The sequence below is a fragment of the Methanobacterium sp. BRmetb2 genome (genome assembly GCA_003491285.1).
Taxonomy (GTDB): Archaea; Methanobacteriota; Methanobacteria; order Methanobacteriales; family Methanobacteriaceae; genus UBA117.
The window spans coordinates 519043-576713 of record CP022705.1; the positions used below are offsets into that span (position 1 = coordinate 519043).

Genomic DNA, 57671 nt, shown 5'->3' on the forward strand with positions numbered 1-57671 from the left:
GTTAATATTTCCAAGAGCTTTAAATAGTTCTTCCAGTTCTCTGGATAGGTCACAGCAATTTTCTGAATTCACCCTCAACATGTACCATAAGTATATAAGTATATACTTATATACTTTTCGATCTTGAACCATACAAAATTATTTTTAATTTTTAAAAATTCAAAGAATATTATTTTAGGTAAAAATTTAAATAAAAAAATGATTTTCAATCAGCTTTAAAAAACCATTCCAACTCTGATTAAGTTATTAAAGGTTAAATACTAGTCAAAATTAACTATTCTGGAAAATCAAAAGAATAAACGAATTTAAAGAAAAGTTTATTTTTAGAGGTGTATTTACAATAAAATCATCCGATAAGTTTAAATATGATATTAGTTAAATATCCAGATTGCCGCATTATGTGGATATCAATTAGTTTTAGATTATCGCTTTAGTCCCGTGGGGTAGTGGTAATCCTGCTGGGCTTTGGACCCGGCGACGGCGGTTCGACTCCGCTCGGGACTATCCCTTTAACCTATAAGGTTTTTAAATGGCCAAAATTTTAGTTGTTGGGACAAATACGCGAGCTTTAGCCTGCTCTGCAAAGAAATTAGGATATGAAGTTTATTCTGTGGAACATTTCTGCACCCAAGATCTGCTAGAATGTTCAGACCACACCCACTGCAACCTAAAACCAGAACCCTATAAATCATGTGGAAAACTGGAAGACACTTTTGACCCGGTTTCTCTGGCAGAATATGTAGCAGAATATGTGGATAGTGTAGATTATATACTTTATAATTCTGGAGTGCTGCCTAAAATCTTTCCTAAAGAAAAAATAAAAGGCAATGCTAAGACAGAACACGTGGAAAATAAGTTCAAATTCTACAAGAAAATTAAAAACAAATTCAAAGTCCCTGAAACATTTTTAGTATCTAATTTTCATGAAATAAAAGAAATTACCGATGATAATAAAGATAAAAAGTTTATTTTAAAGCCACTGTATGGTTGTGGTGGTGCTGGAATTAGTGAAATTGACGTTTTCAACAGGGAAAATTTATTAAATGACATGATTCTTCAAGAGTACGTGCCAGGAGATAATATAAGTGCATCGGTACTTTCAGTAAGAGGTGAAGCCAAAACAATTTTCACCAGTAAGCAGTTAATTGGAGTAAAGGGCTTAGGACAAAAAGATCAATGGGGATACTGTGGAAATATGGTTCCCTACATTGATTATCCAGAGATTAAAGAAACTGCTGAAGAGCTTGTAGAATACCTATCTCTCCAGGGATCGAATGGTGTGGATATGATCTATGACCACGGAGAATTGAAGATCATTGAAGTAAATCCTCGTTTCCAGGGAACCTTTGAATGTGCTGAATCGTCTCTGGGAATAAATATGGTAGATGCCCACTTGCAGGCATGTGAAGGAAATTTAATAAACCTGCCAAAACCCCAGAAATTTGCTGTTAAAATGATTGTATTTGCAAGAAATAGATCAATTGTACGGGATATTAATTTTAAAGGTGTTTACGACTTACCCCATCCACAAGTTATAATCGAAAAAAATGAACCAGTTGCAACTGTACTCCAAAGCAGCCCAATACTGGAAGACGCCATCTATTCAGCAAAAAAAACTGTGGAGAGAGTTTACAGCGGTCTTGAAAAATACGAAGCTAATTAAACATAAAAATCAATACAAAGAGATTAGTTTATTTTTTTAAATTATAAAGAGAACTTTAAAATGATTAGATTAAATCATCTGAAACATTATTAAGATTAATTGGATTAAATTATTCCCAACACACTTATAATAAATATTATTGTACCAACAGTTATAAGAATTGTTGAAACTATCATTAATCCTGCAGCAATTAGATAGATTTTGGCTCTTCTATCAGGATCTTTTAATAAGTCTTCAATAGGGTCTATGGTCATTTGTTCACCTCACTAAGAAAATATATTGAGTTGTTGTTGGAAGTTCCATTCTTACAATCTTTATATCGGGGCGGTATATAAAAATTTCATTCTTCTCAGACTGAATATCTAAGATTTTAGTAACTATTTCACACTCTAATTTGCCAGATATCCTGGCGCCTGATTTATCAGATCCTATTTCAATATAAATAGGGAGTTTCAATCGGCTGTGATCACTTTCTGGGATCATTTTTGAAAGTCTTTCCAGTTCCTCCCATTTGAATCTATGTCTGGTGCCATCTGTACCAGTAACATGGGGTTTTTCTTCCTTTAAGAGTTCACTTAACTTCTTTCGACTTTTAGGTAGATGTCGGTTTAAACTCATTATCTGCTTTTTAATTAACCTGTCAGCACGATCAATATCTTTCATTTAATGAACTTTTAATCATTCTCACATATTTAATATTTTGATTTTACATAATATTTCCATAATTTATGAAGATTTTTTAGAAAAAAATATAGAATTCATGAATCAAGAAGATAATTTTAGAAGATTTAATTGAACTTAGCTCCAAAACAATTTGAAGAACTGATTTTATAAATAAATCTATTTAGGAAAAATAAATATGGATTTTATTATAGAAATTTTACTAGGGATTGGATTGGCCATGGATGCGTTTAGTGTTTCCATAACACGGGGATTGGCCTGGAAATGTCAAATTAAGCATGCGTTAATAATTGCAATATTATTTGGATTTTTTCAGGGATTCATGCCTGTTTTAGGATGGATTTCTGGTTTACAATTGCAAATAATAATTTCAACAGTTGCACCATGGGTTGCCTTTATTTTACTCAACATTATAGGTATAAAAATGATTTATGAAAGTATTTGCATGGCAGATGATGAGGTGTGCCCTTTTTTTTCATTTAAAGAACTATTAATCCTTTCTATTGCCACCAGTATTGATGCCTTTGCTGTGGGTGTGACCTTTGCTGTTATGAACACACCTATAATCGAACCCATACTTATCATAGGACTGATAACCTTCATACTATCATTTTTAGGTGTTTATCTTGGCAAAAGCGTTGGTCGTTTGTTTGAAAATAAAATAGAAATATTAGGAGGTATAATCCTAATTGGAATAGGATTTAAGATACTTTTAGAAAATTTGTTATTTTAAATATTATTAAGAAGCCATATCTACCTTTATAATTGTAAAACTTAATTCAAATAGTAATACTAAATTTTATATTCAATAATTTAGATAATAGAAATTGGTGATATTAGTGGATATTGATATAGAACAGTGCAGAGAAAATGATAAAATTAAAGATATTATCAGTAAGAGTGGACTTTCCATAAAATACATAAAACTCCTTTTAAGACTTTCAGACTCCATATATATAAATGCAATAAATTACAATGTCCAAATAGAAGATGGGAGTGTTATAATATTACTTATATCATCTAAACCAGAAAATAAAACGGGTTTATTTAATATAACATCTTTAACCAATGTTTTATATAAAATTAGAGATATGGGCAAAGAAAACAAGGAAATCAATACTATTTGTGAAATTGAAGACAAAATAATGAAAATTATCATTAATATTGAGCAGTAACTATTTTTCAGATAATTCTGCTATTTTGTAATTAAACTCTTTTAGAAGGTTAAGTAATGAAATATAGCGTAGATGATTATCATAATTTAATTGTAGAAATAACAAATATTGAAATTGAGGCATCATCCATTGCTGAATCCAGACAGATTTTAACCGAATTGAAGAAACGTGAAAAAATTTTAATTGAATTGAGAAAATTAATTTCAGATGATATTAGATCAATTGAATTAGAATATCTAAAAGAGAGAAGACTTATCATAGAAAAATATTCCCCCAACAACAATAACAGCGGTTTTTTAAACATATTGAATCGTGGGTCACCACGCAAGAATAGAACAAAAGAAATGAAAAAATTTGATAAAAAGAAAGAATCACAATTAGACCCTTATTATAACCTAAAATATCAGATTGACCATTTGTTGGAACAGATTAAAGAAGCAAAAATAGCTCAATCCGATTATATGAAGGAACGTTTTAGGTAAAATAAAATGATTCAAAGTTTCTTTTTGTTATAGTAATTAGTTTTACTCTTTTTTTATCCATTTGTACAGGTCATTAGAAAATAAAACAAAATTTAACATGGCCTTTGTATATTCTCTAGCAGCTTCCACATCATTTAAATCATAATCCTTCTTTTGGACTACATTAACAAATCTTTTATTTAGTGCCTCTTCAACAGTATTAGACAAAAATTGGATTATCTGCGATGGATCTTCTGATTCTACCGCTTCTTCAGCTTTTTTTATTACAGGACCCCAGTCAAGATCCGCTGGTTTAAGGCCGTTATACGGTTTGTCCTCATCTTTTCTATGTAATCTTACAGCAGTCTCAAAAAACCAGTAGTCTGCAATTTCTGCAGCATCTTCACTTAATTCTCTTACCATTAATGTCTTGTCAAAAGCATATCCTAATTCTTTTTCAGATTCTTTGGAAACAAAAGGAAGGACATAATTTATATTCTCCATTTCAAGTGCAATTTCAGCCGCGGTAACAACCGGACCATCCATAGTATCACAATGTGGTGCCATGAACTCATCCCCCATTAAAGATTTATAAAATATATAACTTTAAAACATTATATAATTTTAAAAACTTTCAGGAAAAAAATTTGGTAATTTAAATAGTCTAGATCTTAAAATGTGTTAAATAAAGAATAAAAGAAGAATTTAAAGTAATAAAAAAATAGAAGATTAATGGATGAGTTCAATCGGAAGTAATATCAAAACACCGAGAAGATCGCCCTTTCTAATTTCTCCATCTATTGCTGCAACAAAAGTTGCATGATCAGCTGTGCGATCCATACTAATAGGTAGAGGCGTTTCTTCACCAGCAGCAATAGGATGTCCCAAACCATTGGCAGCATAGGCACACATATAACAAATGTGATTTGCAGGTAAGGGAACCTTTTGGATTTTAATTGGAGTTACATCACCAGATTCTACTTCAACATCGTCGTCTGCAATTATGGCCCGTAAATTTCCAGAAATAGTGCCTATATTAAAATCAACTAAAGCTGAGTGGTATGCTTCTTGAGTTTTTTTAATCTCACCTAATCTGGTTATAATTCTTACCATAAATTACATCTCCATTGCTTTTTTAATCATCTTTAATCTTACGAAATTCTCTCTTTCCATTTCTTCAAGACGCATTTCAATGTATTTGACTGTGTTCTCTAATCTTGGAATAATTATATGTTCCAGGGCGTTAACTCTTCTTTTTGTTGATTCGATCTCACCAGCAAGTAGAATTATAGTTTTTTCAATCTCTGCAAGTTCAATGATAAGTTTTACTGACTCCTCAAATTTACGGGCTGCCTCGTCAACCTTAACTGAAGTATCAACAAAACCATATCCTCGTTCCACCATAGTTCTCTCAGCTGCTTTAGAATCAATCAAAGGAACAACTACACCCATAACACTTCTGGATTCTATATCGACTTCTATAGACTCTTTAACAGTCATTGCAGCCTTTTCTACAGCCAAATCTCCCATCACGATTTGAGCGGCAGTTAAATCTTCAAATGCTTCCTTCAATTTTTCTTCAACATTTTCTCTAGATCCTTTGACCCTTTCTAAGATGTTGAAAAATTCCATGATAAGTGCGTTTCTTTTTTCTTTAAGGAGACTGTGGCCTTTAACAGCCAATTTTTCCCTATCTTTCAGTTTTAGAAGTTCCATCCGTGTTGGATTAATCCCTTCTATCATCTCTTGTGCCATTTTATCCCTCTATTAAAAAATAGGAATAGGATTATTTATAATCAGGGTGGTATTTAGGAATATGTTCCTCTCTAACCCTCTTAAGCTCAGTTTCTGGTAGAAGACCTAATAATTGCCATCCAAGATCTAATGTTTCTTGTATAGAACGATCTTCATCCCTACTTTGAGTGATAAATTGATTTTCAAACTCATCAGCGAAACTTAAGAATTTCCTGTCACGTTCAGTAAGTGCTTCTTCACCTACTACTGCCATCAAGTCTCTTAAATCACGGCCTTCTGCGTAAGCCGAATACAATTGGTCAGAAACACCACTATGATCTTCACGGGTTCTTTCTTCACCAATTCCACCACTCATCAATCTAGATAGTGAAGGAAGTACGTCTACTGGAGGGTAAATACCTTTACGGTGCAGGTCTCTGCTTAAAACAATCTGTCCTTCAGTAATATATCCAGTTAGATCAGGAATTGGATGAGTAATATCATCTTGAGGCATAACCAGTATAGGCATCTGAGTAATTGAACCTTCTTTACCTACAATACGTCCAGCTCTTTCGTATATACTGGCTAAATCAGTGTACATATAACCAGGGTAACCTCTTCTTCCAGGTACCTCTTCACGTGCAGCAGATATTTCCCTGAGTGCTTCACAGTAGTTAGTAAGGTCAGTTAATATAACCAGTACGTGCATGTTATGTTCAAATGCCAAATATTCTGCAGTAGTTAATGCCATCCTAGGTGTAATGATCCTTTCAATTGCAGGGTCGTCAGCTAGGTTCATGAAAACAGTTACTCTTTCCAGTGCACCTGTTCTTTCAAAATCTCTCATGAAGTAGTTTGCTTCTTCGTGAGTGATACCCATAGCTGCAAATATAACTGAAAATTCACTTTCTTCAGCCAGTACCTTTGCTTGCCTTGCAATCTGTGCTGCCAGTTCGTTGTGTGGCAATCCAGATCCAGAAAAGATTGGTAATTTCTGACCCCTTACCAGGGTGTTCATTCCATCTATTGTTGATATACCGGTTTGGATGAATTCTGCGGGAAATTCTCTGGCAGATGGATTCATAGGGTTCCCGTTAATGTCAAGTTCTTTTTCTGGTATGATTTCTGGTCCGCCGTCTATTGGTTTTCCTGTACCATTAAAGATTCTGCCCATCATATCTAATGAAACACCGATTTTTGCTGTTTCACCAGTAAATCTTACTTTAGTGGTAGCAGTGTTCAGATCACGAGTTCCTTCAAAAACTTGTATAACTGCTAAATCTTCTTTAACTTCCAGGACTTGTCCTCTTCTCTTCTCACCAGAAGGTGTTTCAATATCAACTATTTCGTTGTAAGCAACTCCTTCAACACCCTCTACAATCATGAGAGGTCCGGCAACTTCAGAAACAGTTGTATATTCCCTTGTTTTAATATTGGCTTTCATTTTCATACCTCACTAGTCTGTTTTACAATTTTATCCTGGATTTCTTTAACCTTCTCCTCAAATTCTGCTTCAGGTATAAATTTCATTCTTCCTATGTCTTCTTTAACAGTTAATGCAATAATTTCATCAGAAGGTGCTCCTCGATCTAAAGCTTCAGTGGCCTTTTCATGGAACATCATAATTGTTTTAAGCATTTGATACTGTTTGGAAGATGAACAATAGGTATCCACTTCGTGATATGCATTTTGCTGGAGGAAGTCTTCCCGGATCATCCTAGTACTTTCTAGGGTTATTCTTTCCCTATCTGGCAATGCGTCTGGTCCAACTAATTGTACAATTTCCTGTAGTTCTGATTCTTTTTGTAGGAGAACCATTGCCTCGTCACGAGTTTTTCTCCAATCTTCACCAACTTGTGCATCCCACCAACCTTCTACACTATCCACATATAATGAATAACTTTGTAACCAGTCTATTGATGGAAAGTGACGTTTATCTGCTAGAGACGCGTCCAGTGCCCAGAAAACTTTACATATACGTAGAGTGTTTTGAGTAACTGGTTCTGATAGGTCACCACCTGGTGGTGATACTGCTCCCACAACAGATACAGATGAAACTTTTTGTTCGGTTCCAATAGTGTTTACTCGACCTGCTCTTTCATAAAATTGTGCTAATCTTGAAGCCAAGTATGCAGGGTATCCTTCCTCACCAGGCATTTCTTCCAATCTTCCAGAAATTTCCCTCATAGCTTCGGCCCATCGGGATGTTGAATCTGCCATTACAGCCACATCGTATCCCATATCTCTGAAATATTCGGCGATAGTAATTCCAGTGTATACACAAGCTTCTCTCGCTGCTACTGGCATGTTTGAAGTGTTTGCAATAAGAACAGTTCTGTCCATTAATGGTTTACCTGTTTTCGGATCTTCAAGTTCAGGGAACTCTTTAAGAACTTCGGTCATCTCGTTACCACGTTCTCCACATCCTACGTATACAATAATATCAGCGTCCGCCCATTTTGCAAGTTGTTGTTGGGTTACAGTTTTTCCGGATCCAAATGGACCGGGTATAGCTGCTGTTCCACCTTTAGCTACAGGGAAAAATGTATCCTGAGCTCGTTGGCCTGTGACTAAAGGTATATCTGGGTCCAATTTGGTTACATACGGTCTTCCAACCCTTACTGGCCATTTCTGCATCATTTGAACTTTTTCAATTCCCTTAGAAGTTTCAATTTCTGCAATGTCCTCTTCTACTGTGTATTCTCCCTCAGATGCAATACTTTTTATGGTTCCAGATATGTTTGGTGGAACCATGATTTTATGTAGTACAGCAGATGTTTCCTGAACCTCTCCTAAAAGGTCTCCACCTTCTACTTTGTCACCAGCACTGAGTTTTGGCATGAATTTCCATTTTTTATCTTTAGGTAATGATGGAACATCCACCCCTCTTTCAAGGTAATCGCCAGTTTTTAGTTTAATGGTTTCTAGAGGTCTTTGAATACCATCAAAGATGGATCCCATAATTCCCGGCCCTAATTCCACTGAAAGTGGTCCTCCAGTACTTTCCACTATCTCTCCAGGTTTCATACCTGCAGTTTCTTCGTATACTTGGATGGTAGCTGTGTCGCCTTCAAGTTCAATTATTTCTCCAATTAACTTGTCATCACCGACTTTAACCATCTCATACATCTGGGTACCTTTCATACCATCTGCGACGATAACTGGTCCCGCTACTTTAATTATCTTTCCTTTTGTAATCATTTTACCATCTCAACCCCAATTACTCTTTTTATAAGTTCGCCCATTGGGTCTGTTGCTCTTTCCGTTGGGCCTGTTTTATCGGGTATTTCAATTATCATAGGTAATGCGCTTGACTTGGTGAATTTATCAATCGTTTCTCTTAATTCATCTCCAATTTTCTCTGTAGTTATAATAATAGAAAAATCCTTTTTTATGAGATCTTTTAATGTATTCTCTGCTTCTTCCTTGTTAGCTACTGGGTATGCGTCTTTTACTCCTCCCAGACGAAATCCAGTTACTGTATCTGGATCTGCTAGTATTGCAATAGCTGAACTCATATCAACATCTCCTTAATTTTAGAAACAGGAAAACCTACTTCCCTTTTTCCACGAACAATTACTTTTAAATTTTTAATTTCAATCTCTTTTCTGCTTAAAAATGCAATAATCGGTCCAACTCCAAATGGTTTTTTGGTTGAAAGATTTTTGGCAATTTTCACCACATTTTTATCTAATGCAGTTTCAAATGGTGCAATGGAACCAGTTGCATTGTATTCAGAAAGTGCTTCAGCCATAATATTAGCATAATCTGTACTTTCCAAACTACTAACTACACCAGGAACATCTTCTGATTCCATTAAATCTTTTAATTTCCATTCTCGTATTTGATAACCTTTGGTTATCATGTATGGTTGGATGTCATCATATTTTAAGCCATCTAATTTAGCTCTTAAAATGATTTTCAGATTAGTTGAATCAACTTGAGTACCGATATATGTGTTTAATATAGTTGTACTATCATCAGATGGATTTGCAACTGCTATCATTAGATTATCTAAGTAATATTTGTCCAGTGCTGCCTCTAAAGGTAGTAACATTCCCTTCTCTTTGTAATCGTTAAGTGCATCCTCAAGGACTTGAGCATATTCAGTACCTTCAAGTCCGGTTATTACCTCTGTAACATCTTTAGCATCCACTAATTTTTCCAATAAATCATTGATTTCTCCAAATGGTACCATAAGATCCAATGTAGCTTCTCTACTCAAACCTACTTCTTTGGCTGTGAGAATACTTTTAATATTTTTGATATCCCATTTTTTAAGTAAAGCTCTGAAGGTCGGTTTAATACTCCCAGGAGTTATTCGTGCAAGAAGATCATAGGTTTCTGCGAGTTGTGAGTCCAATGCTTTTTCAAGAGGAAACTTATCCACATATTGAGCATATTCGGGCACTCCTCGTAAATAATTTTTGACTTCTTCCAGATTATCAGCCTCAATTATTTCAGAAAATTGCTTTTCTGTAAACAATCGTCCTATCCTCGCTCTTACCCTTGCATTAGGATATGCATAAGGAAAAGTATCCAAAACCGGTTTAATTGTTACTATTACAACTATAACTCCAATTACAGCTCCAATTAAAAATATAAGTCCTAAAAAAGATTCAATTGAGGAGAATCCTAGGGAAGTCACTATTGCTGTAATGCTTTCTGCCATGTTGTCTCCTCCCTATTCAAACAGTACTCGTGCAACTTCTGATCTTAGAGCTTTTTTAAACCTCTGCATCCTTGCCTCGATAGTATTGTTTACCTCTATTTCGCCATTTTTAGTTTTAACAATTGCTCCACCAATGGTTTTAATATTATCCCCTATATCAAGAGTTGTTTTACTACCAGTGGCAGTTTCAACTTCTTTACCAATATCAGATAAAGAATCTTTTATTTTGGAGACATCTTCTTCTTTTAAAAGAACAAGAAGGTCCCCTCCACCAATTTCAGTTGAAGCTTCTTTTACTATATTTTTTAATGATTCGAGATATTCTGCAGAAGAACTTGAAGCAATTTTTCTTAATTCTTCTTCAGCTTTGGTAAAAGCCTGATCAATTACCTCTTCTCGCCCTTCCAACTCCATTCTCCTGGAGTTCATCTTGGCTTCAGAGATTATCTGCTGATATTTCATATTAGCTTGTTTTTTAGCATCATCAATTATTTTTTCTTTCTCCATTTTGGCTTGTTCCTCGCCCTCGGAAATAATTGATGTCGCTTCTGTTTCAGCTTCTTGAATTACAGCATCAGCTTCACCTTGAGCATCAGATAATATGCTTGATACTATTTTTTCTGCCCCGGAACTCATCTGATTATCCTCCAAGGATTCCACCGAATACCATGAGCAATATAGCAATCAAGAAACCGTAAATAGCCTGTGTCTCTGGCAACGCAGTAAACAGAATTCCCTGAGCAAACATATCTGGATCTTCTGCAACTGCACCTACACTTCCGGCTGCTGCAATACCTTGACCTAAACCTGAACCTAATCCAGCAAATCCAACGGCTATTCCTGCGCCTATTGCTGCTAAAGCTGTACCTAAAACAATTTCTACCATTTATTTTACCTCCTAATTACTCCTAACTATCTTTGTTAATTTTCTTTTTGCACGAAATGCTCTGAATTTAGAGCTTCCGCCGATGTAAAACTGACTGAAAAATTCAACATAATGCAAACGAAGAGCGTTAATAAATGCTCCAAGTGTTTGGAAAGCACCATTGGCAATGTGTCCTAACACAAATATTATAGGTGCAATGATAAATCCTACATAAGGAATCATCTCTCCAAGGAGACCTGTCAAGATGTTCACTGTCATGGCTATACCACCAGTTGCCAAACACAATGCTAACAACCTGGCGTAAGACAAAATAGTTCCAAGGAATCCTGAAACATCCATCAGTCCAAACAATTTGTTGAAGTACAACAACATCACGAATGCCACAGCAATTACTGCACCACCAATGTAAATTGAACCTATATTGTACAGGAACGATGCGGCTAATAATCCAACTCCCAGTAGCATTACAAGCCATACAATCTGATTACCCATTGCTTCTTTTACTTCTCCTCTAGTTATATTGTTGTAGGCCCCTATAACCAGACCAATTGTAGTATAAATGACACCTACAATTAAAGCCAGGATTAATATGTTTTCTGGATGTTTAAACGAATCAATAGGTGCAATTACTGTAGGGAGTTGCAATCCAAAGAATCTGGGGAAAAAGTCTCCCAACAAACTATTGGTCAAAAGACCTAAAATTACAGCCCATACACCACAAGCAATAAGAACCAGCCCAATTTTACGCATTCCACTATTAACTTTTCCCAATCCTCTGAAAATTATAAACCCTGCCAGGGCAATCACTGCTCCATATCCCGCATCTGTTAAACAAAAACCAAAGAAAAAGGGGAATACAATGGCAACCAGAATTGTTGGATCAATTTCTTTATAACTTGGTGGGGAATACATTTCCACAAAGAGTTGATAAGGTTTGGCAAATCTAGGATTATCAAGATGGACTGGAATTTCCTCACCCTCGGGATTTTCCATTTCCACAACTGAATGGCCATCAGTTGATTCATCTATAATTTTAAGAGCTTCCTGAGACTTCTTTTCAGGAACCCATGCTTCTAACATTACTGTATTCTCTGTTTCCCCAAAAGAAGAGAAAATTTCATTTCGTTCTTTTTCTATTTCTAATTCTTCTTTTAGAACTAGAAGATCATATCTCCATTTTGATGCTACATCGGCCAGTTCATGGAGAATTTTTTCTTTATCAATTTCAATATCTTTTATTCTACTTTCTGATTCTTTTATTACTTTTTCAGGTTTACCAGAAATTCCAGAAACTTCAAACCGTTCAAATTCGAGTTTTCTTAAAATAGAAGATATCTTTTCGCCGAATTCGGCTAAAGTAATAATAATTAAGGTTTTATCATTTTTATCATTATCTTGATCAGCTTTTAGAACAAGTATCTTATCAGTAACTGCATTAGATTCAGTTAAAAATTTATCATAAGCATCTGAAGATAATTTACCGGCTATTACAGATGTATATTTGGTTTTTTCTAAGTCACCTAGATCAATATCAAATTTTTCAAGTTTCTGGGAAACATTTATCCCGTTGGTCAGTTCATTTTTTTCAGAATCGAGTTTACTCAAACTTTCTTCAAGTGCCTTGGTTTTAAGTTCAACCTCACCCAGTAAAGATTCTGCTTTATCTATAAGTTTTTCAGTGCTGAGTTCCTGAACTTCCATCTTAGGTGGCACTTCCGGGCTTATAAAGCCTTTTATTGTGTCCAGGATACTTTTATCACTTTTACTTACAGTTCCCAAAAAATCAACAATTCCTGTTGTTTTCATTAAAAGAGAAGAAATTTTACTGGTATATTGGGTTGCTTTAGAAGGATTTAAAATTAGATTCCATTCAGCATCTTGTTGAATACGTTCTGAAATGTCATGAATCTGCACAATTCCCTTTTCATGTAGGGCATTTACCGCGGAATCAGCATGTTTGTCCAGGGTTATTATTTTTAGTTTGTGCATCTTTGCTGGCATAAACATAGTATCACTATAGAACGCTTTTAACAATTATAGTCACGGATTCATCAACTTTATTGATTGTCTTATTTTTTGTTAATTCCAATGCTTCAGTGGCTTTATTAGATATTTGGTAAGATTCTTTTTTGGCTTTTGTTTCAGCATCAAAAATTATCTTTTCAGCGTCATCACCGGCTTCACTTTTGGCGTTTTCAATAATTTCTTTGGATTTTTCCTTAGCTTCTTCTATCATTTCTGAAGATTTCTGCTTCGAATCTTCTATTAGCTTATCAGCATCATTTTCTGCTTTTTTTATCGTGGTAATGGCTTCCGATATCGTTATCATTTGAATCACCATGGTTTATGCAAAATCTATTAACGATTATATTTATCTTTTACTATTTAATCTTCATATATATTTGAACCTATTCCTATAAAATAAGATCTTATTATTTTTAATCAATTTAGAAATAAGTATTAAAAAATATATAAACTTATTATAAATTAGTAAATATTCCCAAATATCCATTAAATTAGTCTAATATCCTCTTATCCTCCATTCCATCATAATATATCTCATCAATATCAAAAAACTTTCTAAAAGGTTCTTCTCTGGTTTTTTCTTCATAAACATGGGAAATAATTGCAGGAAGTCTTCCGATCATGAAAATACCCGTACCGGTTCTCCAATCAAAACCCAGATCTGATAAAATCCCCGCATTAACACCATCAATATTCATCTTTATGCCTTTTAAATCAGATAATAATTTATCTATTGCTAGTGCCAGTTCAGTGTGTATACCTAAACAATCATTCTCCTTGGCTAACTCTATTAGTCGTGGAGCTCTAGGATCAGCTTTATGATATCTATGTCCAAAACCAGGTATTTTTTCTTCTGTTGCAATTAGCTCATTAACTAAATCATGAGCAATATCTTCTATTCGGTCCTTTGAGCGTTCAATTCCTTCTTGAAGGAGTTTCATCGTTTTTTCTATCGCTCCAGCATGATTTTCACCAAAAGCTAATAATCCCCCCGCTATACATGCTGGAAGCTGTGAACCTGCCGAAGCCATTATTCTGGCAGTTTGAGTGCTAGGAGGGGTGATACCATGATCGCAAAATGAAATTAAAACAGATTCTAACATTTTTGATTCATTTTTTTCAGGTAATTCTCCCTTTAAAAGAATAAAAACCATTTCTGGAAATGATATATTACCAATCAAATCTTCTTGAGGGTATCCTCTTGTGATAATTTTGTTAGGTTCAACCTTAGTAATGGCGGTTCTCCATTTTAAATTACTGATTTTAAACATTTTTTCTAATTTTTCCCTACCAATAGCCATCATATATCACTCCTACAATTTCGAAAAAATACAATGTGTTAATCTGTCAATTTATCCAGATTTAAGCAGATAGAAGCTCTCCGTGGTTCTACACAACAACATGGGCGTACAGAAACAATTCGTACTCCACTAGCCCTTTGAGGACCAATATTAATAAAAGACCCTAGTGCAGTAACAGACCCACCAATACCCATTGTACCTACATTTAGTGTATTTAGAGCATTAGTTACTATTTTTTCAAATTCATTTTGCTTATCTAAATTTCCATAAGCCATAGCTTTAAGCATTAATGATGTAGCTTCAAAATGAGTTCTACCAATGCCCACAGCCGGAATACATGGAGTACACCCTAGCATTGGAACCTCTGATTTCAACCATGTTACAACTTCCTCAAATACTTTTCTATTATTTCGCTGATGGAAAACTCTATAAGTACGAGACCTCATTTCAGGACCTCCACCTAACATGAGCAAATGAATATTAATACCTTCACCATCCATTTTTTCAAGTATAAAAGAGGGAGGAACTAATTTAGCTGGATCATCATATAAACCTTTAATTTGTTCTAACCTTTCAATTTCATTCCCTTTAACTGCCATAGGTCTTGCTGGCAATTCTCTCAAACCTTTAGCTATTCCCATATTTATATCGTCAAAGAAATTAATAGGAAACGGAGTATTTTCTCCAATTTCTATTAATACATGAGGAATACCAGTATCATCACAAAGAGGAGCTTTTTTATTACTTGCGACTTCTGCATTTTCAATTAAAAGTTCTAAAAAAAATGAAGAATTTTCATTTTCTTCATTCTCCAGAGCTCGTTTATAAGCATTGAATTGATCACTTCGAAAGGAAGTGCTTGCTTCAATAACCCCCTCTTTTATTATTTCAATAAGACTCATGACTTCTCTCCAGTATTAATAAAATTCTATTAAATAATCATATTAAATTGTATATATTAAATCCTTTCCAGAATTGTTATAAATAAAAATTCAACTAAATACTCATTTTTTGGGGATGGCCAGATCTCTAGCTCCTTTTTCTGAGATTTTAGCATCAGGATAATATCTATCAATCATGCTCTGAACCAGTGCAACCTGCCCTATACGTTCCTTTGCTTGTTTTTCGGTTGTATCCCATCCATGATGTGCAGCAACCGCACCTCCAGTTTTCAGATATACTGGAGAAGCTATTTTTATTATATCTGGAACCTCATAATGCCGAATAAATCCACCAGAAGATTGGGGGTTTTCAGTATGGATATCTATAGAGATATTTATCGCATCCCTCAAAGCAGAGATCATATTTATTTGAAGATCACGGACCGGGTTAAATGAATCTGCACCAATTCCTTCTAAAAGCTTCGCCGAAGCCGGATTGCCATGTCCAGTGTGTGCTGAGACTTTTAAATGCGCGTCACATGGAATTTCACCTTCTTGGCGCATTTTACCCAAAATCCATAACAATCCCTCATCATATACTACAATACCTCTAACACCAAAGTGGATGGCTCTCTTCACATCTTCAATAGCATAATAAAGGTTATCATAGCCTCTAAGACGGTAGCCAATTCTGGCCCCTTCGGTAGTTCTTGCGGATGCACTGGTATCATATGTAGCTCGTGGCCCTACACTTAAAAAAAGTTCCACACTATGATCATAGGCAATATCCACCATTTCTTCAATTTCCTGATCACTAAGTAGCATTATGCCTTTAGTCTGCGTAACTCTGTGGATGGTAAGATCATGTTCAATTACTGCATCCATTAAAGCCAGCATGGCCTGCGGTTTTTGTATCCCTGGCACCTCAAATCGATATTGGGCCCGGTCGGGAAATCTCTTAGGGGAATGATTCAATGTGTTATCCTCTTTGTTAATGCCTACTGAAGTTAAAAAACGTTTCGTATCCATAAAATCACCTGATATTAAACCAATTAATTATTAAAAATATCAATATGCACCTATAAATTCCTGGTTTATGATTTCCATAACATCTTGCATTTTATACTTTTCAATATCATCTATAATTGTTAAAACATCCATATCCACCTTTGGATTTAATTTAAAAAATTTTTCAAATATATCCGTCCGCTGGAATGGATTTTCAGGTTCCCCCTGAGGTAAATAAAATGTTTTATCATAAATCTGGTTTTTAGTTTTTAAAATTACTCTGGAAGGCCTTTTTTCAGGATAAAGACTTTCTAATCCATTTTCTTCTTTTATGATAATTTTATCCGCCATTTCTGTTATTTCCGGATCCATTTGATGGTTAGTTATATCCACCAGATCCAAATTAACACCCCGTACAACCAAAGCCATACTTACTGGCAGACTCTGACGAATAGCTTCCATAGTAGAAGGTCTATAATTATTGTGTTGGGAAGCTATTTTATAGGTTTTTACTACTATTTCTTCAATATTTTCATATGCGATATTATTTTTATTGATAATAAAAAAAAGAGCATCTAAACTGGAATGTATATGTCGACACACAGGATATTTCTTAAAGTATACATCTTTAATATGATAATTCCCCAGCTCCATCCGATTTTCTAATTGATCTAAATTTAATTGATCAAAACCGACCATTGCATTTAAAAATCCTTCATTACCTTCTAATATACTTTTTGCTCCTGTGAAGCCTTTTTTCGCCATCAGTACAGAAAGAACACCAGATTGTGCGGCTTTACCTGCATGGAGATGTTTAGCCATACTGCCAAAATGATCAGATTCCAGAAGTCCGCATGCCTGAGTGCCTGCAATACCCAGAGCATTTGATATTTCATTTTTATTAAGATTTAATGTTTTAGCAGCTGCTCCTGCAGCTCCAAAGGTTCCACAAGTCCCTGTAGAGTGAAAACCTTTATTTCGATGAATAGGATTTACTAACATGCCTAAAACCAATGCCAATTCATAACCAACAACTAATGCAGTTAAAAAGTCCTTGCCACTTCTATTTTGGGATTCAGAAATCGCCATCGCAGAAGGTATTACACATGCCCCTGGGTGAAGCTGTGCAAAACGATGTCCATCATCTAAATCCATAGAATGGGCAAAAATTCCATTAGCAAGTGCAGAATCCATTGCATAGGCCTTTTTTGTACCAATTACCGTGGACTCATCACCTTCCCCAATTATTTCCTTAATTATGGAACCACTTTTCATTTGGGAACCCTTAAGTGAAATTCCTAGAAAATCAATAAAACAGGTTTTAGCTTTCTCAATAATATCCTCTGGAATTTTAGAATAGGAATTAGAGATAATAAAATCTGCGAAATTTTCAGTTATCATTATCCTAAAATAAGATAGTTATAGGATAAATCTTTTGATTTCATGCCATAATTAACTGGAAAAATCCTCCATTACTTAAACTAGAATAGATTTAGAAGATCTATAACTCATATTTTCTAATTATAATAATTTTATAATAATTATATTTAAAATAAATAAATAAAAGAAATATTAAAAGTAGTTAGTTAATATAAAAGAATTTATAGGCTTATCTGTAAAATCTTACCAATGGTTTACTTAAATGTCGGCGAGCTGATGGAGGTACCTCATAACATCCTTTATCTAAATCTCTTTCAACTTCCACTCGAATTTTTGAACCTTCACGAAGTTTTATGCCACATTTTGTACATTTAAAACCTTTACCTTTACCCGCAGATTTCATTCTTTTCCCACAACTGCATATAGGATTTTTTTCCTGGTAAAGGTCATTTAAATGTTGAATAATAAATTTTTCCATATTTAAAGTGCCCATATTACCAATACCTCCGTAAACGATTAATTCATCCCCTTTGATCAGTTTCCTTGCAGTATCTCTAAAGTTTTTGGTAGGCTCATATGCTGCACATTCTACTTCACCAGAACTATCTTTTAAAGAAAAAATAACATGTCCTCCTTCAATGGTGTGGGGGGCATCATTTACAGTGCCCTGGACAATATAGCAACTATATTTCTTCACATCTCTAATTTTATCTATTTTAACCAGATGCATGTCGGTGTGCTGATTTGTCTCATAAATTCTGTATCTTTCTACCTTTTCCAGAGTTTTAACCAAGTTATGGGCTTCAAGTACTATTTCGGGACTTTCACCACGGATACCATACAAAATAGGGCAAGGCGTATGTGGTTCTATAGCGATATAACCATTGTCCAAGTTATCAAAAGTTTCAGGATATGTTTTACCGTTCATCAACCTTACCGAGTCATAATCAATCATTCTATTTTTACCATAATTTTCAGGAAGGCGATAAGCTAACAGCTCATAGGTTTTATCCGGTAGGGGACATCCAATGGCTGCCAGAGCCCCTATGATTCCTCGGCCATTTTTGAACTTATAAACATCTGCACCGATTTTATCTGCCAATTTCTCTGTTTCAGTAATTGAAACTATGTCCCTGATGGTTTTTAGGGCGTATCTTTCTAATTCCTCTGTGATTGGACCTTGGTAAAATACAACACCAGGATTGGTTCTTTCATCTTCTAACTCCGACAAATCTTCAATATAACTTAGAACAAGTTTTTTAATAGTTTCAACATCATTTTCTGATTTTGAACTTATTTTAAATGATACTGCGCCATTTCCACGAGTTTTATATTTTGCGAAAGGATTCAATCTTATTAATTTAGGATAACCCTCAATGTTATAACCACAACTTTTAAGTTTATCAATTATTACACTAGTTATGTAAGTAGTGCACATCCCTTTCTGGGAATCTGTATCATCTATGCCAATATACAAATTATACATTTTATTTCACCGGTGATCCTTATGCAAAGGAATGAAATTTTAAAAGAAATTAATGAACTTCTCTCCAGTCATGGTTTTGAATCTTCTCATATATATGATAGAAGTTGCTTTGACATGGTGGCTCGTAAGAAGTTTCTTCTATTATTACTCAAGGTGCTAATAAATATTGATGGTTTCACTGGAAAACAAGCAGAAGAAATTAAAAGACTGGCACATTATTTTTTAGCATCCCCTCTCGTAGTGGGTGTTAAATCAAAAAAAGAATATTTAGAAGAAGACGTAGTTTATGAAAGGCATGGGATTCCCGTTATCGCAGTTGAAACTCTTCGAAATATAATTATGGAAGATCTCTACCCGGAGATATTTGCGGACCGAGGGGGATACTTTGTACAAATTGATGGAGATATTTTAAGTGAAATAAGGGAAAAACAAAATCTTTCACTAAAAGATCTGGCAGATATGGCCCACGTTTCACGAGAAACCATATATAAATATGAACATGGCCTGGCTAGAGCCTATCCTGAAACTGTGATGATGCTGGAAAACATTTTAAACCTTAAAATTACTCTTTCCATAGATCTTTTCAAGTTACCTCCAGTCCAGGAGACAGAGAATATTAACACTGCCAATGAACCTAAGGAACTGGTGGATCTTGGTTTTGGAGTAATTCCCACCAACAGAACACCATTTGACGCAATTGCCAAACCCGATTTAAAATCATCTAATGAAAAGAAAAATAATGAAAGTTCTATGATAACTAATCTGGAAAAAAACAGAACCCAAAATATTCTAAAGAAAATGGCAATAAATGTAAAAGATTTATCAGAAATTACGGGTGCTAATTCTGTATTCATTTTTGAAAATAAAAAGAAGCTGGATAATATCAAAGGAGTACCAGTTGTCCATAACTGGGAAATAGAGGATATGAAAAACTCTGGCGAATTTTTAAAACTCCTTAAAGAACGTAAGGAATGTAACTAATAAAAATCATTTTTTTTTTTTACTGATCTTTATTGGTATTACACTCTTTTGAAGATGGGATTCTTTGTATTTATATCTAAAATAAAATGATGGTTAATTAATCAATAAAAAAAATTAGAAAAAAGAGAATTTAATATCTTAAATTCCTTTTTTTATTTCCTGAAGCCTTATTATATGCTACTTGTCTCTTTTTACCCTTGGCATATATTCCATAACCCCTATTCTTTAGGGCAGTGTTTTTAGCAATTTTGGCATAAGAACCCGATGAATAAATTCCATTACTTTTATTATTAGATGCTGTATTGTAGTATATGGATGCTGATTTAGCTATAGATATTATACCTGTCTTGTAATTATTTTTTGCTGAATTTTTATAGATGTATGCTGAGGATCCCCTGGAATAAATTCCATATCCTTTATTAGCATAGGCTGTGTTTTTGTTTATATTTGCGGATACACCTTTAGAATATATTCCATGTAACTTGTTGTAATACGCCTTATTATTATAAATAATGGCTTTTGATCCAGTAGAATATATTCCGTACTTGTTATAGTAGTTTTGATTGGATTCAATGAGCGCATTGTAACCATTTGAAAGGGCACCACAGTTAACATTGTATTTTGCTTTATTACTAATGATTTTAACTGTTGAACCTGTTGAATAGATTCCATTACCTGAATTTTTAGTAACATTAGATCTATAAATGATTGCCTTATACCCTGAAGACCGGATACCATTCTGTTTATTGTAATTAGCAGATGAATCCCAAATTTGTGCAGAACTTCCAGTAGAATAAATACCATTCTGTTTATTGTAATTAGCAGATGAATCCCAAATTTTTGCAGTGCTCCCAATAGAATAAATACCATTCTGTTTATTGTAATTAGCAGATGAATCCCAAATTTTTGCAGTGCTCACAATAGAATAAATACCATTCCAGCTGTTATAATCCGTTTTAACACCATTTATCTGAGCATTGTTACCTGAAGATCGGATTCCATTATTTTTATTAGAATTTGCCCCTATACTGAACAATTTAACCCCAGAACCTGTGGATCTAATTCCGTTTTGTGAATTTGATGAAGTAACTGCATTGTATATTGTGGCATTATTCTTAGTGGAGTATATTCCATTTTGCCCATTGTTATTAGCTGAACTGACATAATTTACATAGGCATTGAGGCCATCCAGATAAATACCATTCAGTTTATTTTGATTGGCACTTAATACTAGGAAGATGTAGAGATCGTTACCTTTAGAGTATATTCCATTTTGACCATTAAGGGTTGAGTTAACATAATACATTTGAGCTTTACTGCCACTAGAATAAATTCCATTATATCCATTACTTGCACATAGAATATTGTACAGAAAAACATTGTTTCCAGTGGAATAAACACCATTCCATGTATTGTTATAGATTGATGATGATGATATACTGTTATCAGCTCCAGTTAAATGAAAACCATTTTTTTGGTTATATCTAGATTTAATTGAAACAAATCGGTTTCCAGACCCACTAGAGTTAATACCCGAATAGTCATTCAATTCTGTAGTTGAATTGGTAACTGTACTATTATTTCCATCGATCAATATCCCATTTTTATAATTATAGTTGGCATAACACTGATTTATTGTGGTATTATGTCCTTTAGAATAAATTCCATGGTCATAATTGAAATAAGCATAATTCAAGGTTATGTTGGAATTATATCCTTCAGAATAAATACCCGATTTTTCATTGTAATGAGTTCTGCTGTTATAGACGGTTGTATTATTTCCTGAGGAGGTGATTCCATGCCCATCACTGTATGTTACATTATTAAGCTCAAGATAAGCATTATTTCCAGTGGAATTTATTCCATTGGAACCGCTGGAAGATATATTGTTATTCTTTATATTTGCAAAGTCTCCAGACGAATTTATCCCTTCCATACCGGCATATGTGATTTTATTATTTATTACATGGACATTATCACCTGTGGAGTTCACCCCACATAAGTTTGTGTCATTAATTGTATTATTGGAAATAGTAGCATTATCCCCAGTAATAAGGATACCGTCTCTTGTAGAGGAAAGAATGGTGTTATTATTTATGGTAGCATTGTTTCCATCCACACTCATAGAGCCATTAATTGACAATCCAGAGACTGTGGTGTTAACAGATGAACTTAAAACCTGTATAATATCATTGCCAGCGTCACCAAATAATTCAACACTCCCCTCTGCTATGATGGAGACTGAACGATCTAAAATAATTTTCACATTTTCATATAAACCTTCCATGAAAGTGAAGGTATCCCCATCCTCAAATGTGTATTCCACTCCATCTAGGGTAAATGTGGTTGAAATACCATCTGAAGTGAATATGTCAGAATAAGTGGTATTATTCACTGCATAATTAGCTGCAGAAACTGTACTAATCATAGACAATACAGCCAATACCAATACCACTGCAAATATTGTTTTTTGTTGTGATTTAATTATATTACCTCCAATTTTTTAAAAAAATTTTCTTAAAATATTAATAATAAAAAATCATTTTATGTGAACATTATTCTAATGATTATATTTAAATTTTATTAATTGAAACGAAGTAATACTTTTAAAAATAGCTTCAAAATGGTTAAAAAAGATAAAAATAGTTTATAATAATTTTTTTTATTTAATGAGCTTTTTTTATCGAATCTATGATTCAAAATTGCCAAAAAACAAAAAATAGAATTAGTGTAATGGGAAGATAGAATAGAATGAATAAAAAGTTTTTTCCACTTTAAAGGGTTATAATCGGATTATTTTTTAAGTATTATTTTATTTAAATGTTATATCTGGTTTAGTAATAATATATCAATTTTTATTAATTTACAAGATTAAAGAACTTAAAACTCTTTAACTAACTTAAAGGTTTCCTCTGCTTCAGAGGGACTAGCTATTCCTAGTGCTATCATATCCACGTAATCTAAGGTTTTTAGAAAATCAAAAGCTTCTTCTGGTTTTAAAATGCCCGCAGCCAATATTTTTTTAGCAATAATTATTTTATCAATTTTGTACATTAATTCCCGAAATTCTAGCCGGGTGTCTTCCATGAAAGTGCTTGTATCCATCAAATAACCTAATTTGTTAACAGGTACCATGTAAATATCAAATAAATCCAAAATTGGAGATTTTAATAGATTTTTAGTAGTTTTAAATGGCATATGTGTTACTAGTCCAGGTATGGAACCAGAATCTGTTATAAGATTTAGTTTCTCTCCTACAAATTCCCAACCCCAACTATCAGTGATTATGGCGTGAAGAAGCATAGTACTTGCTTCCAGATCAGAGAATGTTTCAATATCCTCATCTTCTTTATCAGGGCGGATGGTTCCCACGATATCAAGTTCACAACCATCTTCAATGGCCATTCTAACTGCTTTTATAACATTTTCATAGGGAATTATTTGGATCCCTTTTACTCCCATATCATGTGACTTTTTAATTATTTCTAACATATTTTCGGGTTTTTGGTATAAATCCAACTGGTATAAACGTGCTCTATGTCCAAACTGAGATGCTCCGATAAAAGGAGAAGTTCCAAGAAGAGTTTTTGGTATTTCTTTATTTTTTATATTAATATTTCCATTAAACATGTGAATCAATTTATAATAATTGTTTTATAATTAGAATTAGTTTTTTACATATTAATTATATTACTTTACTTCTAAAATTGCTTGAAAATTAAAAAATGGAGTAAATTTCAGGTTTTATTCACCTAAATAATTCTTCTATATCATCAAATTGTTCGGCAACCCAGTTATAAATGTTTCTTTCTTTCACAATCTCTTTTAAACCAGATAAGCGTTCTTTTCTTTCCTTTGATTTCATGGATACTGCTTGGTATATAGCTTCTGCAGTTTGTGAAACATCAAAAGGATTCACATTTATTGAATAATCTTTCAACTCTTCATATGAACCCGCATGTTCAGATAATATTAAAACACCACCATTATCATTTATAACTGAACCTTCCTTGGATACTATGTTCATCCCATCACATATGGGATTTACCATTAAACAGTCGTAATTTTTAAAGGCTGCTGCCACCAGCGAGTAATCTGCCTTAAAAATTTGTTCAATGGGTTTCCAATCATCTGTAGAATATTTATTATTAACTTCATCAATAACTTGGTCTATTTCTTCTTTATAATCACGATATTCTTTTATTTGCTGACGGGTAGGTTTTCCAGTGGATAAAAATTTAATATTACCTAAGTATTCAGGGTGTTTCTCTAAAAACAAGTCATATGCCCTAAAACCGCGGATAATATTCTTGCTAAGATCAGCCCGGTCTGTTCTGTAAAGTAAAAAATTTTCCCCTTTAACTTTTCTTATTATTTCCTCTTTTTTTGAAACTTCTTCTGATTTAGACAATTCAAGAAGGCCTTGGTCATCCACAGATATGGGATAATTTTTAACATAGATTTCCCGGCCTTCATATTTTATTACATTTTTTTCCAGATCTACTTCATCAGCGTATTTTTCACAGGTTCTTAAAAAATTTTTTACATATTTTTCTATGTGAAAACCTACAATATCATTGGCTAATAGTCCCTTTATGATAGCTTCTTCCATGTAATCTGGTATAATACAGAAGTACTCCGGTTGTGGCCAAGGAATGTGTATAAATTGGCTTAAAAAGATATCTCCAAGTTTTTCTCTGATATAGGTTGGGCATAGGTATAAATGATAATCCTGCAGTATGATAAGCGGATCTTTTTCATTAAAAGTTGATTCTTTTACAATTCTCTCAGCAAATTTCTTGTTCACATATAGATAACCATCTTCCCATGCATGGTGTATCTTATCATCTATTTCTGGAGTATAAGGTGGATTCCACATGTAATGCTGTACAAACCACAAGAGGGGGTTACTTATTACACTGTAATAGTTTTCATAGCGGTCACGATCCACTATTACAAAAGGAACTCTGAAACGAGGATTATCTTCAGGAATAGGGACACAATTGTCTTTAAATGTTTTAGCAACTTCTGCATCTTCTTTGGACATCGCACTGGCAATCCATGTACCATTAATAGTTTCCATTACTGGGAGAAGTGTAGATACAAGTCCTCCTGCACCCCGAGTCATTACAATTTTATCCTCTTTGTCTCGGTGAAATTCAATTGGACCCCTGTTAGATGCTACAATTAAATGTTTATCCTCTAGAAACTTCTCTATTTTACTATAAACAGAATTATTTTCAAAAATAGTTTTTCCCCCTTGGTAAAATTTATTCAAATTTAGCCATGTTATATTATATTAGTCACCAAATTTAAATGCATTTTCATCTAATACTAATATACGAAATTAAATGCATTTTCATCTATAAAAATAGAAAAATCAAAGGTGAATATTATGGATAAAATGAAAGTACTTATCGCTGATCAAATAAACGAAAAAGGAATCACTGAACTTGAAGAAGTTGCAGATGTTATTGTTGATACTGATATTACTAAAGAAGAACTTATAGATGTTATTAAAGATGTTGATGGTATCATTGTTAGAAGTAGAACTAAAGTGACCCGTGCTGTGATAGAGGCTGCCCCAAAGCTTAAAATAATTGCTCGAGCTGGTGTGGGAGTAGATAATGTAGATGTTCATGCCGCCACAGAAAAAGGGATAATGGTGGTTAACGCCCCAGAATCAACTTCTATAACTGTAGCAGAACATGCCATGGGACTTATACTTTCACTGGCCCGGAAAATAGCAATTGCTGATAAGTCTGTTAAAGATGGTAAATGGGAGAAAAGTAAGTTTATGGGCATTGAACTTAACGGCAAAATAATGGGAATTATTGGTATGGGAAGAATTGGTTCTCAGGTTGTGACCCGTGCCAAGTCATTTGGAATGGAAATAATTGTATATGATCCTTATATTACAGAAGAAGCAGCTACAGAATTAGGTGTGACTGTGGTTGACTTGGAAACCGTTCTTAAAGATTCAGATATAATCACCATACACGTACCTTTAACTCCAGAAACGAAACATCTCATATCCAAAGATCAATTTGAAATGATGAAAGATAGTGCTTTTATTGTCAACTGCGCCCGTGGTGGAATCATAAACGAGAAAGCCCTCTATGAAGCCCTCACTGCAGGGAAAATAGCTGGTGCTGGTCTGGACGTGTTTGAAGTTGAACCTCCGGTTGATAATCCTCTCTTAAAATTGGACAATGTAGTTGTCACTCCACATATTGGTGCTTCAACATCTGAAGCTCAAAGAGACGCAGCTATTATTGTGGCAAAAGAAGTAAAAACAGTTTTTGAAGGAGCTTCTCCTAAGAATGTTTTGAACATGCCAGTTCTTGATCCTAAAACACTTCAAACCATCAAACCATACTTCGAATTATCGGAAAAATTGGGAAGTTTCCTCATCCAGAGTGCTAAAGGCAATATCCAGGAAGTTAACGTTACCTACTGTGGGGAATTAGCAGATCTGCCCAAAAAGGATATTTTAACCCGTATTATTCTACAAGAAATTTTAAATCCAATCCTCACTGAACCGGTGAACCTGGTTAATGCTCCGGCTGTAGCAGAAAAAAGGGGTTTAATCATAACTGAAAGTAAAAGGAAGGATGCTAAAGGATATAGTAGCCTTATAAAAGTTGAAGTCGCATCTGAAGATAGTAAAATGAGTGTCGAGGGTATATTTGTTAAAGAACCAAAAATCGTTATGATCAGCGGTTATAAAGTGGACGTTAAACCAGAAGGCACCATGATGATTGCAAAGTACACTGATCTGCCAGGCACCATAGGAGCTATAGGAACCAAACTGGGAGAACATAACATAAACATTGCTACTATGCAGGTTGGTCGAAAAGAGCTGGGTGGAGAAGCAGTTATGGTTTTAAAGGTGGATGAAAAAGTTCCACAAGATGTAATCAATGAATTAAAGAAATTAGAACATGTATACGATGCTGTGGCAGTTAACCTATAATTAACCCTATCCACTATTTTTTTAATTCATTCTATTAATTTTTAGATAAATTCAAACATTTATATATTAAAATATTTTTTTATGGTCCGATTAAGTTTATAACTCTTATATGAATTAAATCCGTGCTTTAATAACTATTTCAGATTAAATCAGGGTGTAATCTGCTAAATTTCCAAAAGAATCATAGGCCAGGATGCTTTCTTCAGTGTAAGGTTCTGCAATTATCATGTGAAAGAGGCCTTTTTTGGCAAAAAATTGCAGATCCGCTTGAGAAGGGCCTGCATTGTATCCCGGGTGACTGTGTACTGATCCTACTGCATCAGAGGTTAAAGGCATCATAAAAAGTTGCATTACTGCGCCTTCCTCAGAAGTAGAACCCGGAACAAAGATCAATCCATCTATTTTAAGTATATTATTACTTATTTTGCCCTGTAATAATGCTACAAATTCTTGTGGGTAAGACTTACGGGCAATATTAATAATTTCATCAATTACCTCTCTCTCGATTTGGACTTCCTCAAATTTCTTTTTATCAGCCCCTAATACATGGGATAAAAAATTATCTATTCTACTATTTTTCTTCATTTTGATCAGGTACCCTATAAATTTGAGTTTTAACATTAAATACATTCTATTAAATATGAAAAATCATTTATATCCATACTAAATTCATAATAGAATTTTATCTTAATAAAGCATTGGTAGTTTTTATTATATTTTCAATGAATTGAAAAAGACTGTGTCAAAAATTGGGAGATTTCTATCTGCAAACAGTCTGAATCTTTTACTGGTCACCTTTTTGCTACTTATAGGATTAAATCCTTCTACTTCAGTTTCTTTTTTGTATATTCCAATACCTCGCCGTTGCCAGCTTGGAACTTCTGCAACATTGATGCCTTTGTTAAAAAGAAGTTCATGGATATCTTTACTTTTTTTACCTCTAAGAATTTCAATGGCCTTTTCCTTTTTATAGTCTTGTCTGAGAGTCCAGTATGCATAACCATTTAGACAGTTTCGCCATGCTTCACCCTGTCGATTTTGGAAATATTCAACCACCTGACCCATTGACAATGGAATCAACCTAGAATCGAAAGAAATTGGTTTAAGTGACTGCCAGACGGAAGAATTTAAATTACTGGATTTTAGATCATTGCAAATTGTTCTGGTGAACGCTCCGCTGATAAAACTGCTAAATACCGAGTTTAATTTTTCTATACGTCCTGAGAAGGGGATATCAGCTAATAAAATATTCATTTCATCAGAAAACGTATAAATAAATAGAGGATTAAATTCTTTAAAGAAATCTATGGAGGTTTGAACCATTTTATCGGCGAAATCATCATCATAGGGCTTTTTGAATTCTAATCTTTGAGATAGCTGTGAAAAATTTCGACCATCAATTCTTATTACAATTTTTGAACCACAAGGAACTTTTAAATTTGAAAAAATCTCACATTCACTCATATAATGACCCTCTGACAATTCTAGACTAAAATTTATTCTTTAACTGCAAGAATTCTAATGGAAATTAATTATTTTATTAATTGTATTCTGATAAAAATATCATAAATTATGAGTACAAAAAATTTTGAATAAATCAATTTGATAATTAATGTAATAGAAATAAGAAGTATAATAAATTAATTTCATGTTCCAATAATCAGATTTTCATTAAAACTTTTAAGAAGTTTTACTGCAGAATAAGCAGCCATAACACTGGTTTTAGGATTCATCGAACATCTCATATTTTTGGTTGAAGTTCTAAACTCGCCAAAATCTCCAACGACGTGTACTTCATGTAAATTTCTATCCACTAAGGGATCTACAACTATTTTAACATCAATATCCCTGTTGCTGGCTATGCTCAATGCTGCAGCTACATTGATATTTAATGGAAATTTTTTAACAGCTTCTGATGCCGTGCCTTCGAACAGTACTTTTTTAACATCAGTTGAAATTCCAAGAGATTTAGGTGGTTTGCGAGTGACTAGGGTAACCTTTTTAATTTTTCCTATGGAAGCAGCTTTCATACCATCCAATCCAACAATTGCACCAGATGGGATGTATATTTTAGCATTATTATCTATTGCAAGTTTTTCCAAACGATTTTTAAGTTCAAAATCCATTAAAGCTCCAACGCTCATAATGATAACATCTATTCCTCTTTGCAATATGGGAGGAACTACTTTTTCTACTGCATCTGGGGCAGCTGCTTCAATTATCAAATCCACCTTATCTAACATATCTTCTATGTCAAAAACAGCAGTTCCATCTATTAAGGTTGCCAAATTTTCCGCTCTTTCAATATCCTTGTCAAAAAAAAATTTTAGTTCAACGCCAAGCTTATCTTCTATGGCAAAATTAGTGATAATATTAGCTATGGCGCCACATCCCACAATACCAACTTTCATTTACTACTTCCTATTGAGTTGCAACTGGTTCTGGAATATCAGGACTTATTAATAGTATGTCGCCAACAGCCTGAACCCTTTCATAAGGTATGTCTAATGTTCCTTCCTCTTTTAAGGGTCTTATTTCATCAGCTTCAGGAACTATCCTTATGCTGGTTTTTAGAACTTCTCTGATGCCTACGCTCTTTTTATCAGGTTTCATGGCTTTTACTTTCAACAATGAAACTCTGCCTTTTTTTATGTTTAATATTATATCCTGAACTCTTCCCACATATTTTCCTCTAACCGTATATATATCTAAACCATACAGACCAGATAATTCAACCATAATTCCACCACCAGATTTTGCATTTAACCTCAACTCTAAAAAGAGGTTAATGTTCGAAGTTATACTGTTTTATTAAATAATTATGTTATTTAATTATTAAATAATTTTAAAACACTCTAAATACTTAAACCTTACGCCTCAAAGGTTAAGATTATTCAAAATAACATTGAAAAAATAGGATTTATAATAATTTAATATAAAAGCTAACTAAATTACAATTAGAAAAAAAATAGTGTAGTAAAATTGAGGTTTAATAATTTATAATAACAGTTAAAAAAATAAAAAAATTCTATTCCTTGAATAATGATAGTGAAAGATCTATTTTGGAATTTTTATTTTGAATTCTGTTCCTGAATTTAGATTCAACTGGATAGTACCATCTAATTGTCTCACTAGAGTGTCCACCATTTTTAACCCAATAGATTCCATATCCTGGAATTTTTTAGGAATACCTACCCCATTATCACTTATTTTCATTTTTAAATAATCATTGTGATCTTTAATCTCAATTTCAAGTAAACCCTCCATCTTATCCGAAAAAGCATGCTTTATAGTGTTTAAAACCAGTTCATTAATTATTAATCCACAATTAAAAGCTGTTTTGGGATCTAAAAGAACGTCTTTGATGGTTATTTGCGTCTTTAATATTCTTTTATCAATACCGTAAGCTAGAAAGAGTTCGTCTACCATGTTAAGAACATATTCTGAGAGATTTACATATCTCAGATCATTAGATTCATTTAAAGTTTGATGAATTCGGGCAATTGAATTTATATAATTTTGATTATCCTTAAATTTATCTGCCAATTCTTCAATGATGTATGCAGACTGAATACCCATTAAACTTGAAATATTACTGAGATTATCATTAATTTGTACATTCATTTCTGTTATTAACGAGTTTTTATCTTTTATACTATCACTAATATGTCTATTTTCACTTTTTAACTCTTTAATATCTATTTTTAATTCTTTTTTATCCTTATTGAATTTCTTAAGTTTTAGATTAAGTCTATTATCTAATTGCTTCTTTTTTATTAGTAAAGAGTTATTTGTATCCTTTAGATCTAATATATATTCTTTTAAAAACTGTTCATTTTTTTGGAATTTTTCAAGGTCTTTATTATATTTCAGTTCCCATTCCATGATTTTTTTGGATAAAGACTTCTCCAAACTCTTCATTTCAATGAGTTTTGTCGTGAAAACATCTCTTTCTATATTGAATTCTGCCACCGGTTTTTTGGTTCTCTCCCTCAATATTGAATTTTGATTATTTAACGATTTTAACTGTTGTTTCAGTTCCGACAGGTTATTATCCATGGTTTTATTATTTTTTTCTAGAGCCAGGAGTTTTTCTTTAAATTTACTTTCTACTTCAGCCATCTCTTCCTTTAAAAGGTTTTCATTCTTTTTAAATTCATTAATTTTTGAATTTAATTGTTTAATTAACTTTTCAGAATTTTACAATTCGATTTGATGCTTTTCTTCAATTTTGGAGTATTTTTATTTTAGTTTTGCTCTAGAATGACCTAAATCCACTATTTCAGATCTCAACGATTCGTTTTCATTTACATAACTCTCAATTTCGCTTTCAGAATGTTTTTTGAATATATTAAATTCTTTGTCAATTGAATCAGTTTGGTTCTTTAAGTCACGAATTTCCTTATTCGACGAATTATTTTCCAGTTCATGCTTTTGAATTTGTTCCTTATATTCTTCTTTCAATCTGGAATATTTTTCAGTAAGAGATTTATTTATATCCTCTAATTGAGATACCTGGATATCTGCTTCATTTTTTTGTTCATCAGATTTTTTTAGTCAGTTGTTGAATAATTTTTTTCAATTTCAGGTTTTCACTGGTTAAATTGTATTTTAGGTTTTTAAATTTATCAATTTCAGCTTTCAAAGATTCATTGTTATCTCTGATTAGGATTAGCTCATCATCATATTCCTTTTTTAATTTTTCGTAGTCTTGGATTAAGATTTTTTCAGTTTCTTTAAATCGGGTTACATTTCGACCTACAGCTTGAATCTCTGAAAATTCATTTTCACTACTTATTACAGGATCAAAAGTCCATTCTAATACTAAAATTTCATTTTCTAAATTAAAAACTCTGGTTTGGTAGTTTTTAAATTTTTTTTGTTTTATTATTGATTTCACGTGTTCTTTGAATCCATTTCTATCCTCTTCAGGGATTAAGGATGAGACATCTTTTCCAATAAGATTCGCTCCAAAATACTGGAAACAAATTGGATTGGCATAGATTATGCTTCCATCCAGGGAGTATCTTAGTATAATATCTTTTTGATGGTCGATTATACTTTTATAAAACTCTTTATTCTTTTCAAACTCATCTTCAGGTTTAAATTCTGTAACATCCCTAATTATAACTGATATACCATTAATGGAAGGGTATGCATGGATTTGTAAATACCTGGTTTCATCTTTGATCAGGCATTTTTTAACCATTGAAATAGTTTCATGATTTTTTAGAGCTTTATTAAATGTTTCAGCCAACTTTGAATCTTCAATTTTTGGGAAAAGTTGGAATAGTGATTTACCTACTGTTTGTTGATAAGGTATGTCTGTGAACTCTTCTGAAGCTTTATTACAAAATAAAACATTCATTTTTGAATCAATTTCACAAAAAATATCATTAACACTATCAAATACTTCTTTATATTCACTTTCATTCTTTTTCAAAGATTTTTCATGGATTTTTTCGTGAGTGATATCCTGCATTTGTAGCAGATATCCACCAATTACATCTTCATCCAAATAAAGAGGATTAATAATAATTTTTAGATGGATATCATCAAATTTAGTTTCATACTCAACTGCTTTACCCTCAATTAACTCATTTTTTTCATGTGGAGATAAATTCAAAATATTAAAGAGATCAAATTCTCTAATTTTTGAAATGTCATCTGTTCCCATAAGTTTTAAGAAGGGTTTATTCGCATCCAACAAGTTCCCATCTGATTCAAAAAGTCCACATGGAATTGAAGATTGAACATAAATACTTTTGAATTGTTTCTCGCTTTCAGAAATAAAATCGAGTTCATTTGCCAGTTTTATCTTAGTTATATCTTTAAAAATTAGGGTGCATCCTGAAAACTCTTCAAAATCATCTACAATAGGTTCTAAACTGTATTCAATATCTTTTTGTGTTTTATCCTTAGATATAAGTGTAGAATAACCTTTAAAATTTTCCATTAGTAAATTAATAGGATTTAACCTGGATTTGGTTTTAACATCTTCAATTGTGAAAATTTCACTTAAACTTCGGTTTAAAGCTTTTTCTTTGTTCCATCCAGTTAAATTTGCAGCTTCCTTATTAATATAATGGACATAACCATCATTGTCAGTAATAATTACCCCACGAGAATCTTCAAAACTTTTATCAACTAATTTTCCCTTTTTTTCTAATTTTTTTGCCAAATTACCCTTATAAATAGCTGTTTCGATGATTCTATGTAATTCTAATTCATTAAATGGCTTCAAAATATATGCAGCATGTTTAGTCATTTTGGCTCTTTCATAGGTTTTTTCATCCCCATGAGCAGTTAAGTATATGATTGGTACTGGAAAACTTTTGATTATCTCCTTAGCTGCATCTATCCCATCAATTTCTCCTTTTAAAACAATGTCCATTAAAACTAAATCTGGATTTATTTCCTGAACTTTTTTTATAGCTTCTTTTCCAGAAAAAACAAATGTTGGTACTTCATAGCCCCAATATTCCAATTTTCGTTGAAGTTCCATTGCAGTTAATCCTTCGTCTTCAACTATCAAAATTTTTGCAGAAGACATACAAACCCCTTAATGTCACAATAAATCACTGCATTTTTAACTAGTTCTTAGCTATGAATAATAAGTTTGACTAATATATTACATAAATTTTTTTATGATTAAATTGAATTTTTTTCAACACAATGCGAATATTTAAAAAAATATTTAGTTTAACTAGAAGTGATAAACTAATAGTAATTAGGTTAATTAGGCACATCCAACTCAAAAAATAGTCCTGTACTAACGAACTTATGTATTATATTTTGAGTAAAAACAAAAATCAATTTCAATAAATAGTGATAAAATGTGGGATACGAGTAAAGATTATAGATTATTATTATGTGAAAAAGCCGTTGAATTATTCATTAAAACTATTGAAGGGGCCAATTTTAAGGGTAATTGGAATAAACAAAATGCACTTAAAAATGCAAGGGAGATGATACCAGAAATACAATCCCTGAATTATTCTTACCTTGAACCTCATGATTTAATCAATTCCCCAAAAATAGTTGTTCTTGAAGAAAAAACTGAAATAATCCAAGAATCATTAGGTGGAAAAGATTGGAATCGTAAATTTTTAGAACAAGTTAAAAGAGACGAAAAAGAAAAAGTGGAAGAATCTATAACCAAAGTTAAATTCTTTTTGAATACATTTAAAAATCTTAAAAACCGTTTTAAACTTGGCAAAATCAATGACCCCATTATAGGTATCGATATTAAAACTGGAAAAATTATGAGCGTAGGTAAACACCCTAAAACAGACACATTAATGGTTTGTAATGTAAATATAGGAGATAGGGCTATAACTGTCGTTACTAACGATTTAAGTGTAAAAGAAGGAAATAAAGTTGCTGTATCTTTATTACCTCCAGCAAATTTCATGGGTGTCAGTAGTGAAGGAATGTTTATTGGTGTGGATTCTGGAATACTAACTGAGTTCCAGGGAGAAATAGGTTCAATGCCAAAAGGAATTCCTTTAGAAGCTTTAAATGAAACAAGAAATTTAATTGAATCTTTTTTAAAATAATTTCCTAAAATATATAAAAAAAGGTTAAGATTACTAATTAGTATTAATAACCACTAATTTTGTTTTTGTCATATCTTCAACTGCGTATTTCACACCTTCCTTACCCATACCACTCATTTTAAAGCCACCAAAAGGCATGTTATCTGTTCGATAAGTTGATTGTTTGTTTATCAACACTGAGCCAGCTTCTAATATTTCAGCAGCTTTAAGGGCATTTTTTATATTTTGAGTAAATATGCCTGCCTGCAGACCATATTTTGTATCATTAGCTACTTTTAAAGCCTCATTAACATCTTTTACCCTAATAATTGGCGAAATTGGGCCAAATGTTTCTTCCTGTACCAGTTCCATTTGACTGTTAACATTATCCAGAACCGTAGGCATGTAAAAATTACCTTCCCGTTTGCCACCACATAAAAGCTCCGCACCTTCTTTTATGGCACTATCAACCCTATGTTCAACCTTAATCGCTGAAATTTCATCGATTAATGGGCCTACATCAGTTTTAGGATTCATTGGGTCTCCTACCTTCAATTGCTTTGTTTTATTAACAAAATCTTGCACAAACTCATCTGCTATGGAATTCTGGAGAATAATCCTTTTTACAGCAATACATACCTGTCCCGCATTTAAATATGATCCCATTACTGCTGCTATAACTGCTTCATCAAGTTCTGCGTCATCTAAAACAATTAATGGGTCATTTCCCCCTAATTCCATAGTTAACTTTTTCAAACCAGCTCTTTTAGAAATGGAAATACCGGTTTTAACGCTTCCAGTGAAAGATATTTTATCGATATTGGAATTTTTCACTATTTCGTCACCTACAACGCTCCCCCTTCCAGTAACAATATTTATAGCTCCTGGAGGTAAAAATTCTGAAAAAAGCTGTCCTAATTTAAGAACAGAAAGAGGGGCTTGTGTAGCTGGTTTTAAAACAATCGTGTTTTTAGCTGCAATTGCCGGTGCAATTTTGTGTAAAGCCAGATTCATAGGATAATTATAGGGAGTTATTGCCCCTACTACTCCTAAAGGTATTTTCATGGTAAAACCTATGAAACCTTTGCCACCGATATTAGCATCCAGTGGAATCGTTTCTCCATAAATTCTCTTTGATTCTTCTGCAGCTAACTCAATAGTTTGTATAGAACGTTTAACTTCTCCAATTGCGTCTTTAATTGGTTTACCAGTTTCCATTGTTATTAATTCTGCGAACTTCTTAAGATCGTTTTCTATTTCCCTGCTAATTTTAAACAAAATTTCAGAAATTTTTCTGGCAGATAAATCATTCATTGCCTTTTTAGCATTTTTAGCTGCTATTATTGCATCTAGCACATCTTTTCGGTTTCCTTCAGGAACTCTGTCTACCAATTCATTATTAAAAGGATTTTTGACATCAATTTTTTCTTTTTTATCAATTAATTGCCCATTGATTAACATTTCCATTTATTATACCCCTCTTAAAATATTTTAAAGATAAACTAAAATAAAACGAAAATTGATTAGCTAACTTTTTTAATAAAAATTATAAATAATATCTTTTTTAAATGAGTATTAAATTTAATATTCAGAAATAAGAATAATTACCTATTTTATTAAAGATATGATTCTTAGAATAAATTTTTAAGATTACTTATAGAGTTTGTAACATTTTCCACATCAGTTGTGTTTATCTCGTTACCTAGTCCAGTCAAGTAAGTTCGATAATAAACTGCAGCCACTATTGCAATTACAATAACTCCACCAAAAATTAGTATCATCTCTGCAGAGCCTTGTGCTCTTTCTTCATTAATTATTTTCATAATAACACCAACTAAAAATTTAAGAACATAGATGCAAAAGTTCCCACAAAATAGAAAATGGCATAAGCAGCTATTGCCAAAGGTATTGCAAATTTCACTCCTTTTCTAGCACTTCCATACATAATAACTCCAATCAAAAGTCCGGCAATTATGGAATGGATTATAATATATCCTCCTGCAGCAGTTACAGCAGATTCAAGTAAGGGGTTGGGTTTTCCTAAACTTTCTATAAACCCCGAATACACCATTATCATTCCTAAAGCAAAAGGTGCGGCTACTATGGCAGCAACTACCAAAAACATTACAGACATCATAACATTAGCCTTTCTTTCTCTTTTTAAAGCTAAAACAGCCCTTAAATCCTCTGCAACTGTTTCGATTACATCAGATAAACTTCCACCAGCTTTACGCCCTTCAAGGATCATACGGAAGGTTCTATCAAGATTTTTAGATTGTAATCGCTCACCCATTGACAAAATTGCATCTTCAAATGTTCTGCCTATCTTAATTTCGATAACTGCTCTTTTAAGTTCGTCGTTTAGAGGTCCTCCCCCATGTTTAGAAACATCTTCTAAGGCTGTTTCAAGACCCACCCCTGCACGAAGTAATGATGCGACCTGCCTTAAAAAATCAGGAGTCCCCTGTTCAACGGCGTCAACCCTGCGTTCCATTAAAAAGAATATATAAATCCCTATAATTGCCGGAGGAGCAACAAAACCTATTAAAAATCCTAAAATTGGATTTGATCCAAATAGGGCAAATAAAAATGAAGCAAGTATAGCCACTCCCAATGCAGTGAGCAAACCTAGAGTTATTAATTCAGAAGCTCTTACATACATCCCTGTTCTTATCAATATTTCTTGAATTTTAATAAGAAAGCGATTAGGTATTATGCCTTCAATGACATTAGATATTGGTTTTAAAACACCGGGAATAGCAGCCAATTTTTACACCTTAATATATTATTTATTAGTTAATAATATATAATCATTTATTATATTAATTTATTATAGTCGAATATAATGATAAGCAAGTCCAGAATTTTAGTTTTTAATTATCTTGAATTAATTTTACAAATTTAACTTTTTGAATTTAATTTTTTATAAAATCTAAATCATCTTATTTAACTTGGTCAAAACCTTGGCCCTATTTTTAACCAAGATGTCATCCTCAATTCTTACACCGAATTCTCCCTCAATGTAGATACCCGGTTCAACTGTTAGTACCATTCCTTTTTCAATTTTCAATTCCTCTCTTTTGGATAAAGAAGGACCTTCATGGACTTCCATTCCCAGTCCATGGCCAGTTGAGTGAATAAAATTATCCCCATAGCCATAATCGGCAATAACATCCCTTGCAATTTTATCCACATATGAAGCTTTTATTCCGGGTTTTATAATTTTAATAGCTTCTTTTTGGGCCTCTATGACTATAGAAAGTATTTCGTGCTGTTTTTCAGTTTCAACTCTGGTTCGGGAAATATCAGAACAATAATTATTATAAACCGCACCCCAATCCATCAATACCGGATTTTCTAAGGATTTTTGCTGGATATTGGCATGAGGCTTACTTGAAACGGTTCCAGATGCTACTATAGTCTCAAAAGCTGGTTTCAATGAACCTCCTACCATCATGTTATAATTTAACTCTGCGGCTACCACATTGTCTGAACCTTCCAACTGGGTATTTTTAAAAGCATTTTCAGCAATATTTATAGCCTTTTTAATACATTTTATTTCCTTTTTAGATTTAATTCGCCTAAAAGTGTCTATAACATCGGTTATCTTGATTTTAAAATCGTTTCTAATTTTTTTGCATACACCTAAAGGTATGGAATTTTCAACACCCAAAAAGGTCATTTTTTCATTTAAAAATCCATTTAAATTACTTAAAGAAGTGAATTCCTCAACAGAAAAATTTAAATTTGGAGGAACATCTTCAAAATCCATTTTGGAAATAAATAAAACAGGATCATCTTTTAATAATAAAACAGAAAAACTTGATGGTTTAAAACCAGTTAGATATGTGATATTTTCTGGTTTTAAAACAACCATAGCATCCATATTTTTAGAACTTAATTTTTCTAATATATTGTTAAGTTGCATTTAATTCTCCATAAGATTATAAATATTTTGTTTAGATCAATATTATAGCGATAAATTGACTTTTATTAAGTTCAAAAGTTCAGATCTAATTTTATCAGGAATTATTCTTGTTACGGGTTGAGGTATATATCCAAAATCAGGATCTTCAAAGGTTAATCCCATGAATTCAACCTTCCCATTGTATCTCGGAATAAAATGCCAGTGAATTTGAGGATTTGATGGACTGGATCGAAACGCAGCATTTTTAAAGCAACTCCAATTATACAAAGCAGGATTAAATATTTTTTTTAATGCCAATTCTAATTTTGAGACTAAACCACCAAAATCAACCCATTCTTCAGTATTCAATTCCATTAAATCATTACATTCCCTTTTTAAAACCACAACACAGGTTCCCAGATATCGCTGACTAGGAGCCAAAAAAATTGTCCAATAATCAGATTCACCAATAAAGTCGCCATAGGTTCCCAATTCACAGAATTCACAAATATTTGGCATTAATTAACTCCTTGAATTTTTACTATAACTATTTTATATCAATTATATTATAATTGGGAATAATTATAGATTTAAATCTAATTATTTTATGAACTAAATCTAAATTCAATTGGTAAAATAAATTACTCATTTTTATAAAACCGAATTATTAGGTCTAAAATTAGTTAAGTATACTCATAACTCAAATTGATGGATCATTAATAATTAACAGAACTGATAAAACTGAATTTAAGATTGAATTTAAAGAATTAAGATACCAAAAACAAATGCAACCACTTTTTTTCTTTTTTAGATATCTAATTGGTATAATATACACTTAGTTAGTATTCTTATTTGTGAAATTTAATGATTAATAAAAAAGGTTAATTATAGAAACCATTATATAGGTAACAAATTAAGGTTAGTAAAATATGGTAAAATTCACATCCAAAGAAATAAGAGATATTGTAATTTCCATGCTGGTAATAGCATTGGTATTTGCTTACGTATTCAGTAATAGAAATATTAATGTAGCCCTAACATTAATGCCCATTACATTAATTGCCGTGGGTTTAGGTTTTGTTTTACATGAATTAGCCCATAAATTTGTAGCTATAAGATACGGTTTCTATGCTGAATATAAAATGTGGATAGAAGGTTTGATCTTAGCTTTAGTTACAACCTTCGTGTTTGGAATTGTATTTGCAGCACCAGGAGCTGTTTATATACATGGATATCACATAAGAGATGATCAAAATGGAAAAATCTCCATTGCAGGTCCGTTAACAAATATTGCTCTAACTCTCATGTTTTTAGGGTTATTACTAACTCCATTTGCTTCGAATGGAATTATATTTGAGATAGGTTATCTGGGAGCATCAGTTAATAGTTTTCTTGCAGTGTTCAATCTGATACCAATCAGTGTTCTAGATGGTGCAAAAGTATTCCGATGGAATCCGTTAATTTGGATTGTTACTATGGCTATTGCATTTGTTTTCATGATAAGTTTAATGTTTGGATTACTAATTTGAACATACTTTAAGATATATGGTTTAAGTAAAAATCCGTTAACAGAAAGATTATCATCTTCTAATAAAATAATAAATAAGTGATGAATAGTTTCTCATAGTAAACTTTACTATAAATAACAAAAAAATTGAAGATTTGAGTGGTAATCAATGTTCTCAGATATTCCAGTAACCTATTTTGGTTGTACCCATAGATCTATTGCCCCTAAAGAGACAATAAAAAGGGTAGAAAATAAGCTTAAGGCTGCAGGGATTACTAGAATTGCTGAAATTACCCATCTTGACCGATTAGGAATACCAGTTTATTCAGCAATCCGTCCTTCTGCAGAAGAAGGTGCAGTAAGTATTTATGCTGGTAAAGGTGCTACCAAAAGTCAAGCCAAAGCATCAGCTATGATGGAAGCTTTTGAGAGATATTCTGCTGAAATTCAAAAAGAAGATTTATCAAAAAAATTTATTTCTGGAAATTTTAATGACTTAGAAAACTCTATAAATCCCGAATCGTTGATATTACCCCAAATTTCTTTTGATGCTGAAAAAACTGAATTATTGTGGGTTAAATCCATTGATGCGGGAAATGACCAGGAATTTTTAGTGCCGGCTAATGCAGTTTATCATCCATTCACGGCTCCTGATACTTTTAGTCTATTCAAGTCAAACACCAATGGACTTGCCTCTGGAAATGAATTGGAAGAAGCAATATTTCATGGGATACTTGAGGTTATTGAAAGAGATGCATGGAGTCTTTTTGAAGCAAAACGTGAATCAAAGCCTGAAATAGATTGTACTGATTCTGAAAATACTATAATAAGAGAGCTGGTATCTAAATTCCAAGAAAAGGGAATATCTGTTAAATTGGTGGATTTAACTGCTGATATTAAAGCAACCACTATTGCCGCGGTTGCTGATGATACTGTCCTGAAAGACCCTGCTCTTCTAACATTAGGAGTTGGAACCCACCTTGATCCTGAAATTGCCGCAATTAGGGCTTTAACTGAGGTTGCCCAGAGTAGAGCAACCCAGATACATGGAACCAGAGAAGACACTGTGAGGGCCGTTTTCATGAGGAAGGCTGGTTATGAGCGAATGAAAAGGATCAACAAGCATTGGTTTGGTGAATCTGAAAAAACCGTCTCATTGAATGGAATGAAAAACAGATCATCTCAATCATTTAAGACTGATATTGAAAATTCTCTTAAAATTTTAGGCAGAGAAGGATTTAAAAAAGTTTTATTTGTAGATCTCAGCCGCAAAGAAATAGAAATACCGGTGGTAAGAGTAATTATACCAGAATTAGAAGTTTTTTCAGTAGACCCCGGTAGAAAAGGTGTAAGACTGTTAAATTAACATTTAAAATCATCTTTTTACACAAATCTAAACACCCTTTTTGATAGGTAATCTATCTAACTTTTTTTAAAAAATTTTTTCCATTAACTAAGTTTTGGTCAAAAATAAGAAAAATTAAAATGTTGTTAAAATTATCTCAATATAATGACAAAAAAAATTGTTGTATTTACTGGCCCCTCTCTGCATCCTGCACAAGCTCTAAAAATATTAAAAGCAGAATATCATCCACCTGTTAAGCGTGGAGATATAACTACTGCTATACATAATGGGGCAGAGATAATAGGTATTATAGATGGAGTTTTCCATCAAGAACCTGCAGTTTCCCATAGAGAAATATTAGATGCTCTGAATAAAAATGTAATCATAGTGGGTGGTGCAAGTATGGGAGCACTTAGAGCCTCTGAACTGGATGAATTAGGAATGATTGGTGTTGGATACGTTTATAATCAGTATAAATCCGGTTCAATCGAGTCAGACGATGATGTGGCTGTGGTTTTTAATCCAGAAAATATGCAGCAGCTATCAGAAGCTTTTATTAGTATGAAGTATAATTTGGAAAAAACATTAAAACAAGGAATAATAACTAAAAATGAATTTAATGAAATAATAAGCCGATTAAAATCTACTTATTATCCTAAAAGAAATTACAACATTATTTTTAATGTATTAAATGAAAATCGTTCAAAGAATTTAAAAAAATTTTTAGATGAGAATAAAGTTGATGTAAAAACTAAAGACGCTATAGCAGTTTTAAAATATATTAAAAGATTGATAAATTTTGTAGATTGAATAAAAATCATTTTTATTAATTTACTTACCCGAGATTATTTACCAAAAATCATTTTTTTTACAAGTGGAAGTGGTGTAGTTTTTAATGAAGCTCAATGAAAAAATTGAAAGAATCAGGAATTCTTTAAGAAACAAAAAGGTTTTAATAGGTTTTTCCGGAGGTTCAGATAGTACTTTAATTGCAAAAATAGCTTCAAAAGTTTCCAAAGAAGCAATCGCTGTGACCATTGACAATGGTGTCCTACCATCTGAATGTGTAACCAAAGCCCGAGAGATCGCTCGAAAAGTTGGAATAAAACATGAAGTTATAGTGGAAAACTTCTTACAAGACAAATCTTTCCAATCAAATCCTCCTAACCGATGTTATATCTGTAAAAACAAAATGTACGCTAAGTTAAAAGAAGAAGCACTAAAATTAGGTGTGGAGGAAATTGTTGATGGAACAAATATCAGCGATTTACTAGAGGACCGGCCCGGCATCATGGTGACCTTTGATAATAAAGTATTAAGTCCTCTTTTATTGGCTGGTATGACTAGTGAAGATGTTATGGAAGCTTTGAAGTTAATGAATCTCGATTTTTCAAAATCAACTACTTGTCTTGCCACTCGAATTCCAAAAGGGCAGGAAATCACTACAAAAAAAATAAGCAGAATAAATTATGCGGAATCCCTTATTAGAAATATTTCCCAAATGGAAACAGTCCGGGTGAGAGATGATGAAGATACAACAACTATTGAGGTAGATGATCTTCAAAAAATATTAGATATCCAAAAAATCAATCATATTAAATCTGAATTAAATTCTGTTGGTTTTAAAAGAATAAAATTAGATATTAACGGTTATGATACTTATAAAAAAGATATTGTAGTTTATAAACCGTGCAAAGACGAGAAGAATAAGATTATGTTTGAAACTGAGCTTCCCTACATGATAGATATTGAAAAAACTTGCAAGTCCCTTTCCCTGCTCGGGGAACCTAAATGTTCCGTGGATATGGGTATAATCATGATAGAACTGGAAAATAAGAATATCACTATTTTTAAAAAGGGTAAAGTAGTTGCAAGACGAGTTGTGGATAAAGAAGATGCTGAGAATGTGTTGATTAATATTCTACCTCATATAAGAAGGATTGTTTAGTGTGACTAAAATTTGAACATGGATAAATTGAATATTGCTTAAAAACAGCACATACTTAGCTAGATTAATTTTTTGAGAAAATAATGGTACAATACTATTTAACTTGAATATTTAACAGTCCTATAGTTTTATACACACATTTTCATTGATTTTTCTGCGAAAACTGGTAATTTTTTTGAATATTCCTCTGTTATCTAATCCTTCAAGATACAATATATCTCCAATAATTCCGAACTCTTCTTCATCAACTGAAATTTCATTAATCTGGATTTCTATCTGAGATGCATCTTCAAGTGAATCATTAGTCTGAATGTTATAATCTAATATCATTTCCTGATGAGGATAAACCTCGGATATTGTGTCTTTCAAGTTGCTTTCCAGAACATTTAAAAGAGTTTCTATAGCAGGTAAACCTTCCCACCAACAGTGACCCATTAAAAGTTTAAGTTCTATAGTTTTTATTGATACTTCACCTGCATTTTTTGCAGCTACACGTATCCAATCTGTTCCTGCTGTTATTTTGAGAGTTAATTTATTAGTCATCTTAATCAGTAAGTGCTTTTATAAGATCGTGTGCTCTGACCAGTCCTACTAATTCCCCTTCAACATCAATCACTGGTATTTGCTCGATATTTCTCTGTTTCATTTTGCTTGCGCATTCTGTAACTGTTGTTCTGGTGGTGGCAGTTAAAAGATCATTGGTGGTAACATCTTTAACCTCTTTGTCTGAAAAGCGTAAATGGTTTTTTATTACATAAAGAACATTTTTACTGTCCCATGACCATTTATCCCCTTCCGTACCAACTGAAGTATTATGAACAGTTCTCTCAGAAACAACTTCACTCTCATTTATAAAATCAGTTTCAGTAAGAATCCCAGACAATTTACCATCTTTATTCAATGCCAGTAAAACCTTTAGATTGAAGTACCTCATTATTTCAAAAGCCACATTTAAAGGAGTTCTCTCCCAAGTAGTGGGAATCATCTTTATCATGTAATTCTTTACTGGATCCTTGATTTCTATTTTAGAAATAGCTTGTTCAATTAGATCATATGCAGTTACAATACCTATTAATTCATTTTTATCAACAACAGGCACTCTTCTTATATTGTTATCTAACATTTTTTTGGCTACTTCTTTAACATTTTCATCTGGACTTGTCGTTACAGGGTTTCTTGACATTATTAGAGCTATTTGTTCTTCGTCAGGATTGTTTATCAGATCTGTACGTGTAACTATACCAACCAGTTCTTTAGTTCCTTCTTTTACTACGGGTGCACCTGAAACATTTTTTTTTCTCATCAAACGCAGCGCCGTGGAACGGTTACCTGGAACTTTGATATAGTGTATATCCTTTGACATTATCTCTTTTACGAGCATTGTTACACCAACTAATCTATTAAGTCATCTAATAGTTTTATTTAATAAAAAAATTTAGTAAATAAATTTTATCTGTTTAATACGCTTAGAACAATTAATGAACTACCATTACAGGACAGGGTGATGATCTTACCACCTTTTCAGCCACACTTCCCAATAAAAATCTATCTAAACCATGCTTTCCAGAGGTTCCCATTATAACCAGATCAACATCCTCTTCCTTGATCATGTTGATTATCTCATCAGCTGGGGCTCCTTCCTTGGTTTTTAAGGTAATTTTAACCTCTTTATTGAATTCTTTATGAGATTCTTCTTCCGATAGTATATCAGAAATTTTCTCAAGAGATCGTTTCCCCTCTTCTTTCAACATCTCTTTTATTTTTACTATCAGATCTTCTGCAGGCAGTCCTGCGAGTGAAGATGTTTCAAGTACTGTTAAAACTATGACTTCTGCACCACTCTTACTTGCAATCCATATAGCATGTTCTGCAGCTTTGTCCGCGTATTTTGAACCGTCAGTGGGCAATAATATTTTTTTGTACATGAGTTCACCTCTTGGTAATATGTCCTAATACATTATTAATTTTAACTCCATATCGGGAAATAAAGTTTATTTTAATATTTATGATTATGATAATATGGATTATACAATTATTTATATTGTACTGCTTTGATGAAATGAAGTTTTAAGATATTGTCTGGAACCAAAATTATTAATATTGTATACAATATCCAATGTGTCATAATTATTATTTTTACATTTTAGAAAGAGTAGTTAATAATAGATAAATTATCAATTTATTCCATGTTAATTGAGTATATTGCCTCCACTTATCACAAATTTAATATTCTCTTTTCCAGTCCTATTTATAAGGGATAATATGGGATTGTGAGATATCTGTTTTACTATAATTAAATCTGCTAGCATCCCTTCTTTTATGCACCCTATATCCATATTCAATGCTTTCCCTGCATTAACTGTTGCCATCTTAAAAATTTCTTCTGGAGGGAAATATTCTTTATAATATCCCCTTGTCACTTTTAAAGAATATTCCATTTCCCGTAACATGTTCGGCGAGTTAAACATTACATTATCTGTGCCTAAAAGTGTATTTATACCATGATCATGTATTTCTTTTATAGGAGGAATACCTACATTCAAAACCCCATTAGAACGTGGACAACATACAATTGAGGCATCAGAATCTGCTAACAAATTTAAATCATCGTTCAATGGTGCTGTTAAATGAACTAACATGTTGAAACCATGTTTAAGCACCCTTGCAACTTCTGTAGAACCATTTTCATTTAAAGAACTTCTTTGAAGTTCTTCATATTCTGCTACATGTATTGCTGAAATTTTTCCTTGTTTTCTGCATTCTTCAGTGATAATTGAAGCCACATCATCACTAATTTCACCAAGACCACTGGGTGCTATCCCATCACAAGATTTAAGCAGTTTTTTAACAATTTTTCTTATAAATTCTCCACTAGTTTGATTTCCAATAAAAGAATCATGGCGACCTAAAACTATCTTTCGTATTGATAAATTCTCTGCCGCATCTTCTATTAATTTTATGCCCTCAACTCCACCTTCTCTGAAATCTACAAAAGTTGTAGTCCCCGTAGATATCATTTCCATTATTGATTCCCTGATTGATTTAATAATATCTTCTGGCGGAGTTTCAGCAAGCATCTTATGTTTTAAACCATTAGGAGGTTTAACAATTTGGGTTATGTCTTTTCCATCCCCTAAATCCTTAGCAACTGAATCACCTAAATGTATATGAGAATTAACTAAAGCAGGAGCTATAATAAAACCATTAGCATCGATTTTTTTACCTTTATGAATTTTACTAGTAGTAATTTCTGTAATCTGTTCATCTTCAATTAAAATACTAGCTTTTAATGGCTGCATCTTTTTACCATAAAGAAGCAGACCATTTTCAATTACAAACATGTGATGAATTATGTTCTCCCTTGTTATATATTTTCAAGATTTTATATCCAAAAAATTATTTACTGAAAATTTTAACTGGGTAAATTCAAAAAAGATGCGATACGGCCAAAAAATTGAAAAAAATGAAGAAAATTAATCTGAAAATTAAGAAATGAATGTTTCCAGTACTATATTATTTCTAAATTTAACGAAGTAATATTATCTTAAATGATTTGATTTAAAAAATTATTGATTGTGATAATCATTTAATGATTTAACATTAATTTCTCCTTCTTTAACATTTTCTATAGCATTTAAAGCAGCCCTAGCACCAGCCAATGTGGTGACATATGGTATCCCCAGTTCAACAGCCATTCTTCTAATAAAGTATCCATCATCTGCTGATTGCTTTCCAGAAGGAGTGTTAATAATGAGGGCTATTTCACCATTTAGTATTGCATCCCTAATATTGGGTGATCCTTGACTAATTTTTCGGATTCTATCAATTTTAACATGACCTTTAACAGCATCTGCTGTCCCCCGGGTGGCTAATAATTCAAATCCAAGTTCTTCAGCTTTTTTAGTTATATCCTGGATTTTGTCTTTATCCGCATCCCTGACACTTATAAATATTTTACCTTTAGTTGGTAACTCCATGTTGGCTGAAAGCTGTGATTTATAGTAAGATACGCCAAAATTTTCATCAATCCCCATACTTTCTCCAGTAGATCTCATTTCAGGCCCTAATACTGAATCTGCTTCAGGAAGTTTGATAAAAGGGAAAACAGATTCTTTAACTGCAACGTGATCTATTTTTATATCCTCAGTCAATCCTAAATCAACTAATTTATATCCGATCATTAATTTTGCAGCTATCTTGGCCAATGGTATACCCACTGCTTTACTAACAAAAGGTACGGTTCTACTAGCTCTTGGATTTGCCTCCAAAATGTATACCTTATTTTCATCATCCAGCTTAACAGCATATTGAATATTCATTAAACCGATAACATCAAGTTCTAATGCTAATTTTTTAGTATAATCCTTAATAACATCAAGTACATTATTAGAAATACTTTGAGGTGGTATAACACAAGCAGAATCACCAGAATGTACTCCTGCTTCCTCAATATGTTCCATTATTCCACCAATGAAAACTGTTTCTCCATCAGACAATGCATCTACATCCACCTCTATAGCATCTTCCAAAAATTTATCTACTAAAATGGGGTGTTCGGGAGATATTTTAACTGCTTCCTTCATATATTCCTTGAGTTCCAGATCATCGTAAACTATCTCCATAGCCCTACCACCCAATACATAGGATGGTCTTACCAGTACCGGGAATCCAATACGTTCTGCAACTAATCTGGCTTCTTCAAAAGAGTTTGCAATTCCATAATCTGCCTGAGGAATATCTAAATGTTCCAGAACCTTGGTAAATCTTTCTCGGTCTTCAACCCTATCTATGCTCTCATGGGGAGTTCCTAATATACTTACACCTTCCCTGGCCAGTGGAACTGCTAAATTGATAGAAGTTTGACCACCAAACTGAACAACAACACCTTCCGGTTTTTCTTTGTCCACTATAGCCATAACATCCTCCAAGGTTAGTGGTTCAAAATATAATTTATTAGATATGTCATAATCTGTAGAAACAGTTTCAGGATTATTATTTATAATAATAGTTTCTACCCCTTCATCTTTAAGTGCCAAAGCAGCGTGAACACAACAATAATCAAATTCTATACCCTGACCAATTCTTATAGGCCCAGCACCAATAATTATTACCTTTTTATTATCAGATACAGTAATTTCATCTTCTAATTCATAAGTACTATAGTAATAAGGCGTTTTAGCTTCAAATTCAGCAGCGCAAGTATCTACCATTTTATAGGTTGGTATTATTCCTTTTTCCTTCCTGTAGGAAGTTATATCTGCCACATCCACTCCAGTTAACTCTGATATTTTTTTATCAGAAAACCCCATCTTTTTAGCTTTTCTTAGATTATTTTCATCAAAAATATCGCCCTTAAGATTTTTTTCAAAATTGATGATGTTCAGTAATTTATAGAGGAAAAATTTGTCTATTTGAGTCATCTGATGAATTTTGTCAACTGAAACTCCTGATTTTAGAGCAGTATATATATGGAATATCCGTTCATCTGTAGCTTTTTTAATGAGATCTTCGTCATATTTAACCTCGTCAAATCCAAATCTTCCAATATCAAGAGATCTTATTGCTTTATGGAGAGCTTCTTCAATTGTCCTGCCAATGGACATTACCTCTCCAGTGGATTTCATTTGAACTCCTATTTCTTTACTTATACCTTTGAACTTGTCAAATGGCCATCGGGGAATTTTAGCAACAACATAATCCAGAGTAGGTTCAAAAGAAGCTGGTGTTTCTTTAGTAATATCGTTTTGAATTTCATCTAAAGTCATACCAATAGCAATTTTTGCAGATATTTTGGCAATAGGATAACCAGTTGCCTTTGATGCTAAGGCACTACTTCTACTAACACGAGGATTCACTTCTATTACCTTATATTCACCAGTATCAGGATTAACTGCAAATTGAATGTTACATCCGCCCTGAATTTTAAGCGCCCTTATAATCTTTATTGAAGCATCTCTCAATCTGTGATTATCTATATCGCTTAGGGTTTGAGCAGGGGCAACCACTATACTTTCACCAGTATGTATACCCATTGGATCCAGATTTTCCATGTTACAAACAATTATACATGTATCATTTTTATCCCGCATAACCTCATATTCAAATTCTTTCCATCCAATAACTGATTCATCAATGAGAACTTGATTAATAAAGCTCATATCCAATCCACGGGTTGCCACTTCTATCAACTCTTCTTCGTTATGGGCAACACCACCACCAGTACCTCCTAAAGTAAAAGCAGGACGTACGATAATAGGATATCCAATCTCATCAACAGCTGCTAATGCTTTATCTAAAGAATCAACTGCTCTACATTTAGGGATGGGTTCATTTAATTCCATCATAAAGTTACCGAAAAGATCCCGGTCCTCAACATTCCTAATAGTTTCAACTGATGAACCAATAACTTTAATTCCTTCTAATGCTCCTATTTCAGCCAATCCCGTTGCCACGTTTAAACCGGTTTGTCCACCCATAGTAGGCAAAACAGCATCCGGTTTCTCCTTTTCAATTATTTTAGCCACAATTTCTGGTGTAAGAGGTTCAACATATACACGGTCTGCTGTATCCATGTCAGTTTGAATAGTTGCAGGATTACTATTAACAAGTACTGTTTCTATTCCTTCTTCCATTAAAGATTTACAGGCTTGTGACCCTGAATAATCGAATTCAGCGGCCTGACCTATTTGAATAGGGCCGGATCCTATAATTAGCACCTTTTTTATATTATGATCTTGCATTTACATCCCCGTATTTATTATTTTTATTATTACGCTATTTACTCCATTAATGTACATTTAAGTAATTTTTCGAATTAAAGTAATTTTAATACGATTTCATTATATCCACAAATTTATCAAAAGTATAATCTGTATCGTGAGGTCCTGGTCCAGCTTCAGGGTGGTACTGCACACTGGTGATAGGTAATTCTTTGTGTTTTATTCCCTCAACAGTATGGTCATTCAAATTAATCTGAGTAACTTCAAGTGGAATTTCTTTAACTGAACTTTCTTGAACAGAAAAACCATGATTTTGAGATGTAATTGAAACTTTACCTGAATTTAAATCTTTAACTGGTTGATTTACACCTCTATGACCAAATTTCATTTTGTATATCTTCGCACCGAAGGCCAGAGATATAATTTGTTGACCTAAACATATTCCAAATATAGGTAATTTTTCTGAAAGTTTTTTTACTGATTCTATTGTTTGAGAAACACGAGCAGGATTTCCAGGCCCACTTGAAACCAGCACCGCATCTGGATCAAAATTAAGTAGTTCATCATAAGGAGTATTATAAGGCAGTAATATAACACCTACCTCTCTTTTGAGAAAAGCGTTTATACTATTATTTTTTATCCCACAATCAAGGACTGCGATTCTATGTTTGTAATCCTCGCCTAAAACCTTGGGTTCTTTTACACATACCATGTCCACTAAGTCCAGATCTACAATGGAGGGCTGATTTTTTGCAAGTTCAAGAAGTTCCTCGTCATCTATATCTTCAGTAGCAATAACTCCCTTCATAGCCCCGTGTTCTCTTATTTTGATGGTAAGAGCTCTGGTATCAATCCCTGAAATTCCAGGAATTTTATATTCCTTTAAAAAATCAGATAAACTCTGTTGTGATGAAAAATGAGAAGGATTTTGACATAATTCTCTTACTATAAAACCATCAGCTTGTATCCTGTCTGATTGAAACCAATCACGATTAATCCCATAATTTCCCTGTAATGGGTAAGTATTCATTAATATTTGACCTTTATAAGAGGGATCAGTGAGTGATGCAACGTAACCAGTCATTCCGGTTGCAAAAACAACCTCCCCTGTTTTTATTGTATTATAACCAAATCCTTCTCCTTTAAGTATTGTACCATCTTCTAAAGCCATCTTTGCCTTTGTTACCATCCAATCACCACAATTATAATATATACTGCATTTTAAACCTTTAACTAACTATTGCCAAGTTATATTCTTTAGTCTTCTACAAATGTTGATAAATTCCTAATAAGATTTAGATTCTATTAATGTTTTTTAGAGCTATGTCATTTAACATCTAATTTAATCACTATTAACATTTTTTAAACATCTATACATTAAAACTGCGTCTTCTCCATCCTCATAATATCCTGGAACAATTTTTTCTTCATTAAATTCCAAGCTTTTATAAAAGTTTATAGCCCCTTTATTTTTAGCCCTTACCTCTAATTTAATATTTTTTATATCATACTTTTTGAAGATTTGTATGGCTGTTTCTACCAAATTTTTTCCAACATTTATTCGTCGATTTTTTTCATCCACAGCAATGGATATTATATGACCTTCATCTTCAAATCTGATCCAAAATATAATATATCCTACAATAATATTATGTTGCTGAGCAACCAAAAATCCTGCACCTAAATTATATATATCCTTCAATATACTTGCAGGGTAAGGATCATTAAAGGACATTCTTTCAATTTCTAAAACCCTTTTAAGATCAGGTAGCCGAAATTCTCTAATAATCATATAATCTCCAGTGGTAAGATGTGGAAAGATTTCTCGTGTTATATTATCAATAATTACTCAGATGCAAACAAGATAGTGGAAGTTGGAGTGGGAAACTTCATTAAAGTAGCCCAAAACTTACAAAAATATTTAAATAAGGATATAATCATGACCGATATTAAACCTTGCCATCACACGATCACAGAAGATGATGTAACCAGACCAGATCTGAAAATATATGAAGGATCTACCCTGATATATTCCATAAGACCACCCACAGAGCTTCACCAACATTTAGCAAATTTAGCTCTTAAAACCGGTTCAGATCTGATAATAAAACCATTATCAACGGAATTTATAAATATCAATAAAATAAATTTAAAAAAATCTAAAAATAATGAATTCAAGTTAATTAACTATAAAAAAGCAAGTTTTTACATGATGTGTTTCAAATGAAATGGCAGAATCTTAGTATAAAAGATACACTAAATAAACTAAATACTACAGAAAATGGTTTAACTAGTGAAGAAGCCAATGAAAGGCTTTTAAAATATGGAAAAAATGAATTAGTCGAAGAAAAAAAGGACGGTCCTGTTAAACTGTTTTTAATGCAATTTAAGGAGATATTAATACTCTTACTTATTGTAGCTGCCATAGCAGCTTTTTTTGTAGGAGATCAAATAGATGCAATTGTTATCCTATTTGTAGTTGTCATCAATGCCATAGTAGGATTTGTTCAGGAATATCGTGCTGAAAAGGCTATGGAAAAGTTAAAAAGCTTAATCTCCAATGAAGCTGTGGTGATACGGAATGGTAAAAAACAGAAAATTTTATCGAATGAGCTTACATTAGGAGACATAGTAACTGTAGAAGAAGGAGATAGTGTTCCTGCAGATTTAAGGATAATAAAAAGTTCAGATCTTCGAATAGATGAGTCTGCCCTAACTGGAGAATCTATGCCAGTTTCTAAAAATGAAGAATTAATAGAATCTGAAGAAAATAGAATAAACAACCTGGCCTTGATGGATTCTAAGGTGGTATCGGGTAATGGTAAAGGGGTTGTTGTAGAAATAGGAATGAACACCAGCATAGGTAAAATAGCAGAGATGATTCAAACCGAAGATGCAAAAACGCCTCTACAAGAAAAAATAGCAGGCTTAGGAAAAACATTAGGTATTATTGCTGTAGTAATATGTGGATTTGTATTTGCCCTTCAATATTTACAGGGAATACCTCTGGTTGAAACTTTTATGACCGCTGTTTCTCTGGCTGTTGCTGCGGTTCCAGAAGGTTTACCTGCCATTTTAACGCTCACACTGGCGTTGGGAATGCAGAGAATGGCTAAAACTAATGCAGTGGTTAGAAAACTTTTAGCAGTGGAAACGTTGGGATCATGTTCAGTCATATGCACTGATAAAACAGGTACCTTGACAAAAAATAAAATGACTGTCCGAGAGACCCATATAACCTCCTCAAAAAGGGTTTATGAAATATGTGCATTATGTAACAATGCCCATCTATCAAAAGGTAAAGTTATTGGGGATCCTACTGATGGAGCCGTGCTAATGTTTGCCCAAGATAATGGATACCAGCAAGAAGAACTGGAAAAAAAATATCCCCGAGTATCTGAAATTCCTCTTGACAGTAACCGGAAGAGGATGACTACCATAAATGATATGGATGGATCTAACTATCTTTTAACCAAAGGTGCTCCTGAAATCATCTTAAAACAATGCAATAGAATAGAACATGAAGGAGATATAACTGAATTATCAGAAGCTGTGAAGGGGGAAATTTTAAGTGAATTAAATCAAATGACGGGTAATGCTTTGCGGGTTCTAGCTTTAGCTTATCGTGAAATAAGTGAGGATGAAAATCTTTCTGATAAAGAAGAGTTAGAAAAGGATCTTATTTTTGTTGGATTGGTAGGTATGATGGATCCTCCCAGAAAAGAAGCTGCAGAAGCAGTTAAAATATGTCAAAAAGCCAATATTAGGGTGATAATGATAACTGGAGATCATAAAGATACTGCTGCGGCTATTGCTAAAGAAATTGGTATTTTGACCGAAGGAAAAGTAATAAATGGACCTGAACTTGATAAAATTGATGAAAAAGAATTTGAAGAAATGGTAGATGATGTTCAGGTTTATGCCCGAGTTTTCCCAGAACAAAAGGTGAGAATTGTAGAAGCGCTCCAGAAAAAGGGAAACATTGTTTCCATGACTGGTGATGGAGTAAATGATGCCCCTGCATTAAAAAAAGCAGCTATTGGTGTTTCCATGGGTACGGGTACTGATGTTGCTAAAGAATCCTCTGATATGGTGCTTCAAGATGACAATTTTGCAACAATTGTTAAGGCTGTGAAAGAAGGAAGAACCATCTTTGATAATATCAGGCGTTTTGTGAAGTTTCAAGTTTCAACCAACGTGGGTGCTATTTTGACCATTGTGTCAGCTTCCATTCTGAGTTTTCCCATACCGTTTAACCCTATTCAGATATTATGGATCAATATAATAATGGACGGTCCTCCCGCCCAATCATTGGGAATCGAACCTCCTGAAACTGATATTATGGAAAGGCTTCCTGAAAAAGAGGACATACTACCTAAAAATAACCTTTTAAGAATAGTATTCGCAGGTATTGTAATGAGTATAGGAACTTTAGCACTTTACTATTTCCAACTTTCCAGTGGAGTAGAAACCCTGAAAGCCATGACTGTAGCATTTACAGTTTTTGTTATGTTCCAGATATTTAACGTATTTAACTGTAAATCAAAATCAGGTTTTTCCAATAGATTCCTTATCATCGCGGTTGCTGCATCTTTTCTCCTGCAGCTCTGCGTAATATATGTACCATTTCTACAGGGAATATTTAGAACGGTTGCATTATCACTGATGGATTGGGTTTTAATATTGTTAGTGGCCTCAACCATTATCATAAGCGAAAAAATAGTAGAGAGGATTTGGTAAATGAATGGTCGGATGTCTAAAACAAAAGATGCATCAATTATGGTAATGTCTGGAACCAAAGATGCATACGACATTATAAAAAGGTTGTCCCAACTTAACAAATTCAAGATTCTGGCCACCACCACCACAGAATATGGGGCAAAAATTGCAAAGGATTCAGGAGCAGACGAAGTAATAGAAGGCGGATTAGATCAAGAAGAAATGGAACAAGTGCTAAAAAATAACGATATCAAAACCGTGGTAGATGCAACACATCCTTTTGCTTCAAATGCTACAAAAAACGCCATAAATGCTGCTCACAAAGAAAAAGTAACATATATACGTTTTGAAAGGCCTAAACTGAAAAAAATGAAAAATAAACATATTTATACTGCTAAATCCTTTGAAGAAGCTGTTAAAATAGTCTTAGGTTTACTTGAAAGTTCCTCTGGTGACGAAAAAATAATGCACTTAGCTGGTGTTTCAAATCTGGAATATATACTAAAAAAAATTGATAGAAAAAAGGTATATGTAAGGGTGCTACCTGTGCTGGATTCAATAAATAAATGTCTAGATCTCGGTTTAAGCCAGGAAAATATAATTGCAATGCAGGGGACATTTTCAAAGGAATTTAACATGGCTTTAATGAAAGAATATGGAGTATCCCTTATGATCACAAAAGAAAGTGGTTTAACTGGAGGTACTCCCTCTAAAATTAGTGCGGCTCTAGAACTAGGTTTAGATGTAGTGATTATAGAAAGGCCAGAAATTGGGGGACTCAGTGAAGAAAAAGTTTTTAATGATATTAACCACTTAGTAAACCATTTGATAAAATAGATAAATTGAAATAGTATTATTTAAGGAGCTAACTGACTAAAACTTTCCACTTTAATCATACTTCCTTCATCAACTATTTCAACATTCTTAGGTATTTTAAAATAACCATCTGCATCGGCAAGTGCCTTTATTGCACCAGAATCTTTCATGATGGGGTGAGCTAGATCATCTTCAATCTGTACTAAAACATATTGTTCCCTACCCTTAGAAGAGTGATATCTTCTTGAAATTTTAAGTTCTAAAACATCATTTTTTTGTATATTGGGAACAGCAGCCATTTTTCTTAAAAAAGGCGCAACAAATACATTAAAGACTATGAAAGCCGATACGGGATACCCTGGTAAGCCAAAAATTATTTTATCCTGAATTTTACCAACAATTGCAGGTTTTCCAGGTTTCACACCAATCCCATGTACAAATACTTCACCCATATCATCTAAAACTTGTCTAAGTACATCCCCTGTACCTGCAGATGTTCCTCCAGAAGTTATAATCAAATCTGCATCTAAATATTCATTTATTTTAGCAGATAAATCACTATAATTATCTTTAGTGATTCCTGCTTTTATAGGCAGACAACCACATGATCTTACTGAATTTGAGATGGTCTCAGAATTAATATCATATATTTTTCCATACTCCATCCTTTCATCAGGACCAATCAATTCATTGCCTGTAGAAATGACAGCAATTCTAGGCTTAAAGTAAACTGTAACTTCTTTTATGCCTGCAGCACTTAAAACACCTATTTTATCTGAGGTTAGCAGTTTGCCTTTGGATAAGATTATTTCATCTTTTTTAAGATCAGTCCCTTCTTTGGCAATGTATTGACCAGGAGGAGTGGCTTCATAAATATAAATTTCATCATTTTTTCTTTCAGTAAATTCAATCATAGCCAATCCTGTAGCATTGGAGGGCATTGGCGCTCCTGTAGCTACCTCAATACATTCTCCGCTCTCCATTTTTTTCTTGGGAATAGTTCCAGCCTTTACTATTTCTACTAATTTTAATTTTACGGGTTTTTCCTCACTTGCAATGAATGTATCCTCTGCAATAACTGCGTAACCATCCATAGAAGCTCTGTTGAAGGGCGGTAAATTTATTTGTGAATAAACATCCTCAGCCAGCACCCGTTGATAAGCGTCTTTAACTGGGACTTTTTCAGTTTTTCTTTTAATTGGAAGATTATTTATGAGTTTTTTTACTTCTGCCGGGTCTTTAATACTTAAAAATTCTGTTCCCATATTATCACTTTTAATATGATTTAGTTAAATTGTTCTTACCACTTTTAATATGATTTATATACATTGTTCATCTAATACTAATTATATATAAATTATCAATTGAATCATTAAAAAAATTTAATTGCAAACCAAATAAGGAGGAGAGTATTTGAAGAGAGGAGATAATACTAATCAAGGCGTAAGAAGAGTGAGAACCCCCCGCAGGGGAGAAATACCTGGAGTGGTTGAACAAATATTGGGCCATGGTAAATTGAAAGTTAGATGTGCTGACGGCAAAATAAGGCTGGGAAGAATTCCAGGAAAGATGAAAAAAAGGATTTGGATAAGGGAAGGTGACGTGGTTCTCGTTAAACCATGGGACTTCCAGAGTGATGAGAAAGCGGATGTTATTTGGAGATACACCCGTACCGAGTCTAACTGGCTTGAAAAAAGAGGTTTTTTAAATCTTTAATCATTTTGACTATTTATGATAACTATTTTAGAATAATTACAGTTTTAACATGTTTTTATAACCAATTAATTTTTTTAAAAATTTTAATGGTACCTAAAAAAGCTTATTATTATATTTAAGATGTGTAGAATAAAAATCCATCTTAT

At 33.0% G+C, this 57671-nt stretch carries 56 protein-coding genes and 1 tRNA gene (1 of these 57 running past the window's edge); 16 read left to right on the forward strand and 41 right to left on the reverse strand.

What is annotated here, in order from left to right; translation table 11 throughout:
• On the reverse strand, window positions 1-81 hold the 5' end (the start) of the coding sequence (locus tag CIT01_02465; protein AXV37146.1) for a transcriptional regulator. The gene continues 267 nt to the left of window position 1, outside the view; only the first 81 of its 348 coding nucleotides appear in the window; its start codon is at window positions 79-81; its stop codon lies beyond the left edge, outside the window.
• 351 nt (window positions 82-432) lie between these two features.
• Between CIT01_02465 and CIT01_02470 the strand changes: the two genes are divergently transcribed.
• Window positions 433-504: transfer RNA gene (locus CIT01_02470), tRNA-Gln, on the forward strand.
• 25 nt (window positions 505-529) lie between these two features.
• The gene (locus tag CIT01_02475) at window positions 530-1663 is read left to right on the forward strand and encodes a carboxylate--amine ligase (GenBank protein AXV37147.1); all 1134 of its coding nucleotides are present in this window, start codon (window positions 530-532) and stop codon (window positions 1661-1663) included.
• A 258-nt stretch (window positions 1664-1921) separates the two neighbouring features.
• On the opposite strand, the gene CIT01_02480 is transcribed toward CIT01_02475, so the two are convergent.
• Window positions 1922-2326, reverse strand: coding sequence for a hypothetical protein (locus tag CIT01_02480; GenBank protein AXV37148.1), 405 nt, complete (start codon window positions 2324-2326; stop codon window positions 1922-1924).
• Between the two features lie 196 nt (window positions 2327-2522).
• Between CIT01_02480 and CIT01_02485 the strand changes: the two genes are divergently transcribed.
• The 3 genes from CIT01_02485 to CIT01_02495 all read left to right on the forward strand — a co-directional run bounded on the left by CIT01_02485 (window position 2523) and on the right by CIT01_02495 (window position 4001).
• Window positions 2523-3077: a hypothetical protein gene (locus tag CIT01_02485; GenBank protein ID AXV37149.1), complete on the forward strand. Its 555-nt coding sequence runs from the start codon at window positions 2523-2525 to the stop codon at window positions 3075-3077.
• 106 nt (window positions 3078-3183) lie between these two features.
• Entirely contained in the window at window positions 3184-3519 is a 336-nt protein-coding gene (locus CIT01_02490) for a hypothetical protein (GenBank protein AXV37150.1), read from the forward strand.
• 56 nt (window positions 3520-3575) lie between these two features.
• Window positions 3576-4001 (forward strand): hypothetical protein, encoded by a 426-nt coding sequence (locus tag CIT01_02495; protein AXV37151.1) that lies wholly within the window; start codon window positions 3576-3578, stop codon window positions 3999-4001.
• A 42-nt stretch (window positions 4002-4043) separates the two neighbouring features.
• Here the strand turns inward: CIT01_02495 and CIT01_02500 are convergent, their stop codons facing one another.
• The 16 genes from CIT01_02500 to CIT01_02575 all read right to left on the reverse strand — a co-directional run bounded on the left by CIT01_02500 (window position 4044) and on the right by CIT01_02575 (window position 19353).
• On the reverse strand, window positions 4044-4547 hold the full coding sequence (locus tag CIT01_02500) for a hypothetical protein (protein AXV37152.1): 504 nt from the start codon (window positions 4545-4547) through the stop codon (window positions 4044-4046).
• 162 nt (window positions 4548-4709) lie between these two features.
• Complete coding sequence (locus tag CIT01_02505; protein ID AXV37153.1) at window positions 4710-5093, reverse strand: hypothetical protein; 384 nt, start codon at window positions 5091-5093, stop codon at window positions 4710-4712.
• 3 nt (window positions 5094-5096) lie between these two features.
• Window positions 5097-5735: a V-type ATP synthase subunit D gene (locus tag CIT01_02510; protein ID AXV37154.1), complete on the reverse strand. Its 639-nt coding sequence runs from the start codon at window positions 5733-5735 to the stop codon at window positions 5097-5099.
• 31 nt (window positions 5736-5766) lie between these two features.
• Window positions 5767-7158, reverse strand: a complete 1392-nt coding sequence (locus CIT01_02515; protein AXV38698.1) for an ATP synthase subunit B — start codon at window positions 7156-7158, stop codon at window positions 5767-5769.
• A 2-nt stretch (window positions 7159-7160) separates the two neighbouring features.
• Window positions 7161-8915, reverse strand: coding sequence for an ATP synthase subunit A (locus CIT01_02520; protein ID AXV37155.1), 1755 nt, complete (start codon window positions 8913-8915; stop codon window positions 7161-7163).
• The gene (locus tag CIT01_02525; protein ID AXV37156.1) at window positions 8912-9232 is read right to left on the reverse strand and encodes a V-type ATP synthase subunit F; all 321 of its coding nucleotides are present in this window, start codon (window positions 9230-9232) and stop codon (window positions 8912-8914) included. The genes CIT01_02520 and CIT01_02525 overlap by 4 nt, the downstream gene beginning before the upstream one ends.
• A complete protein-coding gene (locus tag CIT01_02530; GenBank protein ID AXV37157.1) occupies window positions 9229-10386 on the reverse strand; it encodes a V-type ATP synthase subunit C in 1158 nt (385 codons plus the stop codon). The genes CIT01_02525 and CIT01_02530 overlap by 4 nt, the downstream gene beginning before the upstream one ends.
• 12 nt (window positions 10387-10398) lie before the next feature.
• Window positions 10399-11022: a V-type ATP synthase subunit E gene (locus tag CIT01_02535; protein AXV37158.1), complete on the reverse strand. Its 624-nt coding sequence runs from the start codon at window positions 11020-11022 to the stop codon at window positions 10399-10401.
• A 4-nt stretch (window positions 11023-11026) separates the two neighbouring features.
• Window positions 11027-11272: a V-type ATP synthase subunit K gene (locus CIT01_02540; protein ID AXV37159.1), complete on the reverse strand. Its 246-nt coding sequence runs from the start codon at window positions 11270-11272 to the stop codon at window positions 11027-11029.
• Between the two features lie 12 nt (window positions 11273-11284).
• Window positions 11285-13279, reverse strand: a complete 1995-nt coding sequence (locus CIT01_02545) for a V-type ATP synthase subunit I (GenBank protein AXV37160.1) — start codon at window positions 13277-13279, stop codon at window positions 11285-11287.
• A 7-nt stretch (window positions 13280-13286) separates the two neighbouring features.
• Window positions 13287-13601 carry an ATP synthase archaeal subunit H gene (gene ahaH / locus CIT01_02550; GenBank protein ID AXV37161.1) on the reverse strand — a complete coding sequence of 105 codons (315 nt, stop codon included), beginning with the start codon at window positions 13599-13601 and terminating at the stop codon, window positions 13287-13289.
• Between the two features lie 187 nt (window positions 13602-13788).
• Window positions 13789-14598 carry a citryl-CoA lyase gene (locus tag CIT01_02555; GenBank protein AXV38699.1) on the reverse strand — a complete coding sequence of 270 codons (810 nt, stop codon included), beginning with the start codon at window positions 14596-14598 and terminating at the stop codon, window positions 13789-13791.
• Window positions 14599-14636: 38 nt separating this feature from the next.
• Complete coding sequence (locus tag CIT01_02560; protein AXV37162.1) at window positions 14637-15500, reverse strand: fumarate hydratase; 864 nt, start codon at window positions 15498-15500, stop codon at window positions 14637-14639.
• 102 nt (window positions 15501-15602) lie between these two features.
• On the reverse strand, window positions 15603-16508 hold the full coding sequence (locus CIT01_02565; protein ID AXV37163.1) for a peptidase: 906 nt from the start codon (window positions 16506-16508) through the stop codon (window positions 15603-15605).
• A gap of 39 nt (window positions 16509-16547) precedes the next feature.
• The gene (locus CIT01_02570) at window positions 16548-17888 is read right to left on the reverse strand and encodes a 2-methylcitrate dehydratase (protein AXV37164.1); all 1341 of its coding nucleotides are present in this window, start codon (window positions 17886-17888) and stop codon (window positions 16548-16550) included.
• 208 nt (window positions 17889-18096) lie between these two features.
• Window positions 18097-19353, reverse strand: coding sequence for a DNA-binding protein (locus CIT01_02575; GenBank protein ID AXV37165.1), 1257 nt, complete (start codon window positions 19351-19353; stop codon window positions 18097-18099).
• A 21-nt stretch (window positions 19354-19374) separates the two neighbouring features.
• Here CIT01_02575 and CIT01_02580 point away from each other — a divergent pair, with 21 nt between their 5' ends.
• Window positions 19375-20334: a transcriptional regulator gene (locus CIT01_02580; GenBank protein ID AXV37166.1), complete on the forward strand. Its 960-nt coding sequence runs from the start codon at window positions 19375-19377 to the stop codon at window positions 20332-20334.
• A 130-nt stretch (window positions 20335-20464) separates the two neighbouring features.
• On the opposite strand, the gene CIT01_02585 is transcribed toward CIT01_02580, so the two are convergent.
• The 3 genes from CIT01_02585 to CIT01_02595 all read right to left on the reverse strand — a co-directional run bounded on the left by CIT01_02585 (window position 20465) and on the right by CIT01_02595 (window position 25612).
• On the reverse strand, window positions 20465-22777 hold the full coding sequence (locus tag CIT01_02585) for a hypothetical protein (GenBank protein AXV37167.1): 2313 nt from the start codon (window positions 22775-22777) through the stop codon (window positions 20465-20467).
• A 437-nt stretch (window positions 22778-23214) separates the two neighbouring features.
• Window positions 23215-23964, reverse strand: coding sequence for a hypothetical protein (locus CIT01_02590; GenBank protein ID AXV37168.1), 750 nt, complete (start codon window positions 23962-23964; stop codon window positions 23215-23217).
• A gap of 118 nt (window positions 23965-24082) precedes the next feature.
• Window positions 24083-25612, reverse strand: coding sequence for a trehalose-6-phosphate synthase (locus CIT01_02595; GenBank protein AXV37169.1), 1530 nt, complete (start codon window positions 25610-25612; stop codon window positions 24083-24085).
• A gap of 126 nt (window positions 25613-25738) precedes the next feature.
• Between CIT01_02595 and CIT01_02600 the strand changes: the two genes are divergently transcribed.
• The gene (locus CIT01_02600) at window positions 25739-27310 is read left to right on the forward strand and encodes a phosphoglycerate dehydrogenase (protein ID AXV38700.1); all 1572 of its coding nucleotides are present in this window, start codon (window positions 25739-25741) and stop codon (window positions 27308-27310) included.
• A gap of 144 nt (window positions 27311-27454) precedes the next feature.
• Here the strand turns inward: CIT01_02600 and CIT01_02605 are convergent, their stop codons facing one another.
• The 7 genes from CIT01_02605 to CIT01_02635 form a co-directional block, all read right to left on the reverse strand.
• On the reverse strand, window positions 27455-27895 hold the full coding sequence (locus tag CIT01_02605; GenBank protein ID AXV38701.1) for a hypothetical protein: 441 nt from the start codon (window positions 27893-27895) through the stop codon (window positions 27455-27457).
• A gap of 126 nt (window positions 27896-28021) precedes the next feature.
• Window positions 28022-28774, reverse strand: a complete 753-nt coding sequence (locus CIT01_02610; protein ID AXV37170.1) for a guanylyltransferase — start codon at window positions 28772-28774, stop codon at window positions 28022-28024.
• Between the two features lie 182 nt (window positions 28775-28956).
• Entirely contained in the window at window positions 28957-29721 is a 765-nt protein-coding gene (locus CIT01_02615; GenBank protein AXV37171.1) for an aspartate dehydrogenase, read from the reverse strand.
• A 10-nt stretch (window positions 29722-29731) separates the two neighbouring features.
• Window positions 29732-30049 (reverse strand): photosystem reaction center subunit H, encoded by a 318-nt coding sequence (locus tag CIT01_02620; protein AXV37172.1) that lies wholly within the window; start codon window positions 30047-30049, stop codon window positions 29732-29734.
• 318 nt (window positions 30050-30367) lie between these two features.
• The gene (locus tag CIT01_02625; GenBank protein ID AXV37173.1) at window positions 30368-31432 is read right to left on the reverse strand and encodes a hypothetical protein; all 1065 of its coding nucleotides are present in this window, start codon (window positions 31430-31432) and stop codon (window positions 30368-30370) included.
• A 120-nt stretch (window positions 31433-31552) separates the two neighbouring features.
• Window positions 31553-31774 (reverse strand): hypothetical protein, encoded by a 222-nt coding sequence (locus CIT01_02630; GenBank protein ID AXV37174.1) that lies wholly within the window; start codon window positions 31772-31774, stop codon window positions 31553-31555.
• A gap of 79 nt (window positions 31775-31853) precedes the next feature.
• Window positions 31854-33863 carry a hypothetical protein gene (locus CIT01_02635; GenBank protein ID AXV37175.1) on the reverse strand — a complete coding sequence of 670 codons (2010 nt, stop codon included), beginning with the start codon at window positions 33861-33863 and terminating at the stop codon, window positions 31854-31856.
• A gap of 283 nt (window positions 33864-34146) precedes the next feature.
• Between CIT01_02635 and CIT01_02640 the strand changes: the two genes are divergently transcribed.
• Window positions 34147-34869: a tRNA-binding protein gene (locus tag CIT01_02640; GenBank protein ID AXV37176.1), complete on the forward strand. Its 723-nt coding sequence runs from the start codon at window positions 34147-34149 to the stop codon at window positions 34867-34869.
• A gap of 33 nt (window positions 34870-34902) precedes the next feature.
• Here the strand turns inward: CIT01_02640 and CIT01_02645 are convergent, their stop codons facing one another.
• The 5 genes from CIT01_02645 to CIT01_02665 form a co-directional block, all read right to left on the reverse strand.
• The gene (locus CIT01_02645) at window positions 34903-36315 is read right to left on the reverse strand and encodes a lactaldehyde dehydrogenase (GenBank protein ID AXV37177.1); all 1413 of its coding nucleotides are present in this window, start codon (window positions 36313-36315) and stop codon (window positions 34903-34905) included.
• A gap of 164 nt (window positions 36316-36479) precedes the next feature.
• Entirely contained in the window at window positions 36480-36671 is a 192-nt protein-coding gene (locus CIT01_02650) for a class III signal peptide-containing protein (GenBank protein ID AXV37178.1), read from the reverse strand.
• A gap of 11 nt (window positions 36672-36682) precedes the next feature.
• Window positions 36683-37615, reverse strand: coding sequence for a type II secretion system protein F (locus CIT01_02655; GenBank protein ID AXV37179.1), 933 nt, complete (start codon window positions 37613-37615; stop codon window positions 36683-36685).
• Between the two features lie 165 nt (window positions 37616-37780).
• The gene (locus CIT01_02660) at window positions 37781-38776 is read right to left on the reverse strand and encodes an aminopeptidase (GenBank protein ID AXV37180.1); all 996 of its coding nucleotides are present in this window, start codon (window positions 38774-38776) and stop codon (window positions 37781-37783) included.
• A 42-nt stretch (window positions 38777-38818) separates the two neighbouring features.
• Window positions 38819-39274 (reverse strand): HIT domain-containing protein, encoded by a 456-nt coding sequence (locus CIT01_02665; GenBank protein AXV37181.1) that lies wholly within the window; start codon window positions 39272-39274, stop codon window positions 38819-38821.
• A gap of 410 nt (window positions 39275-39684) precedes the next feature.
• Here CIT01_02665 and CIT01_02670 point away from each other — a divergent pair, with 410 nt between their 5' ends.
• From CIT01_02670 to CIT01_02685, 4 genes are all read left to right on the forward strand, one after another.
• Window positions 39685-40284, forward strand: coding sequence for a site-2 protease family protein (locus CIT01_02670; GenBank protein AXV37182.1), 600 nt, complete (start codon window positions 39685-39687; stop codon window positions 40282-40284).
• A 147-nt stretch (window positions 40285-40431) separates the two neighbouring features.
• Window positions 40432-41628 carry a methanogenesis marker 1 protein gene (locus CIT01_02675; GenBank protein AXV37183.1) on the forward strand — a complete coding sequence of 399 codons (1197 nt, stop codon included), beginning with the start codon at window positions 40432-40434 and terminating at the stop codon, window positions 41626-41628.
• 144 nt (window positions 41629-41772) lie between these two features.
• Complete coding sequence (locus CIT01_02680) at window positions 41773-42417, forward strand: TfuA domain protein core (protein AXV37184.1); 645 nt, start codon at window positions 41773-41775, stop codon at window positions 42415-42417.
• A gap of 85 nt (window positions 42418-42502) precedes the next feature.
• Entirely contained in the window at window positions 42503-43555 is a 1053-nt protein-coding gene (locus tag CIT01_02685) for a TIGR00268 family protein (GenBank protein AXV37185.1), read from the forward strand.
• A 120-nt stretch (window positions 43556-43675) separates the two neighbouring features.
• On the opposite strand, the gene CIT01_02690 is transcribed toward CIT01_02685, so the two are convergent.
• The 7 genes from CIT01_02690 to rimI all read right to left on the reverse strand — a co-directional run bounded on the left by CIT01_02690 (window position 43676) and on the right by rimI (window position 52066).
• Complete coding sequence (locus tag CIT01_02690; GenBank protein AXV37186.1) at window positions 43676-44098, reverse strand: hypothetical protein; 423 nt, start codon at window positions 44096-44098, stop codon at window positions 43676-43678.
• Between the two features lies 1 nt (window position 44099).
• A complete protein-coding gene (locus CIT01_02695; GenBank protein ID AXV37187.1) occupies window positions 44100-44936 on the reverse strand; it encodes an inosine-5-monophosphate dehydrogenase in 837 nt (278 codons plus the stop codon).
• A 94-nt stretch (window positions 44937-45030) separates the two neighbouring features.
• Window positions 45031-45480 (reverse strand): universal stress protein UspA, encoded by a 450-nt coding sequence (locus tag CIT01_02700; GenBank protein AXV37188.1) that lies wholly within the window; start codon window positions 45478-45480, stop codon window positions 45031-45033.
• Between the two features lie 264 nt (window positions 45481-45744).
• Window positions 45745-46896 (reverse strand): hypothetical protein, encoded by a 1152-nt coding sequence (locus CIT01_02705; protein AXV37189.1) that lies wholly within the window; start codon window positions 46894-46896, stop codon window positions 45745-45747.
• A gap of 225 nt (window positions 46897-47121) precedes the next feature.
• A complete protein-coding gene (locus CIT01_02710; GenBank protein AXV37190.1) occupies window positions 47122-50295 on the reverse strand; it encodes a carbamoyl phosphate synthase large subunit in 3174 nt (1057 codons plus the stop codon).
• An 85-nt stretch (window positions 50296-50380) separates the two neighbouring features.
• The gene (locus CIT01_02715) at window positions 50381-51463 is read right to left on the reverse strand and encodes a carbamoyl phosphate synthase small subunit (protein ID AXV37191.1); all 1083 of its coding nucleotides are present in this window, start codon (window positions 51461-51463) and stop codon (window positions 50381-50383) included.
• Window positions 51464-51616: 153 nt separating this feature from the next.
• The gene (rimI, locus tag CIT01_02720) at window positions 51617-52066 is read right to left on the reverse strand and encodes a ribosomal-protein-alanine N-acetyltransferase (GenBank protein ID AXV37192.1); all 450 of its coding nucleotides are present in this window, start codon (window positions 52064-52066) and stop codon (window positions 51617-51619) included.
• A gap of 18 nt (window positions 52067-52084) precedes the next feature.
• Between rimI and CIT01_02725 the strand changes: the two genes are divergently transcribed.
• Genes CIT01_02725 through cobK form a run of 3 tightly spaced genes read left to right on the forward strand, consistent with a single transcriptional unit; the run spans window position 52085 to window position 55830 of the window.
• On the forward strand, window positions 52085-52501 hold the full coding sequence (locus CIT01_02725; GenBank protein AXV37193.1) for a hypothetical protein: 417 nt from the start codon (window positions 52085-52087) through the stop codon (window positions 52499-52501).
• Window positions 52489-55014, forward strand: a complete 2526-nt coding sequence (locus tag CIT01_02730; GenBank protein ID AXV37194.1) for an ATPase — start codon at window positions 52489-52491, stop codon at window positions 55012-55014. Before CIT01_02725 ends, CIT01_02730 begins: the two co-directional genes overlap by 13 nt.
• A gap of 12 nt (window positions 55015-55026) precedes the next feature.
• A complete protein-coding gene (gene cobK / locus CIT01_02735) occupies window positions 55027-55830 on the forward strand; it encodes a precorrin-6A reductase (GenBank protein AXV38702.1) in 804 nt (267 codons plus the stop codon).
• A 20-nt stretch (window positions 55831-55850) separates the two neighbouring features.
• Here the strand turns inward: cobK and CIT01_02740 are convergent, their stop codons facing one another.
• On the reverse strand, window positions 55851-57074 hold the full coding sequence (locus CIT01_02740; protein ID AXV37195.1) for a molybdopterin molybdenumtransferase MoeA: 1224 nt from the start codon (window positions 57072-57074) through the stop codon (window positions 55851-55853).
• Window positions 57075-57222: 148 nt separating this feature from the next.
• Between CIT01_02740 and eif1A the strand changes: the two genes are divergently transcribed.
• Entirely contained in the window at window positions 57223-57525 is a 303-nt protein-coding gene (gene eif1A, locus CIT01_02745) for a translation initiation factor eIF-1A (GenBank protein ID AXV37196.1), read from the forward strand.
• Window positions 57526-57671 lie beyond the last annotated feature (146 nt).

Bases quoted from the DNA above. Each gene is read 5' to 3' on its own strand.
- CIT01_02515 (AXV38698.1), bottom strand. From the start codon at position 7,158: ATGAAAGCCAATATTAAAACAAGGGAATATACAACTGTTTCTGAAGTT.
- CIT01_02530 (AXV37157.1), bottom strand. From the start codon at position 10,386: ATGGCAGAAAGCATTACAGCAATAGTGACTTCCCTAGGATTCTCCTCA.
- CIT01_02495 (AXV37151.1), top strand. From the start codon at position 3,576: ATGAAATATAGCGTAGATGATTATCATAATTTAATTGTAGAAATAACA.
- CIT01_02510 (AXV37154.1), bottom strand. From the start codon at position 5,735: ATGGCACAAGAGATGATAGAAGGGATTAATCCAACACGGATGGAACTT.
- cobK (AXV38702.1), top strand. From the start codon at position 55,027: ATGTCTAAAACAAAAGATGCATCAATTATGGTAATGTCTGGAACCAAA.
- CIT01_02580 (AXV37166.1), top strand. From the start codon at position 19,375: ATGCAAAGGAATGAAATTTTAAAAGAAATTAATGAACTTCTCTCCAGT.
- CIT01_02500 (AXV37152.1), bottom strand. From the start codon at position 4,547: ATGGCACCACATTGTGATACTATGGATGGTCCGGTTGTTACCGCGGCT.
- CIT01_02600 (AXV38700.1), top strand. From the start codon at position 25,739: ATGAAAGTACTTATCGCTGATCAAATAAACGAAAAAGGAATCACTGAA.
- CIT01_02645 (AXV37177.1), bottom strand. From the start codon at position 36,315: ATGGAAATGTTAATCAATGGGCAATTAATTGATAAAAAAGAAAAAATT.
- CIT01_02700 (AXV37188.1), bottom strand. From the start codon at position 45,480: ATGTACAAAAAAATATTATTGCCCACTGACGGTTCAAAATACGCGGAC.
- CIT01_02560 (AXV37162.1), bottom strand. From the start codon at position 15,500: ATGAGTCTTATTGAAATAATAAAAGAGGGGGTTATTGAAGCAAGCACT.
- CIT01_02710 (AXV37190.1), bottom strand. From the start codon at position 50,295: ATGCAAGATCATAATATAAAAAAGGTGCTAATTATAGGATCCGGCCCT.
- CIT01_02480 (AXV37148.1), bottom strand. From the start codon at position 2,326: ATGAAAGATATTGATCGTGCTGACAGGTTAATTAAAAAGCAGATAATG.
- CIT01_02590 (AXV37168.1), bottom strand. From the start codon at position 23,964: ATGTTTAATGGAAATATTAATATAAAAAATAAAGAAATACCAAAAACT.
- CIT01_02520 (AXV37155.1), bottom strand. From the start codon at position 8,915: ATGATTACAAAAGGAAAGATAATTAAAGTAGCGGGACCAGTTATCGTC.
- CIT01_02610 (AXV37170.1), bottom strand. From the start codon at position 28,774: ATGAGTGAATGTGAGATTTTTTCAAATTTAAAAGTTCCTTGTGGTTCA.
- CIT01_02715 (AXV37191.1), bottom strand. From the start codon at position 51,463: ATGGTAACAAAGGCAAAGATGGCTTTAGAAGATGGTACAATACTTAAA.
- CIT01_02640 (AXV37176.1), top strand. From the start codon at position 34,147: ATGTGGGATACGAGTAAAGATTATAGATTATTATTATGTGAAAAAGCC.
- CIT01_02540 (AXV37159.1), bottom strand. From the start codon at position 11,272: ATGGTAGAAATTGTTTTAGGTACAGCTTTAGCAGCAATAGGCGCAGGA.
- CIT01_02680 (AXV37184.1), top strand. From the start codon at position 41,773: ATGACAAAAAAAATTGTTGTATTTACTGGCCCCTCTCTGCATCCTGCA.
- CIT01_02575 (AXV37165.1), bottom strand. From the start codon at position 19,353: ATGTATAATTTGTATATTGGCATAGATGATACAGATTCCCAGAAAGGG.
- CIT01_02740 (AXV37195.1), bottom strand. From the start codon at position 57,074: ATGGGAACAGAATTTTTAAGTATTAAAGACCCGGCAGAAGTAAAAAAA.
- CIT01_02485 (AXV37149.1), top strand. From the start codon at position 2,523: ATGGATTTTATTATAGAAATTTTACTAGGGATTGGATTGGCCATGGAT.
- CIT01_02555 (AXV38699.1), bottom strand. From the start codon at position 14,598: ATGGCTATTGGTAGGGAAAAATTAGAAAAAATGTTTAAAATCAGTAAT.
- CIT01_02570 (AXV37164.1), bottom strand. From the start codon at position 17,888: ATGATAACTGAAAATTTCGCAGATTTTATTATCTCTAATTCCTATTCT.
- ahaH (AXV37161.1), bottom strand. From the start codon at position 13,601: ATGATAACGATATCGGAAGCCATTACCACGATAAAAAAAGCAGAAAAT.
- CIT01_02605 (AXV38701.1), bottom strand. From the start codon at position 27,895: ATGAAGAAAAATAGTAGAATAGATAATTTTTTATCCCATGTATTAGGG.
- CIT01_02685 (AXV37185.1), top strand. From the start codon at position 42,503: ATGAAGCTCAATGAAAAAATTGAAAGAATCAGGAATTCTTTAAGAAAC.
- CIT01_02650 (AXV37178.1), bottom strand. From the start codon at position 36,671: ATGAAAATAATTAATGAAGAAAGAGCACAAGGCTCTGCAGAGATGATA.
- CIT01_02705 (AXV37189.1), bottom strand. From the start codon at position 46,896: ATGTTTGTAATTGAAAATGGTCTGCTTCTTTATGGTAAAAAGATGCAG.
- CIT01_02675 (AXV37183.1), top strand. From the start codon at position 40,432: ATGTTCTCAGATATTCCAGTAACCTATTTTGGTTGTACCCATAGATCT.
- CIT01_02690 (AXV37186.1), bottom strand. From the start codon at position 44,098: ATGACTAATAAATTAACTCTCAAAATAACAGCAGGAACAGATTGGATA.
- CIT01_02545 (AXV37160.1), bottom strand. From the start codon at position 13,279: ATGTTTATGCCAGCAAAGATGCACAAACTAAAAATAATAACCCTGGAC.
- CIT01_02525 (AXV37156.1), bottom strand. From the start codon at position 9,232: ATGAGTTCAGCTATTGCAATACTAGCAGATCCAGATACAGTAACTGGA.
- CIT01_02635 (AXV37175.1), bottom strand. From the start codon at position 33,863: ATGTCTTCTGCAAAAATTTTGATAGTTGAAGACGAAGGATTAACTGCA.
- CIT01_02660 (AXV37180.1), bottom strand. From the start codon at position 38,776: ATGCAACTTAACAATATATTAGAAAAATTAAGTTCTAAAAATATGGAT.
- CIT01_02725 (AXV37193.1), top strand. From the start codon at position 52,085: ATGTGGAAAGATTTCTCGTGTTATATTATCAATAATTACTCAGATGCA.
- CIT01_02620 (AXV37172.1), bottom strand. From the start codon at position 30,049: ATGGTTGAATTATCTGGTCTGTATGGTTTAGATATATATACGGTTAGA.
- CIT01_02475 (AXV37147.1), top strand. From the start codon at position 530: ATGGCCAAAATTTTAGTTGTTGGGACAAATACGCGAGCTTTAGCCTGC.
- CIT01_02535 (AXV37158.1), bottom strand. From the start codon at position 11,022: ATGAGTTCCGGGGCAGAAAAAATAGTATCAAGCATATTATCTGATGCT.
- CIT01_02615 (AXV37171.1), bottom strand. From the start codon at position 29,721: ATGAAAGTTGGTATTGTGGGATGTGGCGCCATAGCTAATATTATCACT.
- CIT01_02695 (AXV37187.1), bottom strand. From the start codon at position 44,936: ATGCTCGTAAAAGAGATAATGTCAAAGGATATACACTATATCAAAGTT.
- rimI (AXV37192.1), bottom strand. From the start codon at position 52,066: ATGATTATTAGAGAATTTCGGCTACCTGATCTTAAAAGGGTTTTAGAA.
- CIT01_02625 (AXV37173.1), bottom strand. From the start codon at position 31,432: ATGGCTGAAGTAGAAAGTAAATTTAAAGAAAAACTCCTGGCTCTAGAA.
- CIT01_02670 (AXV37182.1), top strand. From the start codon at position 39,685: ATGGTAAAATTCACATCCAAAGAAATAAGAGATATTGTAATTTCCATG.
- CIT01_02665 (AXV37181.1), bottom strand. From the start codon at position 39,274: ATGCCAAATATTTGTGAATTCTGTGAATTGGGAACCTATGGCGACTTT.
- CIT01_02565 (AXV37163.1), bottom strand. From the start codon at position 16,508: ATGGATACGAAACGTTTTTTAACTTCAGTAGGCATTAACAAAGAGGAT.
- CIT01_02505 (AXV37153.1), bottom strand. From the start codon at position 5,093: ATGGTAAGAATTATAACCAGATTAGGTGAGATTAAAAAAACTCAAGAA.